The organism is Collinsella ihumii (assembly GCF_030385545.1).
Classification (GTDB): Bacteria; Actinomycetota; Coriobacteriia; order Coriobacteriales; family Coriobacteriaceae; genus Collinsella; species Collinsella ihumii.
Genome location: NZ_JAUEIQ010000008.1, coordinates 111,682 through 169,352, shown reverse-complemented (window position 1 = coordinate 169,352; position 57,671 = coordinate 111,682). Strand labels below are relative to the sequence as shown.

The window sequence follows — 57,671 nt, the reverse complement described above, 5'->3', positions numbered from 1 at the left end:
TCTTTGGAACCGACGAGGAGGTCTCGCTCACGCACCGGGCCACGAGCAGGCAGATCTTCGTGAACGGGGCGCTAGCCGCCGCGACCAAACTCGTGCAGCGCGGCCCGGGGTTCTACACCTTCGACCAGATCATGTTCGGCTAGGAATACGTCAACCGGTTGCTTTCGCGCCGGACGTCGACGCGGCAAGATGGCCGCGGGCGACGGCGCGGCGCAGACCTGCCGCAAGGACAAGGAAGGAGCGCGCATGAACGCGCAGGAAATCATCGACTTCATCGCGACGGCGGAGAAGAAGACGCCCGTCAAACTGTACATCCGCGAGCGCGAGGGCGCCGGCATCGACTGGGGCGCCGCGCATGCATACGGCAACGCCGACGGGCGCATCGTGTTCGGAGATTGGAAGGATCTTGCCCCCGTCCTCGAGGCCCATGCCGACGACATCGAGCACTTTGACATCGAGAGCGACTGCCGCAACTCCGCGGTCCCGCTGCTCGATCTCAAGAACGTCAACGCGCGCATCGAGCCGGGTGCCATCATCCGAGACCGCGTCGAAATCGGCGACAACGCCGTCATCATGATGGGCGCCATCATCAACATCGGCGCCGTCATCGGCGAGGGAACCATGATCGACATGGGCGCGGTGCTGGGAGGCCGCGCCACCGTGGGCAAGCGGTGCCACATCGGCGCCGGCACCGTGCTCGCAGGCGTCGTCGAGCCCGCAAGCGCGACGCCGGTCATCGTGGACGACGACGTCATGATCGGCGCGAACGCCGTCGTGCTCGAAGGGGTCCACGTGGGCAAAGGCGCCGTCGTCGCCGCGGGCGCCGTGTGCGTCGAGGACGTGCCCGCCGGCGCGGTGGTCGCGGGCGTCCCCGCGCGCGTCATCAAGATGCGAGATGCGCAGACGGACAGCAAGACGGGCCTCGAGGAGGGCCTGCGCAAGCTGTAGCGACTGGGCGCGACCGCACCCCAGTGGAGGCTCGCGAAGATAGGTCATTTGGGGACGGGTTCGTTCCAGCCCATCGGCGGCCGCGTGGGCCGCCGATGGGCTGGAACGAACCCGTCCCCAAATGAGCCAACCTTCTAGCGGAGGTTCCGGAACCCAGAGGTTCTGAATAATCGAGCTTTTGAGCGGGTGGATTTAGAACCAGCTCAAAAGGGCGCCTTCGGAGCCACCGTTTCCGCAGGTAACGGCCGAGAGACAGATGCGCTTTTTCGAGCGTTCTGAAACGAGTCGCTCATAACCTCGATTTTTCAGCACTTCTGGGCTCTGGAACCTCCACGGGAGCTGCAAACGTTCGCTATAATCCCCTCTCGGAAAAAACGAACCGACCGTAGGAGGGGCATCCATGGAACTCACCCTGCTGGGAACGGGCAACGCGCTCGTCACCGAATGCTATAACACCTGCTTTGTCATCACGGACAGCACGAAGCGCTTCCTGGTCGACGGCGGAGGCGGCAACGGCGTGCTCGTCCAGCTCAAGCGCGCGGGCATCGACTGGCACGACATCCACGAGATCTTTGTGACCCACAAGCACATCGACCATATCGTCGGCATCGTGTGGCTCATCCGCCTCATCTGCCAGAACATGGCGAAAGGCGCCTACGAGGGCGATGTCACCATCTACGGGCACGACGAGGTCCTCACCATCGTTCGCAGCATCGCCGACATGCTCCTGCAGCCCAAGCAGACGCGCTTCATCGACGATCGCGTCCACCTCGTCACCGTCGAAGACGGCGAGACGCGCACGATCATCGGCCACGAGGTCACGTTCTTCGATATCCAATCGACCAAGGCCAAGCAGTTCGGCTTCACCATGGACATGGGCGACGGCCGCAAGCTCACCTGCTGCGGAGACGAGCCGTACAACGAATGCGAGCGCGCCTATGCGGAAGGCAGCACCTGGCTGCTTCACGAGGCCTTCTGCCTGCACGGCCAGGCGGACATCTTCTCGCCCTACGAAAAGCACCACTCCACCGTCAAGGACGCCTGCGAGCTCACCGAGGAGCTCGGTGCAGAAAACCTCGTGCTCTACCATACCGAGGACCGCAACATCGCGCGCCGCAAAGAACTCTACGCCGCCGAGGGGTCTGCGTACTATCGCGGAAATCTCTACATCCCCGACGATCTTGAGACGATTGCACTGTAGAACACCGCACGCTCCCCGATTGACCCACGCCGTTCACCGATAAGCCCGACGGTCGCTCGCAAGCAACCGTCGGGCTTTTTGCGTTTTTCCAGGCAGATTAACGCCCGGCTTCCCAGGCCTGCGCATGCGATCGGTCCGAATTCGGCAGCGATCGGTCCCCCTTGACCGTTTGGGGCGCTCAACAGCCCGCAAAACACTGTTTTGCGTACTAATCACATCTGGTAGCCGGCTTCGTACGATACACCCGACAGTGTCCGAAGCGAATCAGGAGGGATTCGTATGGAGCAATGGGATGTCATCGTCATCGGAGCCGGTGTCGTCGGCTCGGCGGTAGCCCGCGAGCTTGCACGCTACCAGCTGCGCGTCGCCGTCCTGGAAAAGGAGCTTGACGTCGCCTGCGGCAACAGCAGCCGCAACACCGGCATGCTGCACGCAGGATTTACCTACAAGCCCGGAACGCTCAAGGCGGAATGCGCCGTCGAGGGCAACAAGGAGTTCGACCAGGTCGCCGCCGAGCTCGGCGTGCCGTTCAAGCGCACCGGCAAGCTGGTCGTGGGATTCACCGACCACGACATGGAGAATATCCTCAAGTTCAAGGCCATCGGCGAGCAGAACGGCGTCGAGGGCATGCGCATCATCGACAAGGCCGAGATCGAGAGCATCGAGCCGCACGCGGGCGGCGAGTTCGCCATGTACGTGCCGTCCTCGGGCATCCTCGACCCGATGGCGTACACGATCGCCCTCGCCGACAACGCGGCCCAAAACGGCGTGAAGTTCTTCTTCGACCGCAAGGTCACCGCCATCGAGCGCTACATCGCCAACAACTGCTATCTGGTCTACACCCCGCAGCAGACGTTCCGCACCAAGTGGGTCATCAACTGCGCCGGCGCCTACGCCAGCCAGATCTCCGAGATGCTCGGCTATCCCAACTACCCCGTACGCGGCTTCAAGGGCGAGTACTTCGTGCTCGACAAGAAGGCCGGCCAGTTCCTCAAGATCCCCGTCTACCCCGCGCCCAACAACCGCGGCGGCTTCTCCACGCACGCCACCCCCACCGTCGACGGCAACATCCTGGTGGGTCCGGACTCCTATGTCACCGAGGACTGGGAGGATTACAAGTGCACCAAGGACCACCTCGACGGGCTCATCCGCGACGGCTCGAAGATGTTCAAGCAGATGCGCCGCGAGTACTTCATCCGCAACTTCGCCGGCATCCGCTGGAAGCGCGTCGATGAGGAGGGCAACGTCCTCGACTTCAAGCTCGAGAGCGACCAGCAGCACAACCCCAACACCGTGAACCTCGTGGGCATCGAGTCCCCCGGCGTCACCTGCGCGCTGCCGCTCGCCCGCCGCGCCGTCGCGCGCCTGGTGGAGGTCGAGAAGCCGAGCGTGAACGAGCACTTCGACCCGCATCGCCCGGCACCCAAGCGCTTCTACGACATGACGCACGAGGAGCAGGCGGCCGCCATCGCTGAGGATCCCGAGTACGGCGAGATCGTCTGCCGCTGCGAGACCGTCACCCGCGCCGAGATCCGCCGCGCCATCAACAATCCGCTCGGCGTGCACACCGTCACGGGCATCAAGAACCGCACCCGCGCCACCATGGGGCGCTGCCAGGGCGGCTACTGCGAGACCCGCATCACCGAGATGATCGAGGAGGAGCTGGGCATCAAGCCGACCGACGTGCGCTACAACCATGCCGGCTCGTACATGTTCACCGGTCCTGTCAGGAGCGGCAAAACCGATGATTCCGCATCCGAAGGGAGCGTGAGCGCATAATGAAGCACGTAGACGCCATCATCGTCGGCGGCGGTCCCGCCGGTCTCGCTGCCGCGATCGAGCTTCACAAGAAAGGTGTCACCGACATCTTGATCCTCGAGCGCGAGAAGAAGCCCGGCGGCATCCTGCGCCAGTGCATCCACGACGGCTTCGGCCTCACCCGCTTCGGCGAGACCCTGTCCGGCCCCGAGTACGCGGCGCGCTTCGTCCGCGAGGCCGAGTCGCTCGAGATCCCCTGCCTCACCGACACCACGGTGCTCGAGATCACGCCCGACCGCCACGTCTTCGCCTCCTCCTCCGAGCACGGCATGATGGAGTTCGAGGCCGGCGCGATCATCCTCGCCATGGGTTGCCGTGAGCGCACGCGCGGCGCCATCAGCATCCCGGGCACCCGTCCCGCCGGCGTGTACACCGCGGGCGTGGCCCAGTCCTACATCAACCTCAAGAACAAGATGGTCGGCCGCCGCGTCATCATCCTGGGATCCGGCGACATCGGCATGATCATGGCGCGCCGCATGACGCTCGAGGGCGCCGAGGTGCTCGGCGTGTTCGAGGTCCAGCCCTACGCAAGCGGCCTTCCGCGCAACGTCGAGCAGTGCCTGAACGACTACAACATCCCGCTGTCGCTGTCCCACACCGTCACCGACATCCGCGGCACCGACCGCCTGGAGAGCGTGGTCATCTCCGAGGTCGACGACCATATGCAGCCGATTCCCGGCACCGAGAAGGAATACGAGTGCGACACGCTCATCCTCTCGGTGGGTCTGATCCCCGAAAACGAGCTCACCTGGATGGCGGGCGCCGAGAAGGACCCTGGGACGAGCGGTCCCGCCGTCGACGAGAACTACCAGACGACCGTGCCGGGCATCTTCGCCGCCGGCAACGTCCTGCACGTGCACGACCTCGTGGACTTCGTGTCGCTTGAGGCCGAAGCGCTCGCCGACAGCGCCGCGCGCTTCATCACGCAGGGGTCGCTGCCCGAAAGCAAGCTCGCCGTCCGCGGAGGCGAGCTCGTGGGCGGACTCACGCCGTCGCGCATCAGCGGCGAGAGCGACGTCACCGTGTCGTTCCGCGTGCGCCGTCCGCTGCGCGACTGCACCGTCGAGATCCGCCAGGGCGAGACCGTCCTCAAGCGCCGCAAGATGGCGAAGGCCCTGCCCGCCGAGATGATTCAGATCAAGCTTGCCGCAGACAAGCTCAACACCACCGACGACCTGGAGGTGACGGTGTCATGCTAAGGGAATTCACCTGTATCATGTGCCCGCAGGGATGCGATATCTCCGTCGAGCTCGAGGGCAAGACGATCAAGGGCATCTCGGGCAACAAGTGCCCCAAGGGCGAGGCCTACGTCACCCAGGAGATCGAGAACCCGATGCGCAACATCGCGACGTCGGTGCTCGTCGACGGCGGCGATCTGCCGCTCGCGAGCGTGCGCCTGTCCGGCGTGATCCCCAAGGACCGCATCTTCGACGTCATGGCCGAGATCCGCAAGGTCGAGGTCCCCGCGCCCGTTCACGAGGGCGATGTCGTGATCGCCGACGTGCTGGGACTCGGAGTCGACGTCATCGTGACGAAGGACGTCGAGGCCGCGTAATCGCACCGCTATAACAGCCCCCTCCTGCGAACAGGCCCGCTGCACCTTGAAGAGGCGCAGCGGGCCTGTTGCTTGACGTGTCTTGGGATGGGGCCGTTTTGCCCACGCACAAGGAAACAGCCGCCTTTAGCGGAGACGGCTGTTCGGCGTGGGGCCATCCCACAATGACTCATTTTCGCAGGAGGGCTTAAAACCTTCTGCTCGCTACGAGTATACCCCATGGCGGCTTACCGCCCTGCCCTACCGGTTCTCGATGCTCCCGATGTTCTTGAGCTCGATGGAGATCAATCCGTTCGGCTCGTTCACGAACTGCACGTACTCGGTGTTGCGCAGCATCTCCGCGGGAAACGTGATCTCGATGCCCGTGTCGGTGCGGATCTTGTGGTTGCGCACCGCCGCGCGCTCCACGTTGGCGCGCTCGACCGGCACGCGCTCGGGCAGCTGCTCCTCGCGCATCTCGGCCTCGAAGCGCTCCTTCATAGCGGGTTCGTCCTCGAAGATCTCGTCGGCCAGATCCCACGGGGCGAGCTCCTCGTCCTCCTCGACCTTCTCGGCGACAACCTCTTTGGCGCGCGCCAGGGCCATGGCCGTGTTGGCGCCGTGCTCCTCGGCAACCTCCTCCACGATGCGCGTCACCGTGTCGATGATCTCCTTGCCCGACACCCCCGTCACGCACTGCAGCAGCCCGTCGGGGATGAGCATGGTGTCCTCGCCGGCGATCTTGCGCTTCTTATCCTGGTAGAACACCTCCATCGTGCTGGCGCGCACGATGCAGTAGCTCGTCACCTTCTGAGACGGGTTGGGCAGGATCGCGTAGTGGCGCGCGATATCGTTACGCACCTGGCCGCCCTCGCGATCGACCTCGTGCATGAACGCCATACGGCTGCTCATGAGCAGGATCGCGAACCAGCGCACCTCGTCATCGTCTTCGAAGTCCGCCACGAGCACGTCGGTCGACTCCGCCTTGTCTGCCTTGGCGAGCTCTCCTGCGACGAACTCGGCGATCTGCTCGGAGAAATCGATGAACTCGCGGTCGCCGAACAAGAACGCCTTGAGCTCGCCGGCAAACCCGCTGTTCTCGGCGAACGAGGCGCGCTTGTTGTCCGCGCTCGTTCGGGCGCGGCGCAGGTGAGAGGTCACGAACGAGCGCACGGCGCGCGTGTCGAGGTCGAGCTCGCGCTGGCTCATGACGTTGACCGACGAATCGAAATCGAGAATATGCAGAATCGCATGGTTGATCTTCATGCCAACTCCTATCAGGGTTTGTGAGCCTCACGAGTATAGCGTGTCTTGCGGACAGCTCGAGCAGGCGATGAACCAAAACGGTCCCGTCGCGAAGCGGCTTATTGCTCGTCGGATGCGCGCAGGGAGTCCACCAAACCGGATGCCACGTCAGACATGCGATCGATCGTCGCCACGCGGGCAAGCGCCTTGAACACGTCGGTTACGAAGGCGCGCTGCTCGGGTGCCAGGGAAGACACCGCCTCTTTCATGGCGGGCAGGCTCGTGCGCCAGTTCTCGCGGATATCGGCGAAGCGCGTGGCCCCGGTCACGCTCAGCACCTGGAACAGCGTCGCGATGAACTCCCCGCGCTCCTCGGGGGTGAACCGGCGCATCCACGCGGCAAGCGTCGAGCCGAAGTAGCGCGAGCTCGCCGACAGGCCATCTGCCTGCTTGAATTCGCAGCTCTCGACCTCCCACAGAAACGGGTTGTGCTGCAGCACGGAGATCCCGCCGCTCTCGACGACGGTGAACTCATGGCGCTCGTCCATGATGAGGCCGATGATCGAGGATTTGGGCACGTTCTTCTCGACGCGATCACGGATGCGCGCATACCCTTCGCCCTCGAGAAACGAATCGTCGAAGCCGGGGCCGTCGTGGGAAAAGACGCGCACGATCCGCCGCTGGATATCTTCGGGAGCCGAGGCCGCGGCATAGGTCGCAAGGTTACCGCCCTTGGAATGGCCGCCGAGGTAGATGGGGCCGGTCAACTGCGGTGCCACGCGCTCAAGATACCGCTGCGCCTCGCACTGCGAGGGCACCGGGAGCTGCGAGGCCATGTTGAAGTCCTCGCGCCACCCGACCAGCGTGGAGTCCGTACCCCGAAACGCGAGGTAGGCGCTGCCGTCGGGCAGCATGAACGTCATGGCGGCGAACTGCTCGGAGGTCGCGCGCTCGGTCTTGTAGGCGAAATGGCACAGGCGTGTATCGCGAAAGCGCGGGCTCGCGCACACGGCGAACAGCAGCTCGCGGCTGGACTCGGGGTCCCAGCTCGTACCGAACATCGACGAGAAATCCTCAGCACGCAACAGCTCGTGGAGTCCGATGCCCTCGGGCATGCGCGCGCAACGCAGTTGAGAGCTCAAGCGAAAGTACGACAGCCACGAGAACACGAGGCTGTCGAGGGCGTTCAGCGGCCGCCTGGAAAACGGGTCGCGAGCAGACTGCGCGTAGGTCAAGAAGTTGTCCGCGCGCTTTGACGAGGGGGTGGGCTGAGCGCTTGTGTCGTCCTCGGTATGGCGCGGCGAAAGCGACGGCCTGCTCAGGGGGATCTTCTCAGCAAGCGTGCCGAGCACGCCGGAACCTGCCTTCTCATCCGTAGGCATCGCCGCGCCATCGGGCAGGCCTGCGCCCGTCGGCTTCGTAAGCGAGACGACGCGTCGCGCGTCTTTTCCGGCATGCATCATGCTCGACCCCTCACGTTAGCATCGCATAGGCAACAACAATAGTTCTGTCCAAGCGTACCAAAAGCACCGCCAGGAAGACTCTAGCCTTAAGAAGCGCAGATTACTGCCAGCTACGACCTGCCCCGCAGAGGCGTTTGGGGCAAAACGAGGCTGCCTGCGGTCCACAGCGGAGGTTCCAGCGCTGACTTTCGCTGAAAAATCGACGTTTTGAGCGGGTGGTTTTCGAACCCGTCTGAGAGGGCATCTTCAGAGGTAGCGTTTCCGCAGGTAACGACCGCACGACGAGTTCGCATTTCCGGGCGCTTGAAAGCTACCCACTCAAAACGTTGATTTTTCAGCAACTCTGAGCTCCGGAACCTCCCGCTGGACGTCCTCCCGAGGCAGGGACGCGGTCTCAGACCCATATGCACTTCCACAGGGTGCCGATCGGGGGCGTCGCGCAGCGGCGGCGGCCAGCCGCTCGCGCACCCGCTATGCAACCGCCCGGGTGCGCGATGCAGTGGCCAGCCGGTTCCTAGCCAAGCAGCATCCACACAGAAGCGTCTTGGCCCAGCGCACCCGTAAGCGGCTCGGACGATACGAGCACCTCGCCTTCGGGCAAGGCGAGCTCATGCGCACCAAAGTTGGTGATGCTCACGAGCGTCTTGCCACCGGCCGCGGGGCGGGCATAAGCGATCACCTCGCGCGCCTGCTCGGCAGAAATCCCCAACTCGCCTGCTCCCCACCAGGTCAGTGAGGTATCGCCCGTAGACGTGAGCAGCTCATGGCGCAGTGCGAGGATTCGGCGGTATAGGTTGAGCATCGAGCCGGGCTCGGCATCCAGGCGATCCACCGCGTGCTCAACGAACCACAACGGCTGTGGCAGGTGCGGGGCAGCCGTCTTGTCCGCGCGCGCCACACCCGTAGCCGGCGCGGAAAACCCGAAACTCGCCGTATCCCCGTCACCGAAGGAGCCGTCCCACGCAGCCGGCGCCGGCAGGTCGGAAGCGACCCAGGGCAGCGGCACGCGGCAGCCATCGCGCCCCTTCAGCGCATCCCCGTGGCAGGTCCGGCGCGCCTGCGGATCCTCCAGACGATCCCACGGGATGTTCGCAACCTCGAACAGGCCCAGCTCCTCGCCCTGGTAGATGTAGGCCGAGCCCGGCAGCGCCATCTCCATGAGCAGCGCGGCGCGAGCGCGCTTGGTGCCTAGCGCGCGATCCTCGGTATAGGTCGCCCCGTCGCGCAGCAGCCAGTCGTTGACGAACTGATGGTGCACCTTTGCCTTCACCTGCGGCAAGCCGTAGCGCGTCGCATGGCGCGGCACGTCGTGGTTGGAAAGCACCCACGTGCTCGTGGAGCCGGATTCCTCCGCGCAGGCAAGGCCCTCCTCAATGGCGCGACGGAAGTCGGCGGCGTACCAGTCCGCCTTGGCGAACTCGAAGTTGAAGACCTGACCGAGCTCATCGGGCGAGGCGTAGAGGCGCTGGTGATCGGGTGTCACCCACGCCTCGGCGACGGCGAAGCGCGGCGGCTCGTATTCGTTGAAGATGCGGCGCCACAAGCGGTAGATCTCATGGACCTCGGGGCGGTCCCATAAGGGATTGTCCGCGTTGCCGCTCCCCTGCTTAGGCGCCTGGTCGAGCTCGTCGAGCGGACGGCTCGTCAGGTCCTTCGCTAGGGCGTGCGCCACATCCACGCGGAACCCGTCGACGCCGCGGTCGCACCAAAAGCGCAGCGTGCGCTCGAACTCCTCGCGCACGTCGGGATGCTGCCAGTTAAGATCGGGCTGCTCGGCGGCAAACAGATGCAGGTACCATTCGCCGTCCTCGACGCGCTCCCACGCCGAGCCGCCGAAACACGACATCCAGCCGTTCGGGGGAAGCTCACCGTGCTCCCCGCGGCCAGGCCGGAAGATGTAGCGTTCGCGCTCGGACGAGCCGGGGCCCGCGGCGAGCGCCGCCTGGAAGAAACGGTGCTTGTTTGAGGTGTGGTTGGGCACGATGTCCACGATCACGCGGATGTCGTGGGCATGCGCGGCGGCGATAAGCCCATCGAAATCGTCGAGCGTGCCCAGGCGCGGGTCGACCGCGCGGTAATCGATGACGTCGTACCCGCCGTCGGCGAGCTCGGAAGGATAGAACGGTGAGAGCCAGATGGCATCGATGCCGAGTTCGGCGAGGTAATCGATCCCGGCGGTCACCCCGCGGATATCGCCCAAGCCGTCGCCGTCGGCGTCGCGGAAACTGCGCGGATACACCTGGTACACGACAGCCTGCTTCCACCATTCGATTGCGTTGATCGCCATGGCTACCTCCCGCTCACATCGGTCGTCAGGGCCATTCTATCGTGCCATGCTTGTACGAACAAGCATGGCACGATAGCAAAATGCGACCGGTTTTTTTCGCGGGATATGACAGGGTGCGAGGGCGGTCGCCGGTCGGCGGGTTGGCAACCTGTTGGCGATCGGCGGGAAGCCTGCCGGCCAGGTGCCGGTACGCCGCCGGTCGGCTGTTGGTCGGCGTCAGGTCGACGTTCGGTCGGTTGACTGACGATTGGCCAGCTGTCGGTCGACTGTCTGTCGGCGTCAGTCCTGTCGGCTGCACAGTCGGCGGTCGGCGCCCATCGCCACACAAGCCGATGGGCGCCGACGCAGCCTGCGCATCCGGCTAACGCAGCTGCGCGCGGTCGATGACCTCGGACAGCGCCGCAGCGGAGCGGTGCAGCTCACCAAGCTCCTCATCGTCAAGGGAGATGGGCACGCGGCACTCGATGCCGCCGCGGCCGATGATCGTGGGCATAGAGATGGCGATGTCGGAAAGGCCGTACTCCCCCACCATGAGGCTCGAGACGGGCAGGATGCACTTCTCGTCACCCATAATCGCCCGGCACAGGCGCTGGACCGACATCGCGATGCCGTAATACGTCGCGTACTTGCGCGCGATGATCTCGTAGGCGGCATGGCGGACCTCGTCGACGATACGCGCCTCGGTCGCCTCGTGGTCGAAGTGGCCGCGCATCTCGCAGAAGTCCTCGAGCGGTACGCCGGCAACGTCGGCGCTCGACCACACGGCAAGCTCGGAGTCGCCGTGCTCACCGATGATGTACGCCTCGACATCGCGCGGATCAACGCCCAGATGATCGCCGAGTGCCTCCTGCAGGCGGGCGGTGTCGAGCACAGTGCCCGAACCGATCACGCGGCTCTCGGGCAGGCCGGACATCTTGATGGCGGCATAGGTGAGCACGTCGACCGGGTTGGAGACGATAAGCAGGATGCCCTCGAATCCAACCTCCCGAATGCGCGGGATGATGCTGCGGTAGATGGCGACGTTCTTGTTCACCAGATCCAGACGCGTCTCGCCGGGTTTCTGCGCAGCGCCCGCCGTCACCACGATGATCGCCGCATCGGCGGCATCCTCGTAGTCGCCGGCGTAGATGCGCATGGGATGCGCGAACGGCGCCCCGTGGCTGATGTCGAGCGCCTCGCCCTCGGCGCGGGCGCGGTCCACGTCGATAAGGACCATCTCGGAAAACAGCCCGCTTTGCATGAGGGCGAACGCCGATGACGAGCCGACGAACCCGCATCCGACGACGGCGACTTTTCTATCGTTGACCATGGTAGTCCCCCTGATTCAATCGGAATTGGTATCGGTACCATGGTGTAAAATATATCCGCAACGTGCGAGCCTAAACGCGCCGCCGCTATTTCCTATCATTCTTATAACATTTACACATGAGAAGGGTTGGCTGGGTTGGTTGGGGACGTGTTCCCTCCAACCCATTGGGACGCGCTCCTTCCGACCCATTGCGCGGTAGCGTCGGGGTTGAATGGGGCGTGTTTCTTCCAGCCCATGGTGCGACAGCGTCGAGATATCTGAAGGAACGCCGAGCAAGCGCAACGGGCTGGAGGGAACGCATCCCCAAATGAGTTGCGATGGGTTGGAAGGAGCGCGTCCCCAACCAACCCATCCCCAACCAACCCGTCTAGATGTTAGATGCCGGCGGCCTCGATCGCGGCGACTGCCGCCTGAAGGCCCTCGGGCGGCAGCACGAGCGCCATGCGCACGTAGCCCTCGCCCGAGGGGCCGAAGCTCGCGCCGGGCGTCACCACCACGCCCGCGCGGTCCATGAGCTCCTCGCAAAACGCCATGGAATCCGTGCGCCCGCCGGGCAGCTTGGCCCACACGAACATCGTGCCGTGCGCGTTGGGCCGCTCCCAGCCGATGCGCTCCAGGCCGTCGCACAGCGCGTCGCGACGCTCCTGGTACTTGAGGCGCTGCGCCTCGACCTGGTCGAGCGGACCGGTCAGCGCGGCGATGGCGGCCTTCTGGATGGGGTAGAACATGCCGAAGTCGATCTGGCTGCGCAGCTTGGCGAACGCCGAGACCACGTCGGAGCGGCCGACCAGAAAACCGATGCGCGCTCCGGTCACGTTGAAGGACTTCGAGAGCGAGAAGAACTCGACGCCCACCTCGAGCGCACCGGGATACTGCAGGAAGCTGCCGCCGCGCGGGCCATCGTACACGATATCGGAATATGCGTTGTCGTGCACGATCAGAAGGTCGTGCTCGCGCGCGAACGCGATGATCTCCTCGTACACCTCGGGCGTGCCCACGCTGCCCACCGGGTTGGCGGGAAGCGACACGATCATGTACTTGGCGCGGTCAGCGACCGCAGGATCGATATCGGCCACATGCGGCAGGAAGTCATGCTCGGCGCTCAGCGGGTAGTAGGCAAGCTCGCCGTCGGCGATCTTCACGCCCGCCTCGAACACCGGATAGCAGGGGTCGGGCACCAGCGCCGTGTCCCCGGAATCGAGCAGGGCGAGCCCCAGATGGCCGACGCCCTCCTGCGTGCCGTTGCACGAGGCGACCATGTCGGGCGTGATGCCCTCGACGCCGAAACGGCTCGCGTAGTAGTCGCAGACCGCCTGCTTGAGCTCGGGCAGGTCACGCAGGCTGTATTTCCACTGGACGGGATCGGCGGCGGCGTCGCGCAGCGCCTCGACCACGTGGTCATACGGCGCGAAATCGGGCGTGCCCACCGACAGGTTGTAGATCGTGCGGCCCTCCGCCTCGAGCTTGAGCCTGCGCTGGTTGAGCGCCGCGAACACCTCGTCGCCAAAACGGTCGAGCCTGCTGGAAAACTTCATAGGTGGATATCCTCCCTCGCCCCGGACGGGGCGTCTGGTCGCAGAACACTGCACCCTAGTGTAGCGCGAAGGAGGAGGCCGGGGTGGAGTCGATTTCACAAGACCGGCCCCTGGCCGCCCCTATGCACAGGAGCGGCCAAGGGCCGGTCCGAACCTGCCTACGGTTGCAGGCGGTCGATCTCCTCGAGCCACAGGCGCGAGCTGGCATCGCTCGGCATGCGCCAATCGCCGCGCGGCGACAGGGTGACCGAGCCGACCTTCGGCCCATCGGGCAGGCAGCTGCGCTTGAACTGCTGCGCGAAGAAGCGCCGGTAGAACACGCGCAGCCAGCTCCACACGGTGTGCTCGTCGTAGGTCCCCGCAAAGGACCGGCAGGCCATCCGGTAGATCTTGCCCGGCGTGAACCCAAAGCGCAGCAGGTGGTACAAGAAGAAATCGTGCAGCTCGTAGGGACCGACGAGGTCCTCGGTCCTCTGCGCGATCTCGCCGTCTCCCGTGGGCGGCAAAAGTTCGGGGGACACCGGGGTGTCCAGGATGTCGAGCAGGGTGTCGGCAATCTCGCCGCCGAAGACGTCGGCCGCGTAGCGCACCAGGTGGCGCACGAGCGTCTTGGGCACGCTCGCGTTCACGGCGTACATGCTCATGTGGTCGCCGTTGTAGGTGGCCCAGCCCAGCGCAAGTTCGGAAAGGTCGCCGGTGCCGATGACGAAGCCGCCGAGCTCGTTGGAAAGATCCATGAGGATCTGCGTGCGCTCGCGCGCCTGGCTGTTCTCATAGGTGACGTCGGTGACGGCCGGATCGTGGCCGATGTCGGCGAAATGCTGCTTGACGGCGTCGTGGATCGAGATCTCGCGGAAGTCCGCGCCGAGGCCGCGGGCGAGCGTCTCGGCGTTGCTCTTGGTGCGCACGGTCGTACCGAACCCGGGCATGGAGGCGGCGGTGATGCCGGAGCGCGGAAGCCCGAGCGCGTCGAAGGCGCGCACGGTCACGAGCAGGGCCAGGGTGGAGTCCAGGCCGCCCGAGAGCCCGATGACGGCGCGCTTGGTGCCCGTGTGCGCCAAGCGCGTCTTGAGGCCAGCGGCCTGGAGGTTGAAAATCGTCTCGCAGCGCTCGGCAAGATCGCCATGGTCCGCCGGCACGAACGGGGTCTGGGGAAAGACGCGATCGATATCGAGCGCCGAGCGCATGAGCTGCGGCGCCGATGACCGATCGCACATCTCGCCTGTCTCCGATCTTCCCGTGTACGAGAACAGCACCTCGTTGCACGGACGCATGCTGAACGGACGCTTTGCCCAGGTGGTCGAGCGGCGGCGCTCCGCCATCAGGCGGTCCAGATCGACATCGGCCACGGCCATGTCGCACGTGAACATATCGGTACGCGCGAGCAGGCTGCCGTTTTCCGCAATCAGGTTCTCGCCCACGAAGACCAGATCGGTCGTCGACTCCCCCTCGCCCGCATCGGCGTACGCATAGGCGCAGTACAGGCGCGCCGATTGGCCGCGCACCAGCTCGCGGCGGTATTCGGCCTTGCCGATGATCTCATCGGAGGCGGACGGGTTCAAGATGATCGTCGCCCCTCCGTCCACCGTCATGTCTATCGAGGGGGGCGCGGGCACCCACAGGTCCTCGCACACCTCGACGCCGATTGTCACGGAATCCAACCCCGCATCGCAGCACCGGTACACGAGCCTGTGACCCATGAGGACCTGGCTTTGGCCGGCAAAAGCGACGCACCCCGTGTTGAGCGGCGCCGGCGTGAACCAGCGCCGCTCGTAGAACTCGCCGTAGTTGGGGATGTTCTGCTTGACGGTCAGGCCCAGCAGCCTGCCGGCGCAGCACACCGCGGCGCAATTGTAGATGGCCTCGCCGTTCGCGACGGGCAGACCGACCGTGAAGAGAACGGACAGGTCGCGCGTCTGGTCGAGCAGCCGCGCCAGCGCGCTCTCGCAGGCGCGCAGCAGCGTGCGGTCCAAAAACAGGTCGGCGCACGTGTACCCGCTCAAGCACAGCTCGGGCAGCACGAGGGCGCCCGCGCCCCGGTCCGCCGCCGCCTTCACGCATTCGAGAATCGCCTGCGCGTTGCCCTCGACATCCCCCACGCGGATATGCGGGGTTGCCGACACAATACGGAAAAACCCATCGCCCAATCCCGTGCCCGCGGCAGACCCGAGGCCGGCTAGATACAGCTCGTCCATCTCTTCTCCTTCAACGGAAGCCCTGTCGCCACCTATTGTAGCGGCATACGGCAGACGGCATACCATGGCTCTTTCGCGACTGGGATGTTCGCGCTGTTTGCGAAAGGTATAATGGCTGGGCATGTAATCCCGACAGGAAGGCAGCGCGACCGTGAGCGAGACCAACACCAACAAGGCAGCCGGGACTCCCGGCATTCCGAAGCTCGCGATCGTGGTGGTCACGTTCAAGCGGCAGGAGCTGCTTGCCAAGCTGTTCGACTCGTTCTGCACGCTCACGGTCGCGCCCTGGCGCATCGTCATCGTGGACAACGAGCATTCCGACAAGACCGAGCGCATGGTGGCCGAGCTCGGCGAGCGCACCGACGAGCTGTGGGGCGCGCCCGCCGACGGACCCGATGCCGAGGGCGGCACCGCTCGCGTGGTCTATGCACCGCAAGACGACAACCTGGGCGGTGCCGGCGGCTTCTCCGCCGGCGTCAAGCGCGCGTGGGAGCTCGGCGCCGAATGGTTCTGGGTCATGGACGATGACGTCATGGTCCTTCCCGAGGCGATCGAGCGCCTGGAGCCCTGGACCCGCGACCATCGCGTGATCCAGGGGTCGCGTCTCGACTACGACGGCGGCGACTTCTACTGGCAGTACCACTTCATCGAGTCGCTGGGCATCCCCAACCCCATCGCGCCCGCGGCGTTCGGCCCCGAAGGCTATCGCCCCATGAACACGATGTGCTTCGAGGGCGGCCTGTTCGCACGCTCCGTGGTCGACGAGATCGGCCTGCCCGACCCCCGCTTCTTCATCTACTGGGACGACACCGTCTACGGCTATCTGGCCTCCAAGGTCACCGAGCCCATCGTGGTCGCAGACCTCATCTTGCAGCGCACCCGCGATATCCCCAACTGGGACATCGCGGGGCTTCGCCAGCTCAACGGCACCTCCGACATGAACCGCTACCACATCATGCGCAACCGCGGCTACATGATGCAGTATTTCCGCGCCCACGGCGATTACCGCCGCATCACCTTCGGGCTCGGCACGGCGGCCACCTTCGCCAAGGAGGTCATCCGCCTCGTCATGGTCAACCGCGACAGCCTGAAGACGGGCATTCCGGCGCTGTTCCGCGGCATGCGCGATGCGCGAAAGATCTACCAGGACCGCACGTGGAAGCCCATGCCGCCGCTCAAAGACCGCTGACGCACCGGGCCCGCCCCGTGTCCATAGAGCATGTGGGCACGTCGGAGGAGCCTCCAAGCTACACCACCCTCGATACGAGCGCGAAGCTCATGGCGGCGCTCGCGTCCTCCAAGGGCTGGACGCACCTGACGCTCGGGCAGAACGTCGACGTCCACTCGTCCTTCGTCGAGACGCCGTGCCCCTTCGGCCTCGATGTCGCCTGGCTCGTCGAGCGGGCCAACCACTATCTGTCGCTCATACGGTAGCTGCCCGCCGGTTCGTTCGTCTTTTGGCCCTAGGGAAGCGCTGGCCGATTGATCCCCGCTCGCAGATGTGCGGTATCTCCACGGTGGGGATACCGCACCGTCGCCTGCCGTCCGGTGCTCCTCCACCACCCTTGTTCTCCACAATTCCTCCCCTTGTGTTGCCTCTTTTTGTTGTCTTGCCGCGTCCACTTCCAATCATGGTTGAGGGGTACACAATCTAACGGAACGATTCCGGCGGGACGTGCGGCCGCGCTCGAGCGCGCAGCGCCGCCCTCGCCGTTTGCCATATCCGAAAGGGGCCAGTCCATGGCTGCATACAGCGACAACTACACCTCGCGCAGGAGGACGCGCGTCTATCAACCCCCTCAGAGCACCCAGGTGCTCAAGCATGAAACCATCGGTCAGACTCAGGCGATCCCGCCCAAGAAGAAGCTGTTCGACGGCGTGTCCGTGGCCCAGATCATCGCCGGCGCCGCCGCTGCGGCGACCTCGGTGGCGCTCGCATCCTATATCGGCATCGCGGGATCCATCATCGGCGCCGCGGTCAGCTCGGTTGTGACCGTCGTGTCCTCCCAGATCTACCGCCGTTTCCTCGACGTCAGCGCGCGCAAGCTCAAAGATGCCGGCGCGATCGCGCAGGCAAGCATGCGCACGTCCCAAAGCGATGACCAGGCCTCGCCGAGCCAGGGAGTCAGAGGGGCGCGCATCGCGCCCGTCAACCTGCGCGAGCGCGCGGCGGCGGAGCGCTCCGCGACCCAGAAGAAGGTGATCGCGTTCTCGATCCTCGCCGCCGTGGTCGCCGTTGCCGTCTGCGCCGCAGCCATCTGGTTCGGCACCTCGGGCGAGGGAATCGGCGAGAAGGCCGCCCCGCTCATCCCGACGACGACGCAACCCGTCGATACCGGCACGCAGCAGACCGTCGATGACGGCGGCGCGCAGCTTCCCGCGACTACCGAGGACGATGCGGACGCCGTCCAGCCCGACACCGCCACCTCCCCTGCCGATGACACCACCCAGACGGAGCCCGAGACCCCGCAGGACCAGCAGACCACGGACGCCACGACGCCTCCGGCCGACACCGCAGGCAACACGTCATCCGACACCACGGGCTCCGGCACATCGAGCAGCTCCTCGAGCACGGGCACCGATACGAGTACGGGAAATCCGACCACGACCCCCTCATCCGGAACGGACGCCCCTTCTACAGCCGCCTCTTCGGCCAACTGATTCCCCGCATCGAGCATCAGCAGCCAGACGGTCGTCTCCCGTAGGCGCGAGGGCCGCCTACGGGATTTATCTGCGCGCGCATCCGCCCCGCCGCCCGGTCGGAAAAAGGCTATCCGCTCGATGGTAATATGGCTATGGACGAACATGGGAAGAGGGGCACATGAGCAAGCAACCGGTCAAGCCGACGCTGTCCGTCGGCAATCATATCTATCTCTATCAGCTTCTATCGACGGCCATCGGATGCGGGAAGCAGACCCTGGCGCCCAAGATCGAAGAGGTCCTTGCCGCCGAGCGCATGACCGCCGAGGACCTCGGGTTCTCCGACACGCGAGAGCTGCTGGAAGAGCTCGACGACTTCATCACGCTGACCGTGTTCAAAGGTGGCCGCATCTACGCCACCATCAACGCGCAGCCCGCATGGGACGAGGCGCTGGCGGCCCCCGAAAAGACCGCTGCGCAGAAATCGGGCAAGTCCTGGAAGCGCAAAAAGACCGACAAGGGCCTGAAACCCGTAAAGCCGCGCCGCGTCAAGCGCGAAGAGCCCAAGCCGCAAGAAGAGCCGGTCGAAGAGCCGACGCAAGATGCCTCGGAGACCGCCGAGGAAGCCAAGGAGATCGAGCCGCAGGCCGCAGCGCAGCAGGAGCAGCTCGCTGAGGAGCCGGTCGAGCAGCCGTCTGAGGAAGCCACCTCGACAGAATCCGATACGCAAGACGATCATGATGGGGACGCCGACGAGCAGCTCCCCGATGACGCCGCGGAACCCGTCGATGGCGTGAACGCGCCGGAAGAGCCCGAGAAACCGGAGGCGGAGTCTCCGCAGCCCGCCATCACGCTCACGGTCGTCTTCGATCCCGAGAACGCCAATGCCGGCATGCAGACGCTCGAATCGACGCCCGGCATCAGCCCGTCCGAGGTCGCCTTAGAGGTGCAGGAGGGCGCAGAGCCCGAGGTCGAGCAAGAAGCCGCGCGAACAGAAGCGCCGGACATGCCGCCTGCGGCATCCGATGAGCCCCGGGCGCCGGAACCGACAACGGAGCCGGCTCCCCAGGAGCCCGCGGACTCACCTGCGGAAACCCTTGAACCTGAACCGCAGCCGGTCACTCCGCCGGAACCGGTGCCGCCCGCCGCACCCGTCATTCCCGACGACTACCCTCGAGATTTCACGGTCGACGTCTACTGCCCCGGCGACCTGCTGCGGGAGATCTCCTATCTGCTCCCCTACGGCGCCGACGTCATGGGCATCCTCAACGAGTACTACTACATCGCCCAGCTCCGCAACACGATCGAGGCAGCGCGCAACCGCGCGACGTTCCCCTTCGGGTATGCGCGGGACGGCGAGCGCCGTTATGCCGCGGTGCGCATCAAGCGCAGCACGACGGCCAGCGGCACCTCCTGGGTCATCGACAAGCTCGAGGTCGACGAACCGTAAATGGGTTGGTTGGGGACGGGTTCGTTTCAACCCATCTCAGCGCACCCGATAATACGTTGTGGGACTGAGCCGTTTCAGTTCACCTATATCCACGAAAAGCCGCCTCGGGACCCGAAGGTCCCGAGGCGGCTTTCCTTAGCTCTGCTTGGAAACCCTGCAGCCGCGACTAGTCGCGCGTCAGCTTGCGGCGGATGCGATGCGGCTGCGCGGCGTCCTCGCCCAGACGCGCCACGCGGTTCTCCTGGTAGGACTGGAAGTTGCCCTCGAACCAGTACCAGTTGCCCGGATTCTCGTCGGTGCCCTCCCACGCCAGGATGTGCGTGGCCACGCGGTCCAGGAACATGCGGTCGTGGCTGATGACGACCGAGCATCCCGGGAACTCGAGCAATGCCGCCTCGAGCGACGACAGGGTCTCGACGTCCAGGTCGTTGGTCGGCTCGTCGAGCAGCAGCAGGTTGCCGCCCTGCTTGAGCGTGAGCGCCAGGTTCAGGCGGTTGCGCTCGCCGCCAGACAGCACGCCGGCGCGTTTCTGCTGGTCAGATCCCTTGAAGCCGAAGCTCGCCACATAGGCGCGGCTCGGCACCTCGGTCTCGCCCACGAGCATCTTGTCGGTGCCGCCCGAGACGACCTCCCACAACGATTTGTCGGGGTCGATGCCCTCGCGCATCTGGTCGACATAGGAGATCTTCACGGTCTCGCCCAGCTCGATGGAGCCCGACGTCGGCTGCTCGGTGCCCACGATCATCTTGAACAGAGTCGACTTGCCCACGCCGTTGGGGCCGATGACGCCCACGATGCCGTTGCGCGGCAGGCTGAAGGTCAGGTCATCGATGAGCACGCGACCGTCGAACTCCTTGTGGAGATGCTCGACCTCGAGGACCTTCGCGCCCAGGCGCGGACCGACCGGGATGCGGATATCGGTGTAGTCGAGCTTCTGGCTGGCGCGGGCCTCGGCCTCCATCTCCTCGTAGCGCTCGAGACGGGCCTTGTTCTTGGCCTGGCGGGCCTTGGGGCTGCTGCGCACCCACTCGAGCTCGGCGGCCATGCGCTTGGCGAGCTTGGCGTCGCGCTGGCCCTGCGCGGCGATACGCGCTGCCTTGGTCTCGAGATAGGTGGAGTAGTTGCCCTTGTAGGGGTACAGGTGCCCGCGGTCGACCTCGCAGATCCACTCGGCGACGTTGTCGAGGAAGTAGCGGTCGTGGGTGACGGCGAGCACGGCGCCCGGATAGTTGTGCAGGAAGTGCTCGAGCCACAGGACGGACTCAGCGTCCAGATGGTTCGTGGGCTCGTCGAGCAGCAGCAGGTCGGGAGCCTCGAGCAGCAGCTTGCACAGGGCCACGCGACGACGCTCGCCGCCCGACAGGACGGAGACGGGCATATCGGCGTCCGGGCACTGCAGCGCGTCCATGGCCTGGCCGAGTTTGCTGTCGATGTCCCAGCCGTCGGCCGCATCGATCTCGTCCTGCAGCCTGCCCATCTCCGCCATGAGGGCGTCCATGTCGCAGTCCGGGTCGCACATCTCCTCGCCGATCTTGTTGAAGCGGTCGACCTTGGCGAGCAGGTCGCCGAATGCCATGCGGATGTTCTCGATGACGGTCTTGTCGTCGTCGAGCGGCGGCTCCTGCTCGAGCAGGCCCACCGTGTAACCGGGCGTCAGACGCGCCTCGCCGTTGGAGACCTCCTCCTTGCCTGCCATGATCTTGAGCAGCGTCGACTTGCCCATGCCGTTGGGGCCCACGACGCCGATCTTGGCACCGGGGTAAAACGACAGGGTGACATCGTCCAAAATCACCTTGTCGCCATGCGCCTTGCGCGCCTGATACATCTGATATACGAACTCTGCCATGCATACTCCCTGTATGGTCATCTGACACGTATGGGTCTATCGTCGCAGATACGCGAGGTTGCCTCCATACCAAAACGGGCGCCCGACAACACTTCCACAGGCAAGGCGGCGGCAGGAGAGGCAACAACGAGGCGGAGCATGTGCCACCTAACCTATAATGTGCATCAACGTTCCGAGGGAAAGGCGCCGTATGCAGGAAACAGCAACCGACCGGCTTCGCATCATCATGGGAGACGAGGGGCTCGAGCGCCTGCAAAGCGCAACGGTCATGGTGTTCGGCTGCGGCGGCGTCGGGTCGAGCTGCATCGAGGCGCTCGCCCGCGCGTTTATCGGTCGGATCGTCATCGTCGACAAGGACGTGGTGGCGCCGAGCAACATCAACCGGCAGGCCATCGCCTTCACGAGCACCGTCGGCAAGCGCAAGGTCGACGTGATGGCCGGCATGATCCGCGACATCAACCCCGCGTGCACCGTCATCGCCCATAACGCCTTCGTGCTGCCTGAAAACCTCGAGGGCCTGTTCGATGAGTGCCTGGCCGCCTGCAGCGGACGCATCGATTACATCGTGGACGCCATCGACACGGTTTCGGCCAAGCTCGCGCTGGCCCAGCTCGCCGACGAGCGCGGCGTGCCGCTCATCAGCAGCATGGGAGCGGCCAACAAGCTGCACCCGGAGTGCCTGCGGATATGCGATATCCGCGAAACGGAGCGCGACCCCCTCGCCCGCGTCATGCGCAAGGAATGCCGCCGACGCGGGATTCGCCGCCTGCAGGTGCTCTACTCCTGCGAGGACCCGATCGACCTTTTCGCGCGCGGACAGGGGCAACCGGGCGAGCGCGTGCTGGGAACGGCATCGTTCATGCCGCCGATCATGGGGCAGATGATTGCCGGCGAGGTCATACGGCAGATCTCCGGTGTGGGATGCGGTAAGGCGCGCGAAGGCGGCGCCCGGCGCGACCGCTAGTCTCGATGGGCCGAACTTCCAAGGAGGAGCCATGCGCTACGTCGATATGCACTGCCACCTCGGGCTCATGCGCGACGGCCTCGCCTGCGCGCGAGAGGCCGAGGTGCGCGGCATCGGGATCCTCGACGCCAGCGTGACCCCTGCGGGCTACAGAGCCTCGCGGGAGGCATACGCCGCCTGCCCCAACGTCCGCGTCGCCGCGGGCCTCCATCCGTGGTGGCTATCGGATGGAACCTGCGGGGACGCGGATGTCGATGCCCTTGCCGAGCTCGTCTCCGATACGCCGCGCGTCGGCGAAGTCGGCCTTGATTTCAGCACGAAGCATCTTCCGAGCAAAGACGCCCAGGTGCGCGCGTTCACGCGCGTCGCCCGCGCCTGCGCAGAGCACCCGCTTGACGGGCGTCTTCTGACCATTCATGCCGTGCGTTCGGCCGACACGGTGCTCGACATCCTCGAAGAGACCGGGCTTGTGCGCGAATCCGTCTGCATCTTCCACTGGTTTTCCGGGACGAGCGACGAGCTCGCCCGCGCGCGGCGCGCCGGCTGCTGGTTCTCGATCAACGCGCATATGCTCGCCACCCGCAAAGGCCGCGAGTACGCGCGCATCGTTCCCGAGAACAGGCTGCTGCTCGAAACCGATGCGCCGCCGTCGAACACCACTTTCGGCTGCGCTGAGCTGGAACGCGAGCTCGCGGACACGTCTGAGCGCCTCGCCGCCATCAGGCACGCCGATGCACGCGAACTCGCCTATCGCATCGCCGAGCGCAGCGCCGCGCTTCTCGACCTCTAAAAACCGGATGCCTTCCCTGTAGTGGTCTCATTCGCCGCGGGGACGGGTTCAGACCTCACTCATTCATGAACGAACGAGGGCCTTTTCGGCGTTTGCGCAGGATTCGTTTATTTGACGCCCCTCTAAATTCATGAATGAGCGGGCCTGCGGCGCTCCGCTTCAAACCGATTCCGGAAGGTCCGCGCCTGCTGCCGAGCAACGTGTTCGCTCCCCCGAATTGCTGTGCATAACTGCGCATCGCGCGGGTAAGGAGCCAGTAGAAGGCAGAACCACGATACGGAAGGGAGCCATCATGATCGATTTCAACGCCATCGTCACACTTGCTGGGATGCTCGCTTCGCTTGCGATCGTGTTCGTCGTGCTCGAAGCCTCTTCCATCGCCGTCCCGGCAGCCGTCAAACGTGCCGCCACGTGGGTCAATCCCCGCAACGAGCGCCTGGTGTGGACACAGCGCCATCCCGCGAGAGAGGTGAGCGGCATCGCCTCGTTCGCAGGTCGCAAGCTGCACGCGGCGCTCACCCGCCCGAGCATGAACACCATGCCGATTCGCCAGGCGGCATAGCGTCGCTCAGCCGCACATCGTCGACAGCAAGACGGGGGCCCGCGGGTCCCCGTCTTTTTGAGCAAGCGCGTGCAAATTCGGGGACGTACCTTCCGCATGCATGTTTGCACGCCGAAGGTACGTCCCCGAATTTACGTCCCCGAATTTGCATACGTGCATGCGGAAGGTACGTCCCCGAATTTGCACGCGTCTTCACGTTGCCGTGGGTTGAATCGATCAGCGCTCCCCTATGCGCAGAAGGTCGGGGATCTGATCGATGATGAGGTTTGCCTGATCCTGAGAGAAGCCAAAGCGCTCCTCGCGCTTGGCGATGACCGTGAGCCCCGCGGCGCATCCGGCGGCGATGCCGTACACCGAGTCCTCCACGCAGCAGCACGCGCTGGCGGGAAGCCCCAACAGCTCCAGCGTGTGCAGGTAGATCTCGGGGTTGGGCTTGCTTTGATGGAACTGCTCGCCCGACACGATGGGCTCGAACCGGCCCGTCAGACCGCACGCGCTGAGGACCTTGTCGATATTCGCCAGCGGAGAGGAGGACGCCAGCGCAACGCGGACCCCCATCCCGTGCAGCGCCTCCACCGTCTCGGCGACACCGGGGTTCAGCAGCTGCGCGTACGGCCGCGGGCGATGCGACGCCCACTCGTTGTAGATCGCCTCCGCCTCGTCACCGGACAGCTCGCCGCGGCCCCCGCGACGCATCCACATCTGCAGATTGCGCTGAAAATCCTGGTGCGACATGCCGACCTGATGCTTGCATTCATCAACGGTGATGCCCAGTCCGAGCTCTTCGCTCATGACGAGCAGCTCGTCGAAGTAGAACTTCTCGGTATCGACGATCACGCCGTCCATATCGAAGATGACGGCCTTGAAGGGAAATGCCACGGCGAATAATCCTTTCGGTCACAGAAAAGGGACTGCCCCGAAGAGACGGGGCAGTCCCGATACGTCACGCAGACGCAAGCGGGCTACTTGCGATGGGCGCGGTAGAACTCGATGAGCGCCTTGGTGCTCGCGTCCTGGACGGCGAGGGCCTCGTCGTCATGGAACGCGGGCGTGATCTGCTTGGCGAGCTGCTTGCCCAGCTCAACGCCCCACTGGTCGAAGGAATCGATGCCCCAGACCGTGCCCTCGACGAACGTGATGTGCTCGTAGAGCGCGATGAGGGCGCCGAGCGCATGCGGGGTGAGCTCGATGCCGAAGATCGAGGTGGACGGACGGTTGCCGGTGAAGATGCGCGCGGTGACGATCTCCTCGGGCGTGCCCTCGGCGCGGACCTCGTCGGCGGTCTTTCCGAACGCGAGCGCCTTGGTCTGGGCCAGGAAGTTGCCCAGGAACAGCTCGTGCACGTCCTGGTCGCCGTCCTTGTTGGGGTTGGCGGTGTTGACGAACGCGATGAGGTCGGAGGGGATCAGACGCGTGCCCTGATGGATGAGCTGGTAGAAGGCGTGCTGGCCGTTGGTGCCCGGCTCGCCCCAATAGATCTCGCCCGAGGCCGTGGTGAGCGCCGAGCCGTCCCAGCGGACGCCCTTGCCGTTGGACTCCATGGTGAGCTGCTGCAGATAGGCCGGGAAGCGGTGCATGTACTGGTTGTACGGCAGCACGGCGTGGCTCTCGGCGCCGAAGAAGTTGACGTACCAGACGTTGATGAGGCCCATCAGCGCCACGACGTTGTCCTCGAGCGGCGTGTTCTGGAAGTACATGTCGACATCATGGAAGCCCTTGAGGAAGCACTCGAAGCGCTCGGGTCCCAGCGCGATGATGAGCGACAGGCCCACGGCGGAGTCGACGGAGTAGCGCCCGCCGACCCAGTTCCAGAAGCCGAAGGCGTTCTCGGGATCGATGCCGAAGTCGGCGACGAGGTCGAGCGCGGTCGAGACGGCGACGAAGTGCTTCTTCACGGCCTCGGCGCGGCTCTCCTCGGAACCGTCGATGGCGCCCGCGGCCTCGAGGGCGTCGAGCAGCCAGGTGCGGACCTCGCGGCCGTTGGTCAGGGTCTCGAGCGTCGTGAACGTCTTGGACACGACGATGACGAGCGTGGTCTCGGGGTCGAGGCCGCGAACCTTCTCGGCCATGTCGTTGGGGTCGATGTTGGAGATGTAACGGCAGTCGATGCCGGCGTCGGCGTAGGGCTTGAGCGCCTCGTACACCATGACCGGGCCGAGATCGGAACCGCCGATGCCGATGGACACGACATGCTCGATCTTCTTGCCCGTGACGCCCTTCCACTCGCCGGAGCGGACCTTCTCGGCGAACGCGTACATGCGGTCGAGCATGTCGCGGACGTCGGCTACGCAGTCCTGGTCGCCGTCGAACACGGTGCCCTTATCGGATGCCGGGCGGCGCAGCGCGGTGTGAAGCACGGCGCGGTCCTCGGAGGTGTTGATGTGCACGCCGGAATACATGGCGTCGCGGCGCTCCTCGATATGCAGCTCGCGCGCAAGCTGGACAAGCAGCTTCATCGTCTCGTCGGTCACGAGGTTCTTGGACAGGTCGATGTGGAACTCGCCCATGTCGTAGCTGAGCTTGCTCACGCGGTCGGGATCGGCGGCGAACCAGCCCTTGAGATCGATGCCGGCACCGGTGAGCTCGTCATAGTGTTTCTGCAGGGCAGCCCATGCAGGCGTGCTCGTGGCATCGATAGGAGCAGGTACGGTAGACATAGGAATCCTCCTTTATCCGAACAGGCGCAGGTTTTCCGCGTCGTGCAACGAAGCGACTCCATTCTACCGCAGCGCGCAGACAGATTCGCCATTGCTCCCGTCATGAAACGGTCAGGGTGCCAAAGAAACGGTGAGCATCCAAATCGAGAGTCGAAAGGCCCCGTCGATGGGTTGAAACGAACCCGTCCCCAAATGACCCATGATTCAGCGCCCTCAGAGAGCACCCATTCGCTCCGAATACCGCCGCATTCATCCAAAGCACCCGATGCGATTCGCCTCCCACATATATAGTGTGTCTTATCTCGATTCCCCAACGATTGGAACGCATATGAAGCTGCCTCCCCTTGGACGCCGAACGCTCAGATATGCACTCGGCCTCGCTTTGGCCTGCGGACTCGCGCCCGTGGCCGCATATGCCCTGCCGACGATACCGGTGAACCCGCTGTCCGCGCTCACGGAGCCGTCTTCGACGGACGCTCAGGACGAGCAGACGGCCGTACCCGGCCAGGCGCTCGTCTTGTACCGAGCATCCGATGCCGCCTCGGTGAGCCTGCTCGACTCCGCGGCCGCCGACGAGTTCGCGAGCGCCGGCGTCACGATCGCCCAGACATGGGACTTCTCCGCTGTCGACCGCGCCGCAAGCCGGGGCGACATCGAGCTGCAGAGCGCCGATGGGGCAACCGACGCGATCCCGTCGGGCGACGACCTGCGCGTCGCGCTCGTCGAGCGAGAAGGAGCCGACGCAGACGAGCTGGTCGCCGAGCTCGAAGCACTCGACTTCGTGGTGGCGGCGCAACCGAACTACGTCGCGACGGTCGACGCGACCGCGCCCGATGACACCCTGTACGACGGCTGGCAGTACGGCTTGACCAGCGAGAGCGCCGGCATCGACCTCGAGGCGGCGCTCGCCGCCCGCGACGAGGCGGCTGCAACCGACGACAACATCGTCGCCGTGATCGACACGGGCGTCGACGTCTCCCACCCCGACCTCGCCGACCACATGTGGGAGAACCCCGGCATCGAGGGCCTTCCCGGCGAGGCGGGCTCGAACGGCTACGACTTCACCGGCAACGACGACGACCCGACGCCGGGCACCACGGACATCGACTCCCACGGCACCCACTGCGCAGGCGTCATCGCCGGCATCCAGAACAACGCGGAGGGAATCGCGGGAGCGAGCTCCGACACCAAGATTATGGCGCTGAAGGTGGCCCCCGAGAACTGCAGGGGCGTGCTGTACCTCAAAGACGTCGTCTCCGCCTACCAGTACCTCATCGGCGCGGCTCTCTCCGGGCAGAACGTCGTCGCGGCGAGCAACTCCTGGGAGATCGCCTCCTACGCACCCGTACTCGACTACCTGGTGAACCAGGCGGGCAAGCTCGGCATCCTGTCCGTCTTCGCTGCGGGAAACGCCACATCGGACACCGCCACCGTCGGCACCGGGGCGACCACGGGCCTCGAGAGCCCTTACGCGATCGTCATCGCGTCGAGCAACAAGTCGAACGCCCTGTCGACCTTCTCGAACTTCAACGAGACGGACGTCGACCTCGCACTGCCCGGCTCCAACATCATGTCGACGGTGAGCACCGACGCCGCGCACGCCTACTTCTCCCCGAGCGTGTCTCTGGCCGCAGGCAAGGACCTGGAGTACGTGAACGACTATTCCGACTACACCCCGGATTCTGACGCCTACCGGCTCTTTGTCTACAACACCGACGGGACGCTCGCCTCGCCTGAGGCCACCGACGCGTTCGCCATCGAGCCGGTCGCAGATGCGGGACACGGCACCCCCGGCCTCAAGGTGACCTTCGACCCCTCCCGGGCTGACGGAAGCTCCCAGTACACCGCGACGCTCCAATGGTATCTCGATAACCCGTTTATCGGCACGACGCACGCGGTGCAGGACTATGCGATCGGCGTGAGCGCGAGCATCGATGCCGGCAGCCCCTCCAACACGAGGCTGTACCTCGTACCATCCCTATACGCCGTCAAGGACGGCGCGACCGTCCCGCTTCACGGCGTGTCGACCATCACCGAGGTGAACATCGACCTGACCAACGTCTACGGCACCTCCTTGGCCGCCCTCGACACCGAGGCAGACCGACTGATCGGTGCCGCCCAGTTCAGCATCATGCCCGCCGACGGCGTCTGGTCGAGCGAAAAGACCACCTTCTACATCGAGCCCTACGGCATCGGTCTGGTGGACGGCGAGGGCGTGGACGACGAGACGAGCGACTACGCCCCCTACGGCGAGATGAGCGGGACGTCCATGGCGACCCCTCTCGCCGCGGGCACCGTAGGCCAGCTCGCCGCCCTCGACCCCGAGGCGAGCGCGCTCGAGCTGCGCGGAAAGCTGGTCGGCTCGACCGTCCCGGTGAGCACGACAACTTATGGGGGCGTCGAGAAGCACACGGCGACCGACGGCCGCTTCGACTGGAACGTGGCGCTCGACGACGATGCGGTGAACGCGAACACGTGGTCCGTCGACGCCGACCCGGCGACCGGCACGGTTACCGTCCACGGCTATGCCCTCGGCGACGCGAGCGTCACCCTCGACGGCGAGGACGTCTCCTGCACGGCGCAGACCGACAGCGAGCTGACCTTCACGGCGCCTGCCGACGCCTTCGACGGAGGCGTCCATCGCATCGACGTGACCGACGGCTCGACCGGGCGCACGCACCGCGCCTCCTACAGCCTCCCTGCGCGCGAGGCATCCTATGACATGATGCGGACGGACAGCCTCCCCGGCGGCACGACGGACTCGGCCACCGGCAGACTGGTGGGCGCCGAGGGCGCGCTGTATTTCGCCGACACGAAAGGCGCCTACCTGTATCGCCTGGATCATCCCGGAAACGGCTCCTGGACCGCATGCGCGGTACCCGGAACTCCGTGGCAGTCAACTATGCACGACTCCCATGCCCCGATAGCCTACACGGCGATCGGAAGCGATATCGTCGCCGTCACGACCGACCTAGACGAAAGCGGCATCGTCGTGCTTGCGGCGACCTACAGCGCGGAGCGCGACGAATGGAGCCCCTATCGGCAGATCGATGCCATCGCGACCCCGGAAGGGGCCGACCAGGCGATCTACATCTCCTCGCTCGCAAGCGCGACGACGACCGGCGACACCGCCTATGCGCTCGTGGGGACCTCGTACCAGTTCGCAACGGGCGATTATTTCCTCCGATACGCAATCGCTACCTTGGAGGGCCCCGACGGGGAGCTCTCCGCGACCGAGATTCGATCGGAGCAATTCCCGGGCATCATGCTCGCGCCGCTTGCGCCCATCGCGCATGATGGAAAGATCTACGTGATCGGCGCGATCGGCGGCGGGCGGACCGACCCCTCGGCAACGTACGCACCGCATGCATACACTATCGACCTGACAAGCGGGGTGTTGGATGACCTCGGTGCCATCGAGGATGCGCCGGTCTTTACCTACTCGGACTACGGAGATCTCGAGGGTTGCGTGACCGTCCCCTTCGAAGACGGCGCGCTCGTCTTCGCGCGCTCCCAGCAAGGCGTCAGCGACACCATGTACATCGACCTCGACACGCTCAGGTGCGAGGGCTCGGCATGGGTCGGCGGCGACTCCGCGACGGGCGTCACCATCACGTCTGCCACGGTCTTCGACGGGACGGTCCACTTGACCGCGCTCGACAACGGAACCGACGCGACGTCGGCTACGGGCGCGCTGTATACGCTGCCCCGCGCGGCTGCAGAGCAGCTCGCGAGCATCGCGTGTCCAACGGAGCACTACACCGACCTTGATGAGCTCGCGTGGTATCACGAGCCGGTCGACTGGGCGGTTTCCGAGAAGATCATGCCCGGCATCGACGCGGATGCCGGCGTGTTCGACCCGACGGGCACCCTCACACGCGCCCAGATGGCGCAGGTCCTGTACAACATGGCCGGCAAGCCGGCCGTCGACGACCCGATCCCCTACAGCGACTGCGACCAGGACGCCTGGTACCGCGATGCAGTCGCCTGGTGCACCCAGCAAGGCATCTTTATGGGGTATGACGACACCGACAAGTTCGGCCCGGACGACCCGCTGACGCGTGAGCAGATGGCGACCATCCTGTGGCGCATCGCCGCGCCCGAAACCGCCACCGAAGGCGACCTCGACCGCTTTACCGACGGCGCCACGGTATCCGAATGGGCGACAGAAGCCGTAACATGGGCGGTTGCCGAGGGATACCTGCGCGGTATCGGCAACGCGACCGAGCTCCAGCCGCGAGGAGACCTCGAGCGCGCCCAGGCGGCAACCGTGTTCATGCGCGCCGACCGCGACGGATTCCCCTTCCCGCAACCCGCAGCATAGCGGCGCGCACGCACGATCGGCCGAGGGCCCGAGACGTCGGAACAGCCGATATCTCGGGCCCTCGTCATGTCCGGAGCCTGTCCCGCATCCTACACGCCGCCACGGCATCTCCCCCGATTCAGGCCCTCGTTCATTCATGAACGAACGAGGGCATTTTCGGCGTTTCCGCAGGATTCGTTTGTTTGACACCCCTGTTAATTCATGAACGAACGGCCCCGCGGCACCGGCATCGGCCATGGCATCGGAGATTCCCTACAGGCGCAGACGCCCCAGCAGCTCGGGATAGCCCTCCTCCACCGCCTGGTTGTACTGGTGGGCGAACACGCCGATCGCAGCCGCCCACGTGCATGCAAGGCACAGAAGGACGATCGCCGTCACGACGACGCCCGCGAACAGGACCGCCGGCGTGGGCCCGGCGACAAAGACCGTCATGAGCAGCAAGACGATGTCGAGTATGAGCGAGAACGCGGCCACCCGGCGCAAGGCGCGCTGACGCGCCTGCTGGCCGCGCAGAAGCATCCCGTGGAGCTCCGTCAGCTCCTCCACCGTCAGGCGGTGCTCGACCAGACGCGCCCGGTCAGCCGCGCCCAGCCTGTTGATGTGAATCCGCATCGTATCCTCCAGCAAGCGGCAAGCCGCCAAGCCGCGGCGCCCGAGCCCCGGTATCCTACTCTTCCAGCTGCTCGCTCGCCTCGAGCCACGCGGTCTCCAGCTCGTCGAGCTCCGCGCGGGCGTCGTCGATGGCCCGCTGCTGAGCCGTAAGCGCCTCGAAATCCGTAGGGTCGACATCGGCCATGGCGGCCGTCAGCTCGTCGACCTTCGCGCGGCGCGCCTCCATCTTGCGCTCCAGGGACGAGACCTCGCGACGCAGCCGCTGGCGCTCGGCGTTGGAGAGCCGCGAGCCGCCGGAGGCCTCCCCCGACGCCGTCTGCACGGGAGAAGCCGCCTCGGCCGCCCGCTGCGCCGAGGACTTCTGCGTGCGCGCGGACGACGCGCCCACCAGGCGCAGGTATTCGTCCACCCCGCCCGGCACGTGCCGCAGACGCCCATCGATGATCGCGTACTGATGGTCGGTCACGCGCTCCATGAGGTAGCGGTCGTGCGTCACCAGAATCAGCGTGCCCGGCCACCCGTCGAGCAGGTCCTCGACGATGGCCAGCATGTCGGTGTCGAGGTCGTTGCCCGGCTCGTCGAGGATGAGCACGTTGGGCTCCTCCAGGATCGTCAGCAGAAGCGACAGGCGGCGGCGCTGGCCGCCCGAAAGGTCCCCGATGCGGCTCCACAGCTGCTGGGTGGTGAAACCCAGGCGCTCGAGCAGCTTCTCGGGACTCGTCTCCTTGCCGTCGACGATGTAGACGCGCTTGTAGCGCGAGAGCACCTCGCGGATCGTCTCGTCCATGTGCGGGGCGAGCTCGTCGAGCTGCTGGGACAGCACGCCGAAGCGCACCGTCGCGCCGATCTTCACGCGGCCGCTCGTCGGTGCGAGCTTTCCCTGGATGACCGACAGCATGGTGGACTTCCCCGCGCCGTTCTCGCCCAGCAGGCCGAAGCGGTCGCCGGCGCCGATCAACCACGTCACGTCCTCGAGCACCGGCTTGACCTCGCCATCGGCCCCATCCGCATATCCCGCATAGACATCGATCACGTCGATGACCTGCTTGCCCAGGCGCGACACCGCCAGGCGCTTGAGCTCGAGCTCGTTGCGCACCGGAGGCACGTCGGCGATGAGCGCGCGAGCCGCCTCGACGCGGAACTTCGGCTTCGTCGAGCGCGCCTGCGCGCCGCGGGACAGCCAGGCGAGCTCCTTGCGCGCCATGTTCCTGCGCCGGTCCTCGGCGACCGCCGCCAAGCGGTCGCGCTCGACCCGCTGCAGGATGTAGGCGGAGTAGCCGCCCTCGAACGGCTCGACGACCCCGTCGTGCACCTCCCACATGGAGGTGCAGACCTCGTCCAGAAACCAGCGGTCGTGCGTCACGATGAGCAGCGCGCCCTCGCCTGCGCCCCAGCGGGCCTTCAGGTGCTCGGCCAGCCAGTTGATGGTGCGCATGTCGAGATGGTTCGTCGGCTCGTCGAGCATGAGCACGTCATAGGTGCCGATCAGCAGGCGCGCGAGGTCGACGCGGCGGCGCTGGCCGCCGGACAGCTCGCCCACCGTACCCTCCCACGGCACGTCGGCGATCAGGCCGTCCAGCACCTGGCGCACGCGCGGGCTCGAGGCCCATTCGTACTCAGGCGCGTCGCCCACCACGGCGCGATGGACCGTGTCGCCGTCGTTGAGCGCATCGCGCTGGCCGAGCAGGCCGACTGAGATGTCGCGCCGATGGGTGACACGGCCGTCATCGGGCTCGAGCTCGCCGGACAGCACCTGGAGCAACGTGGACTTGCCGTCGCCGTTGCGCCCGACGATGCCGATGCGGTCGCCCTCGTTCACGCCGAGCGTCACGTCGTCGAAGATATGCTTGGTGGGAAACTCCAGCTTCACGGAATCGCAGCCGAGAAGAATCGCCATATGCGCTACACCGCCTCTGCAATCGCATTTCGTTCGACCATCTATCCTAGTGCAACTTTAGGGACAGTCCCCCAAATTTCACGGAGGAGACGCGCGTCTCCTCCGTGAAATTTGGGGGACTGTCCCTAAAGTTGCAAAAAACGGCGACCCGGGTCTCAACGGGTCGCCGCTGCATGGAGTGCCGCACCGGAGCCTGGGCATGCAACCGGACTCGACGGCGGGCATATGAGAACGTCGGATTAAGAGAACATTCCCGTGAGGTAGTCGTTCAGCCGTTTATCGTTCGGACGCTGGAAGATCTGGTCCGTCTCGCCGTACTCGACCATCTCGCCCATATAGAAGAAGGCGGTGCGGTTGGACACGCGAGAGGCCTGCTCCATGTTATGCGTCACGATGATGATGGCGCGGTTCTCGACGATCGTGTTCATGAGGTCCTCGATGGCCAGCGTCGAGATGGGGTCGAGCGCCGAGCAGGGCTCGTCGAACAGGATCACGTCGGGATGCATGGCGAGCGTGCGGGCGATGCACAGGCGCTGCTGCTGGCCGCCGGACAGGGCGAACGCGCTCTGGTCGAGCTTGTCTTTGACCTCATCCCACAGGGCGGCGCCGCGCAGGGACTCCTCCACCATCTGGTCGAGGGTCGCCTTGTCCTTGATGCCATGGCGTTTGGGCGCGAACGTGATGTTCTCGCGGATGGACTTATGGAAGGGGTTCGGCTGCTGGAACACCATGCCGATGGACTTGCGCAGCTCGTAGAGGTTCTCGGTCTTGGTGTTGATGTTGCGCCCCTGGTAGAGGATCTCGCCCTCGACGCGGCAGCCCTTGATCTCGCGGTTCATGAGGTTCAGGCTGCGCAGGAACGTGGACTTGCCGCAACCGGAAGGACCGATGAGCGCGGTGATCTCGCCCTTGTGGAACTTGAGGCTCGTGTCGTTCAGCGCATGGTGGTCGCCGTAGTACACGTTGACGTCTTTGGTCTCGAGCACGACCTCCTCGGAGATGGCCACGCCCGTCGTGCGGTGCGTCTTTTCGCTCGAGCCGACGCTTTTGAGGAACTGATCGGTTTCGTTCGTCATTCGGCGGTCATCCTCCTTGCAAGTGCCTTACCGGCGATGCGAGAAAGCACGTTGAACAGCAGCACGCAGATCATCAGCAGGGCCGCGGTGCCCCAGACGATGTGCTGGGCCTCGGGGCTGCCCTCGCCGTAGATCTTGTAGATGTGCACGGCGAGCGACTCGCCCGGACGGAAGATGTTCCACGCGCAGGTCGGGCTCGCGAAGTTGAGCGAGAAGAAGTTCAGGCGCGCCGGCGAGCTCATGCCGGAGGTGAACAGCAGCGCAGCGGCCTCTCCGAACACGCGGCCGGCGGACAGCACGACGCCCGTCACGATAGCGGGCATCGCCGCGGGGATCAGCACGTGCAGGGTGGTCTCCCAGCGGGTCAGGCCCATGGCCAGGCACGCGTCGCGCTGGCTGGCGGGAACGTCCTCGAGCGCCTGCTGGATCACGCGGGTCAGGATGGGGATGTTGAACATCGTGAGCGCGATGGCGCCCGAGATGAGCGAGTAGCCCCAACCGAAGTTCACGGAGAACATCAGGAAGCCGAACATGCCGACGACGATGGAGGGCAGGCTGGACAAGGTCTCGATGGCCGTGGACGCGATCTTGGTGACGGGGCCCTCGGGCGCGTACTCGACCAGGAACACCGCGCCGCCCAGGCTGATGGGCAGCGAGATGATCAGGGTGAGGATCAGCAGGTAGAACGAGTCGAAGAGCTGATAGGCGATGCCGCCCTCGGTGCCGTTGGAACGGCTCGCCTCGGTCAGGAAGCCGGGCTGGAACAGCTGGCCGATACCCTGAGCGAGGATATAGATGACCATCGACACGACGATGAGCATGACCAGGCCTACGATGAGCGTCAGGATACCGGTGGCGATCCGGTCATTGCGCATGGAACGCTTGATGCGCGCGTTCTGCGCCTCCACAGAGATGTTAGCCACGCGCCTTCGCCCCCTTTGCACCGATGAGATGGATGATCAGGATGAAGATGAGCGACATGCCCATCAGCAGCAGGCCGAGCGACCACAGGACGTCGTTCTGGACGGAACCGGTCGCGTAGACGGCCATGGAGGTGGTCAGCGTCGTGGTGATGGTCGACGCGGAATCGAGCAGGCCCTCGGGCATGGCCTCGACGCCGCCGATGACCATGCGGACGGCGAGCGTCTCGCCGAACGCACGCGTCATGCCGAGGATGACCGCGGTCATGAGCGACGGCGTGGCGCTCTTGAGCACGACGTGCCAGATGGTCTGCCAACGGGTGTAGCCCAGGGCGAGCGAACCGTTGCGGTATCCGTCGGGCACGGCGCGCAGCGCATCGATGGACAGCGTCGTGATAGTCGGCAAAATCATCAAAGCCAGCACGATGGAGCCGGGAAGGATGCCCAGGCCCAGATCGACGTTGAAGATCACGCGCATCGCGCCGACGATGACATGGAAGCCGATCAGGCCGAACACGACCGACGGGATGCCCACGAGCAGCTCGATGAGCGGCTGGAAGTACTTCTGGCCGAACTTGGGCTGAATCTCGACGACGAAGATCGCCGCACCGATGGCGATGGGCACCGCGATGATCGTGGAGATGATCGTCACCGCGAAGGAGGTGACGATCAGCGGGAGCGCGCCGGTAAACGGCAGGCCGGTCGCCTCGTTCGTGTTTGCGAGGTTCCACGTCGTTCCCGTGAAGAATTCTGCAATGTTAACGCCGTCCTTGATGAAGGTGGACAACCCGCGCTGAGCAACCATGAGGATGAGCGCCACAACGACAAGTGTCACGAGCGCGACGCAGGCGCCCGTGACACTCAAGCCTACCTTCTCAAGGTTGCGTTTTGGCATCTGCTTAGCCATAGCGCACCTTTCGAAAAAGTTCTATGTACTGGGCGTAATTCGGACAGGCCGGAATTACTTCTCGGTAACGTTGCCGTCGGCGTCCTTGACCACGGTCATCTGGGACACGGGGATGAAGCCCTGCTCCTCGACGAGCGAGCCCTGGACGTCCTCGGAGAGCATGTACTCGAGGAAGGCGGTGGTAACCTCGTCGGCGTCCTTCTTGCAGTACATGTGCTCGGTGGCCCAGATGGGGAACGAGTTGTCGTAGACGTTCTCGGAGACGGGCTCGACGCCGTTGACCTTGATGGCCTTGAACTTGGTGTCGTCGAAGTGGGAGAAGTCGAGGTAGGAGATGGCGTTGTCGGTGGAACCGATCTGGGTCACGACGTCGCCGGACTTGTCGAGCTCGGCCTCGCCCTTGAAGGTGGACTCGGGCTGGCCGGCGCCGAAGACGGCGGCCTCGAAGGTGGCGCGGGTACCGGAGCCGGACTTGCGGTTCATGACGTAGATCGCGGCGTCGTCGCCACCGACCTCGGACCAGTTGGTGATCTCGCCGGAGAAGATGCCCTTGAGCTGCTCAAGGGTCAGATCGTCGACGGTGACGTTCATGGAGACGACAGGACCCATGCCGACGACAGCGACCTCATGGTCGACGAGGTCCTCGCACTGGTCGGCCTCGAGCTTGGTCTCGGCGAACACGTCGGAGTTACCGATGGTCACGGTGCCGTCCGCGACAGCGGTCAGGCCGGTGCCGGAACCGTTGCCGGAGCCGGTGATGGAGACATCGGGGTTCTCGGCCATGAACTGCTCAGCGGCGGCCTCGACGAGAGCCTGGAAGGAGGAAGCGCCGTCATAGGTGACGGTACCGGTCAGCGAGGAGCTCCCGGAAGCGCCAGCGGAACCGGCAGCGGTGGAGGCGGTGTCGCCGCCGCAACCAGCAAGACCGAGGCCGGCAACAGCAGCAAGGCCACCGGCGAAACCGAGGAACTGACGACGAGAGCAAGCGTAGTCGAACATGGTTCTCCTTTCGCGAATTCTGCGATTCGCAACATCCGTGCGGGCGGCCATGCAGACCCGTCCGCGTTTCGACTACGTACTGTATCGCGCGTTCACCGAGCGTTTTTGCTCGCTCGCGTCTTATTACGATGCTCTGACTAAGATTTACCTTCAGATTTCTACCGGTTTACACGGTCCTTACAATGACACCGTGTGGTAAAGCGCTTCATCGCGACTATCAGCATCCGCCAAGGGGACGCATATCCGCGGCTTTGCGCCCCGCGCCGCGCAGGCCGCAACCTCCTCCGGGCGAAAGTGGCTAGAAATTTCCGTTTTGCTGTAGCTGAACCGGTATTGAGGGGTCGGAAGCCCGCCGCTGGCACCGGTCTCCCCCTTAAAGCGCCCGATTCGGGGATCTTGGGGTCCAGAGACCGACTTCGTAACCGGCCAATACAGCCAAGACGGCTTATCCGGATATCTCCACCGCGCCTGGCTTACAGCAAAACAGAAATTTCTAGCCACTTTCCTCGGGGAGGGCAGCATCGGCGGGGGCCGATGACATAAAGCGGACCGTTTGGCGCGCTAAAGGGGGTCTGTGATTGCCTTTAGCGTGCCAAACGGCCCGTTCTGTGTCATCTCGGAACTCTGCGCTCCCGCAAGACGCGGCGGCACGCCCGCTCGAGCGTGCCGCCGCATGCAGAGATGAATTAATCAGCGTTCCTAGAACTCAACGTCCATGAGGCGCAGGATGGACAGGATGTACATCTTGAGCGCGCCCTTGAGCTGCGCCTCGCTCGCGCACTCGTTGGGGCCGTGCATGGACCCGCCCCATGCGGGCAGCTCGAGGCTGTTGTCCTCCGGGCCGAACGAGACGGCGCGCTTGAAGTTTCGAGCATACGTGCCGCCGCCCATGGAGAGCAGCTCAGCGGGCTTTCCGGTGACCTCCTGGTAGACGTCGAGCAGCGTCTGGACGGCAGGATGGTCGGCGGATACCGAGAACGGCACGTTGGCGTGGCCGACCGCAAGCGTGGCGCCGAAGCGACCCGCCACCTCGCTGCACGTGGCCTCGAGCTGCTCGGCCGTCGTGCTGTCGGGGAAGCGCACGTCGATCGTCTGGCTGATGCGGCCGTCCGCGACCTCGATCGTGCCGCCGTTGACGGTCAGCGGGCCGAAGGCCTCGCTGGAGGTCGCAATGCCCAACGCCTCCCCCGCCGTATCCGCGTGGATGATGGACAGCAGCTCGAGGTAGGGCTTCTCGGACTCGGCGACGAGATTCGCCTCGCGCAGATACCCGACGATCAGGCCGATGGCGTTGATGGTTCCCTCGGGCAGCGACGCGTGGCCGCCGATACCGTGCGCGCTGATGCGCGTGCGCCCGGGGGCGATGGCCTCGACGTCGATGCGGTCGGCATTGGCGACCGGGGCCGGGCATGCGGAGGCATCGACGGCGAGCTCGCAGACCGACTCGGACGGAATGGCGTTCGTGGCCTCGGCGCCGCTCCAGGACAGGATACGGCCACCCTCAATCGGACCGCTCGTGAACGTGGCCCCGAACTGGCCCTTCTCGGCGTTGCAGACCGGGAACTCCGCATCGGGCGTGAACAGGAAGGCGGGGTGATCATGGCCGGCGAGATAGTGGTGCACGTCGGTCATGCCCACCTCCTCGTCGCTGCCGAGCAGGGCGCGGAAGGTGTAGCGCGGCGTGATCCCCGCATGCTTGAGGAAGGCGCCCGCATAGAGGGACAGCACGGCAGGACCCTTGTCGTCGATCACGCCGCGGCCGAGCAGCCAGCCCTCGCGGCGCTCCATGACAAACGGGTCGGTGTTCCAACCGGGACCCGCGGGAACCACGTCCACGTGCGCGATCGTCGCGATCTGCGTATCCGACGCACCGGGGATGTCGGCGATACCGATGTAGCCCTCGTCGTCGCTCGTCTCATACCCGAGCTTGCGCGCGATACCCAGCGCGCAGTCCAGGGCGGCGCGGGCGGGGGCGCCGAACGGGGCGCCCGGGGTCCCGGCGTTCTCGTCGGCAACGGACGGATGGCTCACCAGATCGGCGATGTCCGCGATGACATCCTCCCACACCTCGTCAACGTATGCGTCGACGCTGTTCTCGAGCTCTTGATCCATATCGTGTCTCCAATCTAGATGTTGAAAGCGTGCTGTTAGAGAGAGACGCCCAGCACCTGGGCGACCTCCCCCATGCCGTGGCAGATGACATCCGCACCGACCTCTTCGTGCTCACCGGGCTTGGCGGTGCCGGTGTAGACGGCGATACAGGGGATGCCGCAAGCGTGCGCGCCCTCCGTATCGTGCTTACGGTCGCCGACCATGACGACCTCGTCGCAGGTGACGCCAAGCTGGCGCATGGCCTCGCGGATGCAGTCCGCCTTCGTGTCGCGCCCCGGCTCGAGACGGCCCACGATGACCTCGAACGGCGGCAGCCCGAGCGCGTTGATCATCTCGATGGCCATCGATTCCAGGCGCGACGTGGCGATCGCGATGCGCGTCCCGCGGTCGACAAGAGCCTGCAGCAGCTCCGGCACGCCCGGAAGCGGCGGGTAGTCCTCCGGCTTGACCTCGGCGTTGAACAGCTTGCGGTACTCATTGGTGATCGCGACGGCCTCATCGAGGTCGACATGGCACAGGTCCATGAAGCCGTCGTACAAGGGAGGTCCGATGAGGCTCGTCATGTCGCCGAGGGAATCGACGTCATATCCGCGGTTCCCCAGCGCCATGCGGGCCATGCGCAGGATCGCGGGACTCGTGTCGGCCAGCGTGCCGTCAAAATCGAACAGCACGACCGGCCGGGTGGAAAGATGGAGCGTATCGGGCATGGATGCGCCCTCCTTTTCGTCGCGTAGGCCAACGTCCACCATCATACGACAGCCCGGGGCGGAAAACGCGAGCAGCTTGGAGCCCGCACAAAGCAAGAAGGGCTCGTCGCCGGCGGAGACGTCGCTTTCGAACAGGTGGGTTTGCCCCGAGCCTCCGATAGACCGCCATGGATACGGTAGCCCAGCGAAGGTTATTCATGAAAAAGCACGAGGCCGCCATCTCCTATCCTGCGGGAATGTCGAATCGGCCCTTCTACGTTCATGAAAAAGTACGGATCGGGGAACGCGGCGGAGCGGCGGTAAGCTCTGTCCTGCCCCGCCGCAGTCGCAGGGGCGCTTTATCCAGGGTGGCTTAACAGGGGTCGACCAAAAAGCCGCTATCGCGGTGCACAAAACGCATGAACATGAATTTGGTATCAATAAACCGCATATAGTATGTGAAACAGCCTGAACGGGCAATCAACGACCTGCGGTTTTGTTGATGACTTTGCAGGGGGAATCATGCATCTGGGCTCTGAGGGTCAGAAATAGCTGGATGATTGATACCAAATTGATCTGAACCTATCCGCCGCGATCCAATATCGGTTCGATCAGGGAAGAGACAGGATCCCTCGCAGGCAAAACCCTTCAAGCTGCCCAGAAAGCATGGTATGGATACCAGATCGTAGCTCCTGAATGCCCGCTGAGTACCGCTAATGACCCGCCGTGTTGAGATTCAGCAGGACTACGCCGACGACGCACAGGATGATGCCCACCGCGCTCGCGACATTGAGCTGCTCGTAAAACACGAGCGCCGAGATGGCGGTCGTCGCGACGATGCCCACGGCGCACCATGTCGCGTAGGCGACCGACAGATCGACCGTCAGCAGCGCGCGGGCAAGGCACAGATAGCATGCGACATAGCAGATGACGGTCAGAACGCTCCAGCCGAACTGGGTGAAGCCCGCCGAGAGCTTCAGGCAGGTCGTCGCCACGATTTCGCAACCGATGGCCCCGGCCAGCAGCAGATATCCCATATTCCCGTCCCCTTTCGCCACGAAAAAGCCCCGGCGCCGTCAAGCACCGGGGCTCAAAGCTATACAGCTAGACGCTCGCGTTACTCAGCTTCCTCGTCCTTCTTCTCGGACGGCAGCGGAGCAACCTCGATCTCGACGCCGAGGGTCTCGGCGGCGGACTTCATCGAGAGGCTGATGCGACGACGGTCGAGGTCGATCTCCATGACCTTGACCTGGACCTTGGCGCCGACATGGGTGACCTGCGAAGGCTGGTCCACGTGCTTGTTGGCCATCTCGGAGATGTGCACGAGGCCCTCGATGCCCTCACCGAGGTCGACGAACGCGCCGAAGGGCACGAGCTTGGTGACGGTGCCCTCGACGATAGCGCCGACGGGGTACTTCTTGACGAGCGCGCGCCACGGATCCTCGGTGGTCTGCTTGAGACCGAGGGAGATGCGCTCGCGGTTGAGGTCGACATCCAGGACCTCGACCTCGACCTCCTGGCCGACCTTAACGACCTCGGAGGGGTGGTTGACGTGGTTCCAGGAGAGCTCGGAGATGTGGATGAGGCCGTCGATGCCGCCCAGATCCACGAAGGCGCCGAAGTCCACGATGGAGGAGACGGTGCCCTTGAGGCGCATGCCGCTCTTGAGCTTGGAGAGGATCTCGGTGCGCTCGGCCTTGCGGGACTCCTCGAGCACCACGCGACGGGACAGCACGACGTTGTTGCGGTTGCGGTCCATCTCGATGACGCGAGCCTCGATGGAGGTGTGCAGGTAGGAGCTGAGGTCCTTGACGCGACGGAGGTCGACGAGCGACGCGGGCAGGAAGCCGCGCAGGCCGATGTCGAGGATCAGACCGCCCTTGACGACCTCGATGACCTCGCCCTCGACGTTCTCGCCGGAGTTGAACTTCTCCTCGATGCGGTTCCAGGCGCGCTCGTACTCAGCACGCTTCTTGGAGAGGACCAGACGACCGTCCTTGTCCTCCTTCTGGAGCACGAGAGCCTCGATGGGATCGCCCAGCGAGACGATGTCTGCAGGGTTGGCATCCTTGCGGATGGAAAGCTCGCGCACGGGAATGACGCCCTCGGACTTGAATCCGATGTCGACGAGAACCTCGTCGCGCTCGATCTTCACGACGGTGCCGTTGACCAGATCTCCCTCGTCGAAATCGGTGATCGTGCCGTCGATGAGGCTGTTCATCTCCTCCTCATTGACATCATCGAGGGAGAAAATGGACGAGTTCTGAATCTCACTCAAAGGTGGACCCCTTTCGAACTATGGGGCCCCGATTGCTAGGACCTGCAGATTGCACGTGCGTCCAGGCGGGTGCCCGGCTGCGGTGCGCACCGTTTGGAACTTCTCGGGAGCCGACAGATACTGATGTGAGCGTATGCTCACGTTCGTCTAGACTACGTGGAATCGTTCTGATTTTCAAGGTCAAAGACGGATTTTTACGTAAACGGTTTGAAAAGAATTCCCGTCTCTCCACCGAATAGTCACGACTGCAATCGCTCCGATAACAAAAGTGTAAGCGAAGCGGATGGCATGCATTCATCAGAATGGGTACAACAGACGCATATGCATGACCGGCGTTCATGCAATCACGCCGCGATTCGACCCGTAAAGGAGGTGCACATGCTGAAAGCCGTGGTATTCGACATGGACCAGACCCTGCTCGACATCAACCTGAGCGCCTTTATCGCGGTGCTCGCCAAGGAGGAGTCCGCGCTGCTTGCGGACATCGGGCGCAGGAACCCCCTGTCCATGTTCGCCGCGTACACGGCGGCGCTGCTCGACGTCAACCGCGCGGAGCGCGACAACACGTGCACCAACCGGGAGCTGTTCGACGCGGCCATCGAGCGGCGCGGCGGCGTGGTGCTGTCGGACCCCGTCATCGCCGACGCGCTCACCTATTACGAGCGCGAGATCCTGCCCGGGCGCAACGACGCCATCATCGACGCGCATCCCATGAAGGGGGCCGCCAAGGCCATCGAGGCGGTGCTCTCGCGCGGACTGCGCATCGCCCTGCTCACCAACCCGAGCTTCGGCGCCGCCTGCATCGAGTGCCGCATGGGCTGGGGACAGCTGCTCGACGTGCCGTTCGAGCTCGTAACGACCATGGAGAACACGCGCCGCGTCAAGCCGAACCCCGAATACTACACCGATGCGCTCGACGAGCTCGGGCTGAAGCCGTCGGAGGTCCTCATGGTCGGCAACGACCGCCAGCGGGACTTCCCCACCCCCGACATCGGGCTGCAGACCGCCTTCGTCGGCCGCGGAACCCCGGTGCGCGCAACCTGGTGCGGCCGCATGGACCAGTTCGCCGAGAGCTTCGATGAGATCGAGCAGCGCTTCTACAAGCGCGCCGAGCGCAACCTCATCGACCTCGTGCAGGAGGTCTGACGCGCGTCTGTCCCGTGGATGGCGCTGGGCGCGAGCGGATCACCCGCTTACTCATTACATCTCTTAATTATATGCACATTATAATACTGTTATGATTTCTCTCATATTTCATATATAGTTTGACTGTGCCAGCAAAGTCCGCTGTGGGCGGCGCTCTAATTCCTTGATTGGAGTGTCGCTTATGAACATTTCTGATGTTCTAGAAGTCCTGAAAGCCCTGGCGAGTGCCCTTGCGGATCTTGGCAGGGGAGAGCCGACCAATTGCTTTCGCGCCGGGCGTCTCCGTGGCGAGGCGGATGCGGGAGAAGGCGAGGAAGGCGCAATGTACCTGCGCCGACGCAGCCTGAGCCCGTAGGCGCCCGCCACGGGGGCGCGTGGCGCGGAATGAATTGGTCGGCGCTTCCCTTCCATAGGCCGATTCCTCTTCGACCTATGGCAGGAGAATAAGCAGAAAAACGGATGACGAAGGGAGATGGATGAAGCCCGGCGGCAACCGGGCTTCATAAAGCAATAGCACCTTGCGCTGCCCACCCAAGTTAAGCATTCCGGGCTTTGCTGGTACAACTATACTGTACCACGACGGGACTCAGTTTATGCAGAATCGCCTATTCCCATATTTCTGGTACCGCGCGCACCTTCGGGTTACCTGAGGCTACACGCGCGTCTTGCCGATCATGAGGTTCAAGATCTCCACGTCGGTCGCCTTCATGCCGACGCGGCCGACGTAGCCCATGGACGCGATCGTCTGCTCCACCGTATCCTTCACGAGACCCTCGCCCGCTTGGAAGCCACGGTCGGCCATGGCCATGTCGCAACCCAGGATGGCAGCGTCGACGGCAGCCGAGATCTTCGCGGCGCAGCTCGGTTTGGCACCGTCGCACACGATGCCGCCCACGTTCCCGAGCGTGTTGACGATGGTACCGCCGATCTGCTCGCGGGTGCCCCCGCGCATCCAGCAGATGGCGGCACCCGCGCCACATGCGGCGCACACGACGCCGCAAAACGCCGACAACGCGCCGATATAGCCCTTGACGTGTGCGGCGACCAGGTCGGACAGAGCCAGCGCGCGCAGCAGGCGCTCATGGTCCACGCCCAGCTCGGCCGCATACTCCACCACCGGCAAGCAGCAGGTGATACCTTGGTTGCCCGATCCGCAGTTGATCACCACGGGCATCGAGCAGCCGCTCATGCGCGCGTCCGATCCGGCAGCCGCGCGGGCACGGGCCCGGCAGGCCACGCCTTCGCCACGGGTCTCCATCAGCGTGCGCCCCACCTCGGCGCCCCAGCACCTCTCCAGGCCCTCGCGCGATATGGCGTCGTTGAGCTCAATCTGGCGCTCGAGCACCTCGCGCGCGCCCTCGATGTCGCCGTCCTCGGCGAACCCCACGATCGCATCGATGGTCAGGTACGCGTAGGCGGGGTTGTCCTCCTGCACGGCCAGCGCGGGATCGGCCTCGCGCGACCCCTCGAGCACCTCGTCGTCGAAGGCGCGCAGGACCACGTTCGTGTGGTGCTCGGCGATGACCACCTCGGCGGAGTGCCCGTCTGCGCTCGCCGTCACCTTGATATAGAGGTTCGGCACGCCCTCCACGAGCTCGACGGTGCAGTACGAGCGATCCGCCAGAAGCTCGCGCGTGCGCGCGATGTCGTCCGCCGTCACGGTCTCCAGCACTTCGAGCGCGCTGTCCGCGTTGCCGCCGACCGCGCCGAGCGTGGCCGCGGCCTCAATACCGTGCATGCCGTCCGAATTGGGGACCGTCACGCTCTTCACGTTCTTGACGATGTTGCCCGAACACCCGACCCGCATGGCCTGCGGCTCGGCGGCGAGCGTCGCGCGGGCGAGCGCCGCCGCGTAAGCGACCGCGATGGGCTCCGTGCATCCCAGGGCGCAGACGAGCTCCTCGTTCAGGATCTCGCACAGCGAGCGGTCGCGGATTTCGGTACAGAACTGAGGGTCGCGGTCTTCGGACATGCACGGTCCTTTCAGCGTGGGCGGGCAAATCGTTGATCTATTGTAACAATTCCCTGTCGTCCGCATCGCTCATCTCAACGCCCCGCGGGCATCGCCGATGTAACAGTTACGGTATCACCCGGCCGGAATGCACGGAATCGCACCGGATTCCGCGCATTCCGGCCGGGTGATACCGGCATGGTTGCAGCTAGATTCTTTTCTGAGAACGCCGAGAAGCCTGGGGCTACAGCACCGAGCGGGTGCCCTCCCCCATCTCGACCACCGCCGACAGGCCGGCGAGCGCCGCCTCGTCGGCGGCCAGCGCGTCCTCGACCGCCCGGCGCTGCTCGGCCACCGCCGCACGTGCCGTACCGCCGCGCGTCGTGCGCGCCGCCACGATAGCATCGAGGTCGAACGCGCCCACCACGTCGTCACCGAACAGGTCGCTTGCCGCGCGGAACGTCTCGATCGGCAGCTCAGAGATATCGCAGCCGGCCTTCTCCGCCTCGAGCACCAGGTGCCCCACGACGGCGTGCGCCTCGCGGAACGGCATGCCGCGCTTAGCGAGGTAGTCGGCAACATCGGTCGCCGCCAGGTGCCCCCGGTGCATGACGGCACGCATGCGCCCCGCGTTCACCTTCCACGTGCTCACCATGCCGCGCATGACCGTCAGGCACTGGTCGAGCGTGTGCGCCGCGTCGAGCGCGCCCTCCTTGTCCTCCTGGAGGTCCTTGTTGTAGGCAAGCGGCAGGCCCTTGCACGTCATGAGCAGCTGGACCAGGTCGCCCACCACGCGCCCGGTCTTGCCGCGGATGAGCTCGGCGAAATCGGGGTTCTTCTTCTGCGGCATGATCGACGAGCCGGTCGAGAAGGCGTCGGACAGGGTGATGAACCCGAACTCCTGGCTGCTCCACAACACGATCTCCTCGGACAGGCGCGACAGGTGCACCGCCATGACCGAGCAGGCGTACTCGAGGTCGAGCAGGAAGTCGCGGTCGGACACCGCATCCAGCGAATTCTCGATCACGCGGGAGAAGCCCAGCGCTTCGGCCGTCATCTGGCGGTCGAGCGGATAGGTGGTTCCGGCAAGCGCGGCGGCGCCGAGCGGAGAGGCGTCGGCGGCGTCGAACGCGGCCCGCAGGCGGCCGAAGTCGCGCGTCAGCATCCACACGTAGGCGAGCAGCTGGTGCGCGAAGAGCACGGGCTGCGCGTGCTGGAGGTGCGTCATGCCCGGCAAGATGGTGTCGCCGGCCGCATCCGCCGCCTCGACCAGCGCGCGGCGCAGACCCAGGTTGTCCTCCATGAGCTGCTTAGCGAGCGCCTTGGCGGCCAGTCGGGTGTCGGTCGCGACCTGGTCGTTGCGCGAGCGGCCGGTGTGCAACCGCCCGCCCGCCTCGCCGATGCGCCGCGTGAGCTCGGACTCGATGGACATATGGATGTCCTCGTCGTTGATGTCGAACGAGAACGCCCCCGCATCGATGTCCGCCTGGATGCCGTCGAGACCCGCGCAGATGGCGTCGCGGTCCTCCTCGCTGATGATGCCCTGCGCGGCGAGCATGGTCGCGTGCGCCTTGGATCCCGCGATGTCCTGACGGTACAGATGCCGATCGATCGGCAGCGACGCGCCGAACTCCTGCGTCACCTCGGATACCGCTTCTTCAAAACGGCCGCCCCACAGCGCCATCTTGCAACCTCCTTGTGTCCGGCGGACAAGCCCGCCGCCCGCTTCGTGTAAAGGGTAAGTATACGCCGCCCGCCCGGACCCGTCTGCACAAGACGGGTCCGGGCAGGCAAAACCAGGGCGCCGCAGCGAGTATGCCGCGGCGCCCGCCGAGCTCGGTGTTTCCCTAGTCGATCTTCTGCAGACCGGAACCCGGACCCTGCACGCGCGACCAGGTGCGGTGCTGCATGCTGTGCAGCTCGATGAAGCCGGGCGCGGCTTCGTGCGGGAAGGTGTCGCCCTCATCGTAGGTCGCGAGGTTCTTGTCGTAGAGGCTGTAGTCGGAGCGCACGCCGTCGACGAACAGGCCGCCGCGGCACAGCTTGATGCGGACCTCGCCGGTCACGAACTTCTGCGTGTAGGCGTTGTAGGCGTCCAGCGCGAAGCGGTTCTGGCTGAACCACAGGCCGCGGTACACCGCGCTCGCCCACTCGACATCGAGTTTGGCCTTCTCCTTCAGCGTCTCGTAGTCGAGGCAGAGCGTCTCGAGCGTATGGTGCGCCTCGATGAGCAGCAGCGCGGCGGGGCACTCGTAGCACTCACGGCTCTTGATGCCCACGACGCGGTCCTCGATCATGTCGAGGCGGCCGTACCCGTTGCGACCGGCGATCTCGTTGGCCTTGATGATGAGGTCGAGCAGCTCCATCTTCTCGCCGTTGATGGAGGTCGGAACGCCGCCCTCGAACCCGATGATGACGGTCTCGGGCTCGGCGGGGCAGTCCACGGGGTCGGCGGTCATCGTCCAGATGTCAGCCGGCGGGGTGTTCCAGGTGTCCTCGAGCACGCCGCACTCGATGGCGCGGCCCCACAGGTTGTCGTCGATGGAATAGGGCTTCTTCTTGGTGGTGGGCACCGGTACGTCGTGAGCGGCCGCCCACTCCATCTCGGACTCACGGGAGGTCAGGTCCCACTCGCGAACCGGCGCGATGATCTCCAGATCGGGGTCGAGCGCGCGGATCGAGGTCTCGAAGCGCACCTGGTCGTTGCCCTTGCCCGTGCAGCCGTGCGCCACGTACTTGGCGCCGTAGCGGTGGGCGATCTCGACGAGGTGCTTGGAGATCAGCGGGCGGGACAGAGCGGAAAGCAGCGGGTAGACGCCCTCGTACTTGCCGTTCGCCCAGATCGCCTTGGACAGGAAGTCGCGCGCGTACTCGGCGCGCATGTCGACCGCCTCGGACGCGATCGCGCCCATGTCGAGGGCCTTCTGGCGAATCCACTCGAGATCCTTCTCGTCCTGGCCGACGTTGCCGCAGATGGCGATGACGTCGAGGTTCTTCTCGACCTGCAGCCACTTGATGCAGACCGAGGTGTCCAGACCGCCCGAGTACGCGAGTACGACCTTTTCCTTGCTCATGGTGTTCCCTTCCTTGTCAAGGTTTGCAAACGAAACATCAACGAGCCCGTCACGGCGCTTATACGATATGTAATGAAAGGTTGGGCCGCGGCACCAGCTGCCGTGGCGAGATCAACCCGACGCACCTATAGACGAACCCTGCCGGAGAGCCCTCCTCTCCATGCGAACAGAGACGACCGTTTTATCGTCGTCGGGAAATTGCACGCTGGCGTCGCGTCGCGATATCGGCAGCAGTCTGGCCGGGCAGCATGGCGTTGCGCGCCATGGCCTGAATTGTCGCCAGCACGTAGCCCACCGTTCGCTTCCTTTCTGCATCGACCCTGCGTGCGTATCGTCTCGACGCATGGGAGCGTCGATTGGTCGCTACTATACGCTAAAGTGTCTGCTTGCGAAACCGTCAATAGGAAAGAAACATTCTAGAAATCTACGGTCCGGCACGCTTCCTTAGGGAAGCGCCGATCAATTGCTTTCGCGACGCCCGCTACGGGGCCGACCGGCGCGGAATGAATTGGTCGGCGCTTCCCTAAGCCGACTCGCCCGTGACGAGGCGGGAGATCTCGGATCGCCTGGCCACCATCACGATCAGCGGCACGAGCAGCACCACGCAGCTCGCCCCGATCAGCACGCCCTGGACGCCGAACAGATGCGCCAGCACGGGCGCCGCGAACAGCGGGACCGCCCCCGCCCCGCTGAAGCCGGCGTTCATGACCGAGTTGACGCGGCCGAGCAGATGGAGCGGGGCGTGCATCTGGACCAGGGTGTGCTGCAGCGGCGTGACCATGCCGAACGCGCAGCCGAGCAGAAGCTGGCCCGCGATGGCGCATCCCACATGCGACGTGCCCACGTACAGCACGCACGCCGCGCCCTCGAAGGCGATGAGCAGCATCAGGGTCCGCACGTTCACCCAGCGCCGCGGCACGCGCATGGCCGCGAGCGCGCCCACGACGCTGCCCAGGCCCGCAGCGCTCGAAAGCCATCCCATCCACGAGATATCGACCTGCAGCACGTCGCGGTAATAGAGCGACTCCAGCGGGTCGAACGCGCCGTAGCCGGCATATGCGAGCACGCCGACCCAGAACAGCAGGGCGAGCGAGGGGGCCGCGAACACCGTGCGCGTTGAATCGGCGAGCGTCGAGCCCTCGGGGCCCTGCGAATCCCCGCGCTCCCGCTCCCCCGCCCGCGCGGAGGCCCCGATGCGGCGCAGCAGCGCCCCCGCGGGAACAAGCGCCAGGGCGGACAGCACCGCCGTGAACGCGAAGACGCGCTGCGACGGGAGGAAGGTCGCGATGATCCCGCCGACCGCCGGGCCCACGACCACTGCGACGTTGGAGACGACCGACATGATCGCGTTCATCCGCTTGCGCTGCTCCGCGTCGTCGCTCAGATAGGCGGGATAGGCCGACAGGTAGGCGTATCCCACGCCCGTTGCGAACCCGAACGCCGCGCTCATGGCGAGCACGGCCGCCACGGATCCGCCCGCGGCCTGGAACAGCGCGCTCGACGCCACGGCCACGCCCAGGGCGACCGCCGTGTGGGCCTTGGGCCCGTGCGTATCGAGCAGCGACCCGCCCGCCGTGTTCCCCGCGATGATAAAGAGGTTGAACAGGCCGACGGCCATGGCGATGTCGCCGGTCCCGGCATGAAGCTGGTAGGTCAGCGTGCCGATGATGCCGATGAAATACGAAGCCTGGACGCCCAGGTAGAGCATGAATCGAACCGCGGCGAGCGCGAACGTGCCGCGCGGCAAGGATGCGCGGATACCTGCGAACATGTGGGTGATCTCCTTTCTGATGGTGCTTTTTCTGGACGGAATCGCTTCTGCCCACGGCGGCGCGGCGCCCTTCCGTGGGGAAACGATCCCAAAAAAGCACTATCAGCAGGCGATCTCGAGCAGGCGGTCGATCACTTGCGCCACGCCGCGCTCGTTGTTGGAGGGGGCGACGAAGCGCGCATGGGCGCGCATGTGATCCTCCGCGTTGGCGACGACATAGCTATGGCCCACTGCCTCGAGCATCTGGACGTCGTTGTAGGTGTCGCCGAGCGCGAGCGCGTCGGCGACGGGCACGCCCAGGCACTCGCACAGCCGCGTGATACCCGTGCCCTTGTCGACGTGCTTGTTCATGAAGTCGATCCACTCCTTACCGGCATTGGTCACCGAGAAGCGCTCGCCCCATGCGTCGCGATAGGTCTGGGCATACACCTCCTCGGCCATGCGGTCGGGGAAATAGACCGTGTACTTGTCGGCCTCGGCATCGAGGCCCGCAAAGGTGTCGACGTACTCGATCTTGGTGAAGAAGCGGCGGAAGAAATCGTCGTAGACGCGGTCGCACTCGAGCAGGAAGGCGCTCTCCGTGCCGCACAGGACCGGGCGCCCGCGCCCGTCGTCGAGCGTGAAGTCGATGAGCTCGTGATAGGTGGGCGGATCGATCAGATCCTTGTAGGCGAGCCGTCCGTTCGCCCAGATGGCGGCGCCGTTATCGGCTATCAGCGCCATCTGGTCGAGATGGGATGCGAACATGTCCTTCAGGGTATACAGCGGCCGCCCGCTCGCGGCGCAGAAGACGATGCCCGCGCGCGCGAGCGCCTCGATGCGCTCGGACATGCCGGGCGGCATGCTCCCGTCGTCAGCGAGCAGGGTGCAGTCCATATCGCTCGCGACGATCCTGACGCGGGCGAGATCGACGTCGTCGAACATCGTAGGCATATCGTGAAGCGACATAGGCGCGAAACCTTTCATATCCCCCATGCTGCGGCACGACCCTCGCAGCAGACAACGGAAGATTATAGGGCAGTCGCCCGACCGGTGGCGCCAAGGGCGCCGAATATCGTGGGAGGGCCGGCGGATCGCACGGGATCCGCCGGCCCTGCAGGCAGTCGATTCCTACTTGGCATCCGCCCAGGTGACACCCGTGGACGCCTCGGCGATCAACGGGACGCGCAGCTTGACGACGCCCTCCATCTCCTCGACGACCATCGCGGTCAGGCGCTCGACCTCGTCGACGGGGCACTCGAAATCGAGTTCGTCGTGCACCTGCAGGATCATGCGCGCAGCGAAGCCCTCGTCGTGAAGACGGCGGGCGACGCGCGCCATGGCGATCTTGATGATGTCGGCGGCGCTGCCCTGCATGGGATGGTTCATGGCCGTGCGCTCGCCGAACGAGCGCTGTGCCGGGTTGCGCATCTTGAGCTCGGGGATGGGCCGGCGGCGCCCGAACATGGTCTCGGCATACCCCGTGCGCTTGGCCTCTGCGACGGTGCGGTCGAGGTAGGTGCGCACGCCGGGATACGCGCGGAAATACGCCTCGATCATCTCGCGCGCCTCGGCCATGGGGATGTCGAGCGACTGCGAGAGGCCGTAGGCCTGCTGGCCGTACACGATGCCGAAGTTCACGGCCTTGGCGCGGCTGCGCAGCTGGGGCGTGACCTCCTCGACCGGCACGCCGAACACGCGCGCAGCGGTCTCGGCGTGAAAGTCCTCCCCCTCGTTGAAGGCGCGCACCAGGTGCTCGTCTTCGGAGAGATGCGCGAGCAGGCGCAGCTCGATCTGGCTGTAGTCGACCGCGAGGAACACCGCGCCCTCGCCTGCCGCGAACGCCGTCTTCACGGTGTGCCCGAGCTCGGAGCGGGTGGGGATGTTCTGCAGGTTGGGGTTGGACGACGACAGGCGACCCGTAGCGGTGATGGTCTGGTTGTACGTGGTGTGCACGCGGCCGTCCCCGCGACGCTGCTGGCCGAGCGTGTCCAGATAGGTGGACTTGATCTTGGTCTTCTCGCGCCATTCGAGGATCAGGCGAACGATCTCGTGGTCGCGCGCGAGGTCGTCGAGCACCTTCGCGTTGGTGGAATAGTAGCCGCGCTGCGTCTTCTTGAGGCCCTTGGTGGGCAGGCCCATGACGTCGAACAGGATGTGCGACAGCTGCATGGGGCTGGCGATGTTGAAGGAATCGTCGCCCGCAAGCGCGCGGATACGCCCGGCAAGCTCATCGATCTGGCCGACGAGCTTGTCGGACATCTCGCTCAGGCGCTCGGGGTCGAGGCGCATGCCCGTGCGCTCCATATCGGCGAGCACCGGGATGAGCGGCATCTCGATCTGCGTGAACACGCGCGCGGCGCGTGTACGGTCGAGCGACTCGGCAAGCGGCATGAGGGCCGTGCGCGCCAGGACCGCCGAACGCGCGGCGGCGGGCACGGCGCCCTCGGCAGCGCCGTCTTCGCCCGCGGCCGCGGGAAGCTGCACGTTCAGGTACGCGTCAGCGATGTACCCGTCATCGAACGACGAGCGCGCCGAATCGAGCAGGTAGGCGGCGACGACCGTATCGAAGATCCGGTCGGGATCGATCGCGAGGACGTCGATGTGGGCGGGCACGGAGGAATCGGCCGGGGCGAGCTCGTGGATAAGCGCCTTCACGTCCGGGGAGACGACCTTCCCCTCGCCGAACAAGCGGAGCAAAACGCCCGCGATCAGGCCGTGCGAGAAGTCGTAGCCGTCGACCTTCGGCAGGTCGCAGGCGCCGCCGTCGGGCTCCTCGAAGGCGAGCAGCGCGTCGGGGGCAGCGACCCACAGCGTGTGCGTGAGGCCGAACAGGGCCCCCGCCTCGCGGTCGTCGTCAAGCACCGCGGCGATCCACTCCCCCGCCTCGATGGCCCGCGCGAGCTCGCGGGCGGCCTGCTCGACGTTCTCGCCCGTCGCGGCGTAGGCATGCAGGGCGTCGGGGATATCGAGGGTCGAGGCGGCCGCCTCGGGCGCGCCCTCGCCGCCGATTAGCGCGAGGAAGCGGTTCTGCATGGCGTTGATGCCCAGCTCCCCGAGGGCGTCCGCGACCGAGGACGCGTCGTAGGCCGGAAACGCCGTGTGCTCGAAATCGAGCTCGACCGGCGCGTTCGTCTGGATGGTCGCCACCTTGCGCGAAAGCAGCGCGTCGTCGATGTGCGCGCGCAGGTTCTCGCCCATCTTCCCCTTGACCTCATCGGCGTGCGCGATGACCTCGTCGAGCGAGCCGTACTGCGCGATGAGGGCGCTCGCCTTCTTGGGGCCGATGCCCGGCACGCCGGGGATGTTGTCGGAGGTGTCGCCCTTGAGGCCGTAGAAATCGGGCACGAGCTCGGGCGTGATGCCGTGGTAGAGATCCTCGACCGACTCGGGCGTCATGATCTGGACGTCGGAGAGGCCCTTCTTGGTGCCGACGATCTTCACGTGCTCGGTGGAGAGCTGGTACATGTCGCGGTCGCCGGTGATGAGGTACATGTCGCAGCCGGCCGTCTCGCCCATGCGCGCGAGCGTGCCCAGGATGTCGTCGCCCTCCCAGCCCTCGGCCTCGAGGATGGGCACCGACAGCTTGGACAGGAGCTCCTTGATCATGGGGAACTGCTGGCGCAGGTCCGGATCCATGGGCGGGCGCTGGGCCTTGTACTGCGGGAGCATCTCCATGCGCACGCGCGGCTTGCCCTTGTCGAAGGCCACAGCCACGCCGTCCGGATGGAAGGCGTCAATCATCTTCAGGAACATGTTGAGAAAGCCGAAGATGGCGTTCGTGGGACGGCCGTCCGGCGCGTTCATAGTGGGCGGCACGGCGTGGAACGCGCGGTGCATGAGCGAGTTGCCGTCGATGACGGCAAACGTGCGGCGGATATCGGGCATAAGTCATCCTCTCGTTTGCGAACTGGGTCAAGTCTACCCGTCCGCGAGAGTACGCGCCACGGGAAGAGGCGCAAGACACCGTGATACACATCGACCAAGCGCGATCGTCGCATCGATCCACGACCCCCTGCCGAAATGTCGCGGAGCGATGATAAAGAGGTCTTCAGATCCATCTTTTTTAGACTGCCCCAGGATGCTTGCGTCATCAGACGTTACAGGGCGTCAACGAGCAATCGCAAAACAAGCAGCAGAGAATCGGGAAACACGGCATTGTCGGGCCCCTGATCGAGCAAACGCTCAACGTGCAGCAATCCGCGGCAGCGGTTCTAGCAGCGGTGTTCCCGTCATCATTCCCCGAGGGCGCGAAAGCTCCATTTAATCCGCGCATCCGCAATGAATGCGACCACGGGATCGGGCGGGTAAACCGTACCGTGGGTCCGTTTCAATCCACACGCCCACGAGGGGCGCGACTATTGAGATCGGGGGCCTCTGCGAGCATGCGGCCGTTTCAATCCACGCACCCACGAGGGGTGCGACTTCCGCCTGCAATCATTCAGGGCGGCGCGACTGAGTTTCAATCCACGCACCCGCGAGGGGTGCGACTCGGCCGAAATATGCTCATCTACCTCACCCCCGTGTTTCAATCCACGCACCCGCGAGGGGTGCGACGCGAATTGCCTACCGATGTGCCTACCCCCTCCCAGTTTCAATCCACGCACCCGCGAGGGGTGCGACCGTAATCGCCGTGGCCACTGAATCTGCTGCGCTGTTTCAATCCACGCACCCGCGAGGGGTGCGACGCGGAAAAACGTGGGAGCGCCCACCAGCAACGACGTTTCAATCCACGCACCCGCGAGGGGTGCGACAGGCACGCACCGCCGCACTCAGCCTACCGACTTGGGTTTCAATCCACGCACCCGCGAGGGGTGCGACAAAAATGGTACACGATGCCGTCGCGCCGCGTCTTGTTTCAATCCACGCACCCGCGAGGGGTGCGACGCTCGGCGAGGATGTCGGAGGCGTCGGCGTCGGTGTTTCAATCCACGCACCCGCGAGGGGTGCGACGGCCTTAGTATACGTCAACGGGAATAAAACTGCCGATAATATGCAGTCGTCGGCGCTAACATACCTTCATGGGATATAATGCCGTTACAAATATGACAACATACTTTCATTACCTGCGCGAACCTCCCGAAGTATTGACGGAGCTTAAGGTTCGCGCAGCGACAACAAGCGCCTATATCAACAGCAAGCCCTCTGGATCATATGCATCATTCGCACCAAGTCGTTCGACGCGACGTTTCCAGTTCTTACCAAGATTGTAGAAGAGAAGGCTGTCCTTCTCTTTATCAATTATCTCGGCAAGCTCATGCTTCAGCAATTCATATTGCGCAGGATCCAGCAAGCATTCAAACACAGAACATTGGACCCTCTGCCCATATTTCACGCAGGTCTTTGCGACACGACGCAACCTTCGCTCTCCGCCGTCTTCTCCTGTGGCAACGTCATACGTTATAAGCACATACAACTGCCCCTCACCTCCATAGACATGCCGGGTAATCATCTAGGTCCCCGTGTAAATATCGAGCCAATAGTTGTGCCTGGATAAACGGAATGACGCCCATCGGCACCCGCTCTTTGAGAAATGGATGGATGACCTCCTCCTGTTTGCGCCGTTGCCAAAGACCTAAAACCTTTTTGAGGGACCGTTCGTTAAAGAAACACCCTCCCTCGGCATCGAAAGAAAAATCAGCCTCCTTGACCTGTCTCCTGTTAAATAGGGAAAGCACAAACCGATCGACAAACGGGGCTCGAAGCTCTTCAATCAAGTCGAGGGCAAGACTCGCTCTGCCCGGTCTGCAGGCATGCAGATAACCAAGTTGTGGATCAAGACCGACCGATTCGCACGCCGTTGCGATCTCGCGTGAAAGTATCGAATAGAGCAACGACAAAGCTGCGTTAACGGGATCCTTTGACGGTCTCCTTGACCTACCGGCAAAAAGCTTGTCACCAGATTCAATACGAAGGAGCTTTGCGAAAATCGAGAAATATCGACGAGCACAATCCCCTTCAACGCCTCGAACATCCTGAAGGGACCGAGGCTCGGAGGCTCTTTCCAAAGCGGCTCCCAAAACGTCAAGCACCGGGATTGCGGACTCGCGAAGATCTGGATAGTCCCTCGCATAATGCCTTAGTACAGTCGATGAATTGTGAAGCTTGGCCTGCAGGAATCTGGTCGCTAAATGCAAGCTGCCTTCTTCATCGGATGCTCGGCGATATTGTTCCTTTCGCAGCAGAACGCTACCGCGCACCGGCCCCTCCACACGAGCCTTGAACCGACCCCGATCCCCCGGTCGGCGCATGTAGCGAGAACGGCCATGCTGCAACCTACATGACCAAATAGAACGACACCTTCGAGCACATGAAACGGAACGCTCATTATCTGTTCCTCGTCAAGCACAACCGACAGAGCATCGTCTTTCTTCCGGAGCAACGCATCCGGGTTTGTCACGTACAGCGTGTTGAGTAATCTCCTCATTGCGACCTCCCGAGGCCCAGCCCAAAATCTTCCCAATAGTCGATAGCGCTTAGCCCACCAACTGATGGCAGGCACTCTTCACGCAGGGGCATCGCCTGCACCGGCTGCGGGCTTCCGCCCTTGGTGTAAGGCCAAGGGCGTACAGTTCATGCATTCGGCGAGCGAGGCGCCCAACGCGTCCTCTCAACTTCTCGGTAATCTCGACGACCTCTCGCCTGCGTGTCTCCCCGTAATAGAGGGCACCCACATCGATGCGGACGCCCTCCATCTCTTCTAGGCAAAGTGCTTGAGCGCAAACCTGCAACCTATCCCAATCTTCGATTTTTGGATTGCCGACCTTATATTCGACGGGCATTATGCTCAACTTGCTATCAGCGTCGTATTCGACGATATCCGCGACACCGTAAAGACCGTAGACATAGCTTACAAGCCTTACCGATCGTTCTGCACGCAAGCCCGCTCGACATGAGTAACCTGAGGCGTCGACACGTTCGTGGAAGAATCTTCCGCGCAGCGTATCGGCGCTTTCTTCCCACATGCTCTCGACATGGATGAGTGCCCATTGCCGCTCGCAAAACGACAGATGCTGTAGGCCTGATAACGGGAGAAGCTCGTCTTCGGAATACACGGTTAACCCCCATGCTGAACAGAAAGCACTTAGGCCATCGGGGCGATGTAGTCGAACTCCTTAACCTCCACCCCGTCGGGCAGCCCCTCGGTGTCGATACTTATCTCATAGTCCGCATACGAGCGGGCAGCTTGCCCCTGCGAAATCACGCGATTGACGTGAACGAGCTCGAACAGCTTTTCCGCGGGCGCGTTTCCGAGCTTGCTCGCATGCTTGAACACGATGAGCTTCCTTGAAGTCATGAGACCGCGCGATGCGCTCCTATCGACCTCGAACATGTTCATGAATGCCGTCCAGAGCAGATCGAGGTCCTCTTGGCAAAAACCGGTCCTCTCGGCGAGCGGGGCGGACACAAAGCCCTCCATGCGATAGAGGCCGTAGGGGATGTACTGCTTGCGCCCCATCGTCTTGTTCTCTTTATCTTCCTTCGCCTCAGTCGC

At 64.6% G+C, this 57,671-nt stretch carries 43 protein-coding genes, 1 pseudogene and 1 CRISPR repeat array (2 of these 45 only partly in view); of the genes and pseudogenes, 15 read left to right on the top strand and 29 right to left on the bottom strand.

Annotated elements, in window-relative coordinates; genetic code table 11:
• The 6 genes from dapB to QVN30_RS09000 form a co-directional block, all read left to right on the top strand.
• A protein-coding gene (gene dapB, locus QVN30_RS09025; protein WP_289836142.1) for a 4-hydroxy-tetrahydrodipicolinate reductase crosses the window boundary here: on the top strand, positions 1-143 show its 3' portion. 598 nt of this gene lie to the left of the window's left edge; the window shows 143 of its 741 coding nt (coding positions 599-741); its start codon lies off the left edge, out of view; its stop codon occupies positions 141-143.
• A 103-nt stretch (positions 144-246) separates the two neighbouring features.
• Positions 247-948, top strand: a complete 702-nt coding sequence (dapD, locus tag QVN30_RS09020; protein WP_204538940.1) for a 2,3,4,5-tetrahydropyridine-2,6-dicarboxylate N-acetyltransferase — start codon at positions 247-249, stop codon at positions 946-948.
• A 400-nt stretch (positions 949-1,348) separates the two neighbouring features.
• Positions 1,349-2,149, top strand: a complete 801-nt coding sequence (locus QVN30_RS09015; protein WP_289836141.1) for an MBL fold metallo-hydrolase — start codon at positions 1,349-1,351, stop codon at positions 2,147-2,149.
• Positions 2,150-2,428: 279 nt separating this feature from the next.
• The gene (locus tag QVN30_RS09010; protein ID WP_289836140.1) at positions 2,429-3,928 is read left to right on the top strand and encodes an NAD(P)/FAD-dependent oxidoreductase; all 1,500 of its coding nucleotides are present in this window, start codon (positions 2,429-2,431) and stop codon (positions 3,926-3,928) included.
• On the top strand, positions 3,928-5,166 hold the full coding sequence (locus tag QVN30_RS09005) for an NAD(P)/FAD-dependent oxidoreductase (protein ID WP_289836139.1): 1,239 nt from the start codon (positions 3,928-3,930) through the stop codon (positions 5,164-5,166). The genes QVN30_RS09010 and QVN30_RS09005 overlap by 1 nt, the downstream gene beginning before the upstream one ends.
• Positions 5,160-5,522: a DUF1667 domain-containing protein gene (locus QVN30_RS09000; RefSeq protein WP_066833492.1), complete on the top strand. Its 363-nt coding sequence runs from the start codon at positions 5,160-5,162 to the stop codon at positions 5,520-5,522. The genes QVN30_RS09005 and QVN30_RS09000 overlap by 7 nt, the downstream gene beginning before the upstream one ends.
• A 240-nt stretch (positions 5,523-5,762) precedes the next feature.
• Here the strand turns inward: QVN30_RS09000 and QVN30_RS08995 are convergent, their stop codons facing one another.
• The 6 genes from QVN30_RS08995 to QVN30_RS08970 all read right to left on the bottom strand — a co-directional run bounded on the left by QVN30_RS08995 (position 5,763) and on the right by QVN30_RS08970 (position 15,535).
• Positions 5,763-6,767, bottom strand: a complete 1,005-nt coding sequence (locus tag QVN30_RS08995; protein ID WP_066833495.1) for a nucleoid-associated protein — start codon at positions 6,765-6,767, stop codon at positions 5,763-5,765.
• A gap of 98 nt (positions 6,768-6,865) precedes the next feature.
• A complete protein-coding gene (locus QVN30_RS08990; RefSeq protein ID WP_239459252.1) occupies positions 6,866-8,209 on the bottom strand; it encodes an Mbeg1-like protein in 1,344 nt (447 codons plus the stop codon).
• Between the two features lie 514 nt (positions 8,210-8,723).
• Complete coding sequence (locus tag QVN30_RS08985) at positions 8,724-10,496, bottom strand: glycoside hydrolase family 13 protein (protein WP_289836138.1); 1,773 nt, start codon at positions 10,494-10,496, stop codon at positions 8,724-8,726.
• 361 nt (positions 10,497-10,857) lie between these two features.
• Entirely contained in the window at positions 10,858-11,805 is a 948-nt protein-coding gene (locus QVN30_RS08980) for an L-lactate dehydrogenase (RefSeq protein ID WP_289836137.1), read from the bottom strand.
• 374 nt (positions 11,806-12,179) lie between these two features.
• Entirely contained in the window at positions 12,180-13,340 is a 1,161-nt protein-coding gene (locus QVN30_RS08975) for a pyridoxal phosphate-dependent aminotransferase (RefSeq protein WP_289836136.1), read from the bottom strand.
• 158 nt (positions 13,341-13,498) lie between these two features.
• A complete protein-coding gene (locus QVN30_RS08970) occupies positions 13,499-15,535 on the bottom strand; it encodes an NAD(+) synthase (protein WP_289836135.1) in 2,037 nt (678 codons plus the stop codon).
• A 151-nt stretch (positions 15,536-15,686) separates the two neighbouring features.
• Here QVN30_RS08970 and QVN30_RS08965 point away from each other — a divergent pair, with 151 nt between their 5' ends.
• The 4 genes from QVN30_RS08965 to QVN30_RS08950 all read left to right on the top strand — a co-directional run bounded on the left by QVN30_RS08965 (position 15,687) and on the right by QVN30_RS08950 (position 19,625).
• Positions 15,687-16,724: a glycosyltransferase gene (locus QVN30_RS08965; protein WP_289836134.1), complete on the top strand. Its 1,038-nt coding sequence runs from the start codon at positions 15,687-15,689 to the stop codon at positions 16,722-16,724.
• A gap of 17 nt (positions 16,725-16,741) precedes the next feature.
• The gene (locus QVN30_RS08960) at positions 16,742-16,969 is read left to right on the top strand and encodes a hypothetical protein (protein ID WP_289836133.1); all 228 of its coding nucleotides are present in this window, start codon (positions 16,742-16,744) and stop codon (positions 16,967-16,969) included.
• Between the two features lie 306 nt (positions 16,970-17,275).
• Positions 17,276-18,196, top strand: coding sequence for a RodZ family helix-turn-helix domain-containing protein (locus QVN30_RS08955; protein ID WP_087199430.1), 921 nt, complete (start codon positions 17,276-17,278; stop codon positions 18,194-18,196).
• A 160-nt stretch (positions 18,197-18,356) separates the two neighbouring features.
• Positions 18,357-19,625, top strand: coding sequence for a hypothetical protein (locus QVN30_RS08950; RefSeq protein WP_289836132.1), 1,269 nt, complete (start codon positions 18,357-18,359; stop codon positions 19,623-19,625).
• Between the two features lie 166 nt (positions 19,626-19,791).
• Here the strand turns inward: QVN30_RS08950 and ettA are convergent, their stop codons facing one another.
• Positions 19,792-21,471, bottom strand: a complete 1,680-nt coding sequence (ettA, locus tag QVN30_RS08945) for an energy-dependent translational throttle protein EttA (protein ID WP_066833525.1) — start codon at positions 21,469-21,471, stop codon at positions 19,792-19,794.
• A gap of 190 nt (positions 21,472-21,661) precedes the next feature.
• Here ettA and QVN30_RS08940 point away from each other — a divergent pair, with 190 nt between their 5' ends.
• From QVN30_RS08940 to QVN30_RS08930, 3 genes are all read left to right on the top strand, one after another.
• Positions 21,662-22,435, top strand: a complete 774-nt coding sequence (locus tag QVN30_RS08940; protein WP_289836131.1) for a tRNA threonylcarbamoyladenosine dehydratase — start codon at positions 21,662-21,664, stop codon at positions 22,433-22,435.
• Positions 22,436-22,466: 31 nt separating this feature from the next.
• Entirely contained in the window at positions 22,467-23,225 is a 759-nt protein-coding gene (locus tag QVN30_RS08935) for a TatD family hydrolase (RefSeq protein ID WP_289836130.1), read from the top strand.
• Positions 23,226-23,517: 292 nt separating this feature from the next.
• A complete protein-coding gene (locus QVN30_RS08930; protein ID WP_273358291.1) occupies positions 23,518-23,787 on the top strand; it encodes a hypothetical protein in 270 nt (89 codons plus the stop codon).
• Positions 23,788-24,003: 216 nt separating this feature from the next.
• Here the strand turns inward: QVN30_RS08930 and QVN30_RS08925 are convergent, their stop codons facing one another.
• Together QVN30_RS08925 and pgi are read right to left on the bottom strand one after the other, a co-directional pair.
• Positions 24,004-24,666 carry an HAD family hydrolase gene (locus QVN30_RS08925; protein ID WP_079989245.1) on the bottom strand — a complete coding sequence of 221 codons (663 nt, stop codon included), beginning with the start codon at positions 24,664-24,666 and terminating at the stop codon, positions 24,004-24,006.
• An 83-nt stretch (positions 24,667-24,749) separates the two neighbouring features.
• Entirely contained in the window at positions 24,750-26,444 is a 1,695-nt protein-coding gene (gene pgi / locus QVN30_RS08920; protein ID WP_204538979.1) for a glucose-6-phosphate isomerase, read from the bottom strand.
• Positions 26,445-26,847: 403 nt separating this feature from the next.
• On the opposite strand from pgi, the gene QVN30_RS08915 reads away from it, so the two are divergent.
• On the top strand, positions 26,848-30,768 hold the full coding sequence (locus QVN30_RS08915; protein ID WP_289836129.1) for a S8 family serine peptidase: 3,921 nt from the start codon (positions 26,848-26,850) through the stop codon (positions 30,766-30,768).
• Positions 30,769-31,020: 252 nt separating this feature from the next.
• Here the strand turns inward: QVN30_RS08915 and QVN30_RS08910 are convergent, their stop codons facing one another.
• From QVN30_RS08910 to rpsA, 10 genes are all read right to left on the bottom strand, one after another.
• Positions 31,021-31,380, bottom strand: a complete 360-nt coding sequence (locus tag QVN30_RS08910) for a hypothetical protein (protein ID WP_289836128.1) — start codon at positions 31,378-31,380, stop codon at positions 31,021-31,023.
• A gap of 55 nt (positions 31,381-31,435) precedes the next feature.
• Positions 31,436-33,277, bottom strand: a complete 1,842-nt coding sequence (locus QVN30_RS08905) for an ABC-F family ATP-binding cassette domain-containing protein (RefSeq protein WP_289836127.1) — start codon at positions 33,275-33,277, stop codon at positions 31,436-31,438.
• Positions 33,278-33,516: 239 nt separating this feature from the next.
• Positions 33,517-34,353, bottom strand: coding sequence for a phosphate ABC transporter ATP-binding protein PstB (gene pstB, locus QVN30_RS08900; protein ID WP_066833551.1), 837 nt, complete (start codon positions 34,351-34,353; stop codon positions 33,517-33,519).
• Positions 34,350-35,276, bottom strand: a complete 927-nt coding sequence (gene pstA / locus QVN30_RS08895) for a phosphate ABC transporter permease PstA (protein ID WP_229254311.1) — start codon at positions 35,274-35,276, stop codon at positions 34,350-34,352. The genes pstB and pstA overlap by 4 nt, the downstream gene beginning before the upstream one ends.
• Positions 35,269-36,180, bottom strand: a complete 912-nt coding sequence (gene pstC, locus QVN30_RS08890) for a phosphate ABC transporter permease subunit PstC (RefSeq protein WP_273358286.1) — start codon at positions 36,178-36,180, stop codon at positions 35,269-35,271. Before pstC ends, pstA begins: the two co-directional genes overlap by 8 nt.
• Before the next feature lie 54 nt (positions 36,181-36,234).
• Positions 36,235-37,179 (bottom strand): phosphate ABC transporter substrate-binding protein, encoded by a 945-nt coding sequence (locus tag QVN30_RS08885; protein WP_066833555.1) that lies wholly within the window; start codon positions 37,177-37,179, stop codon positions 36,235-36,237.
• A gap of 699 nt (positions 37,180-37,878) precedes the next feature.
• Complete coding sequence (locus QVN30_RS08880; RefSeq protein WP_289836126.1) at positions 37,879-39,291, bottom strand: Sapep family Mn(2+)-dependent dipeptidase; 1,413 nt, start codon at positions 39,289-39,291, stop codon at positions 37,879-37,881.
• 35 nt (positions 39,292-39,326) lie between these two features.
• The gene (locus tag QVN30_RS08875; protein ID WP_289836125.1) at positions 39,327-39,998 is read right to left on the bottom strand and encodes an HAD family hydrolase; all 672 of its coding nucleotides are present in this window, start codon (positions 39,996-39,998) and stop codon (positions 39,327-39,329) included.
• A gap of 692 nt (positions 39,999-40,690) precedes the next feature.
• On the bottom strand, positions 40,691-41,014 hold the full coding sequence (locus QVN30_RS08870) for a DMT family transporter (protein ID WP_289836124.1): 324 nt from the start codon (positions 41,012-41,014) through the stop codon (positions 40,691-40,693).
• An 80-nt stretch (positions 41,015-41,094) separates the two neighbouring features.
• Positions 41,095-42,255 (bottom strand): 30S ribosomal protein S1, encoded by a 1,161-nt coding sequence (rpsA, locus tag QVN30_RS08865; RefSeq protein ID WP_289836123.1) that lies wholly within the window; start codon positions 42,253-42,255, stop codon positions 41,095-41,097.
• A gap of 378 nt (positions 42,256-42,633) precedes the next feature.
• On the opposite strand from rpsA, the gene QVN30_RS08860 reads away from it, so the two are divergent.
• Positions 42,634-43,401, top strand: a complete 768-nt coding sequence (locus tag QVN30_RS08860; RefSeq protein ID WP_289836122.1) for an HAD family hydrolase — start codon at positions 42,634-42,636, stop codon at positions 43,399-43,401.
• A 652-nt stretch (positions 43,402-44,053) separates the two neighbouring features.
• On the opposite strand, the gene QVN30_RS08855 is transcribed toward QVN30_RS08860, so the two are convergent.
• The 10 genes and pseudogenes from QVN30_RS08855 to cas7c form a co-directional block, all read right to left on the bottom strand.
• Positions 44,054-45,373: an L-cysteine desulfidase family protein gene (locus QVN30_RS08855; RefSeq protein WP_289836121.1), complete on the bottom strand. Its 1,320-nt coding sequence runs from the start codon at positions 45,371-45,373 to the stop codon at positions 44,054-44,056.
• A 223-nt stretch (positions 45,374-45,596) separates the two neighbouring features.
• Positions 45,597-47,036 carry an argininosuccinate lyase gene (argH, locus tag QVN30_RS08850; protein WP_289836120.1) on the bottom strand — a complete coding sequence of 480 codons (1,440 nt, stop codon included), beginning with the start codon at positions 47,034-47,036 and terminating at the stop codon, positions 45,597-45,599.
• Between the two features lie 163 nt (positions 47,037-47,199).
• The gene (locus QVN30_RS08845; RefSeq protein ID WP_204539002.1) at positions 47,200-48,426 is read right to left on the bottom strand and encodes an argininosuccinate synthase; all 1,227 of its coding nucleotides are present in this window, start codon (positions 48,424-48,426) and stop codon (positions 47,200-47,202) included.
• Positions 48,427-48,949: 523 nt separating this feature from the next.
• A complete protein-coding gene (locus tag QVN30_RS08840) occupies positions 48,950-50,197 on the bottom strand; it encodes an MFS transporter (protein WP_289836119.1) in 1,248 nt (415 codons plus the stop codon).
• Positions 50,198-50,299: 102 nt separating this feature from the next.
• Complete coding sequence (locus QVN30_RS08835; protein ID WP_066834308.1) at positions 50,300-51,130, bottom strand: Cof-type HAD-IIB family hydrolase; 831 nt, start codon at positions 51,128-51,130, stop codon at positions 50,300-50,302.
• Positions 51,131-51,307: 177 nt separating this feature from the next.
• Positions 51,308-54,064, bottom strand: coding sequence for a DNA polymerase I (gene polA, locus QVN30_RS08830; protein WP_289836118.1), 2,757 nt, complete (start codon positions 54,062-54,064; stop codon positions 51,308-51,310).
• Positions 54,065-54,503: 439 nt separating this feature from the next.
• Positions 54,504-55,129: a CRISPR direct-repeat array (repeat unit 32 nt; unit sequence GTTTCAATCCACGCACCCGCGAGGGGTGCGAC).
• Positions 55,130-55,301: 172 nt separating this feature from the next.
• Positions 55,302-55,628, bottom strand: a complete 327-nt coding sequence (gene cas2, locus QVN30_RS08825) for a CRISPR-associated endonuclease Cas2 (protein WP_353738884.1) — start codon at positions 55,626-55,628, stop codon at positions 55,302-55,304.
• Positions 55,600-56,603 (bottom strand): annotated as a pseudogene (cas1c, locus tag QVN30_RS08820) (type I-C CRISPR-associated endonuclease Cas1c). The gene cas2 and the pseudogene cas1c overlap by 29 nt, the downstream one beginning before the upstream one ends.
• Positions 56,604-56,652: 49 nt before the next feature.
• Positions 56,653-57,231, bottom strand: coding sequence for a CRISPR-associated protein Cas4 (gene cas4, locus QVN30_RS08815; protein ID WP_289836117.1), 579 nt, complete (start codon positions 57,229-57,231; stop codon positions 56,653-56,655).
• A gap of 29 nt (positions 57,232-57,260) precedes the next feature.
• On the bottom strand, positions 57,261-57,671 hold the end of the coding sequence (cas7c, locus tag QVN30_RS08810) for a type I-C CRISPR-associated protein Cas7/Csd2 (protein WP_289836116.1). It continues 507 nt past the right edge of the window; the window shows 411 of its 918 coding nt (coding positions 508-918); its start codon lies off the right edge, out of view — the gene reads right to left on this strand; the stop codon is at positions 57,261-57,263.

Bases quoted from the DNA above. Each gene is read 5' to 3' on its own strand.
- dapD (WP_204538940.1), top strand. From the start codon at position 247: ATGAACGCGCAGGAAATCATCGACTTCATCGCGACGGCGGAGAAGAAG.
- QVN30_RS09015 (WP_289836141.1), top strand. From the start codon at position 1,349: ATGGAACTCACCCTGCTGGGAACGGGCAACGCGCTCGTCACCGAATGC.
- QVN30_RS09010 (WP_289836140.1), top strand. From the start codon at position 2,429: ATGGAGCAATGGGATGTCATCGTCATCGGAGCCGGTGTCGTCGGCTCG.
- QVN30_RS09005 (WP_289836139.1), top strand. From the start codon at position 3,928: ATGAAGCACGTAGACGCCATCATCGTCGGCGGCGGTCCCGCCGGTCTC.
- QVN30_RS09000 (WP_066833492.1), top strand. From the start codon at position 5,160: ATGCTAAGGGAATTCACCTGTATCATGTGCCCGCAGGGATGCGATATC.
- QVN30_RS08995 (WP_066833495.1), bottom strand. From the start codon at position 6,767: ATGAAGATCAACCATGCGATTCTGCATATTCTCGATTTCGATTCGTCG.
- QVN30_RS08990 (WP_239459252.1), bottom strand. From the start codon at position 8,209: ATGATGCATGCCGGAAAAGACGCGCGACGCGTCGTCTCGCTTACGAAG.
- QVN30_RS08985 (WP_289836138.1), bottom strand. From the start codon at position 10,496: ATGGCGATCAACGCAATCGAATGGTGGAAGCAGGCTGTCGTGTACCAG.
- QVN30_RS08980 (WP_289836137.1), bottom strand. From the start codon at position 11,805: ATGGTCAACGATAGAAAAGTCGCCGTCGTCGGATGCGGGTTCGTCGGC.
- QVN30_RS08975 (WP_289836136.1), bottom strand. From the start codon at position 13,340: ATGAAGTTTTCCAGCAGGCTCGACCGTTTTGGCGACGAGGTGTTCGCG.
- QVN30_RS08970 (WP_289836135.1), bottom strand. From the start codon at position 15,535: ATGGACGAGCTGTATCTAGCCGGCCTCGGGTCTGCCGCGGGCACGGGA.
- QVN30_RS08955 (WP_087199430.1), top strand. From the start codon at position 17,276: ATGGCTGCATACAGCGACAACTACACCTCGCGCAGGAGGACGCGCGTC.
- QVN30_RS08950 (WP_289836132.1), top strand. From the start codon at position 18,357: ATGAGCAAGCAACCGGTCAAGCCGACGCTGTCCGTCGGCAATCATATC.
- ettA (WP_066833525.1), bottom strand. From the start codon at position 21,471: ATGGCAGAGTTCGTATATCAGATGTATCAGGCGCGCAAGGCGCATGGC.
- QVN30_RS08940 (WP_289836131.1), top strand. From the start codon at position 21,662: ATGCAGGAAACAGCAACCGACCGGCTTCGCATCATCATGGGAGACGAG.
- QVN30_RS08935 (WP_289836130.1), top strand. From the start codon at position 22,467: ATGCGCTACGTCGATATGCACTGCCACCTCGGGCTCATGCGCGACGGC.
- QVN30_RS08930 (WP_273358291.1), top strand. From the start codon at position 23,518: ATGATCGATTTCAACGCCATCGTCACACTTGCTGGGATGCTCGCTTCG.
- pgi (WP_204538979.1), bottom strand. From the start codon at position 26,444: ATGTCTACCGTACCTGCTCCTATCGATGCCACGAGCACGCCTGCATGG.
- QVN30_RS08910 (WP_289836128.1), bottom strand. From the start codon at position 31,380: ATGCGGATTCACATCAACAGGCTGGGCGCGGCTGACCGGGCGCGTCTG.
- QVN30_RS08905 (WP_289836127.1), bottom strand. From the start codon at position 33,277: ATGGCGATTCTTCTCGGCTGCGATTCCGTGAAGCTGGAGTTTCCCACC.
- pstB (WP_066833551.1), bottom strand. From the start codon at position 34,353: ATGACGAACGAAACCGATCAGTTCCTCAAAAGCGTCGGCTCGAGCGAA.
- pstC (WP_273358286.1), bottom strand. From the start codon at position 36,180: ATGGCTAAGCAGATGCCAAAACGCAACCTTGAGAAGGTAGGCTTGAGT.
- QVN30_RS08885 (WP_066833555.1), bottom strand. From the start codon at position 37,179: ATGTTCGACTACGCTTGCTCTCGTCGTCAGTTCCTCGGTTTCGCCGGT.
- QVN30_RS08880 (WP_289836126.1), bottom strand. From the start codon at position 39,291: ATGGATCAAGAGCTCGAGAACAGCGTCGACGCATACGTTGACGAGGTG.
- QVN30_RS08875 (WP_289836125.1), bottom strand. From the start codon at position 39,998: ATGCCCGATACGCTCCATCTTTCCACCCGGCCGGTCGTGCTGTTCGAT.
- QVN30_RS08870 (WP_289836124.1), bottom strand. From the start codon at position 41,014: ATGGGATATCTGCTGCTGGCCGGGGCCATCGGTTGCGAAATCGTGGCG.
- QVN30_RS08860 (WP_289836122.1), top strand. From the start codon at position 42,634: ATGCTGAAAGCCGTGGTATTCGACATGGACCAGACCCTGCTCGACATC.
- QVN30_RS08855 (WP_289836121.1), bottom strand. From the start codon at position 45,373: ATGTCCGAAGACCGCGACCCTCAGTTCTGTACCGAAATCCGCGACCGC.
- argH (WP_289836120.1), bottom strand. From the start codon at position 47,036: ATGGCGCTGTGGGGCGGCCGTTTTGAAGAAGCGGTATCCGAGGTGACG.
- QVN30_RS08845 (WP_204539002.1), bottom strand. From the start codon at position 48,426: ATGAGCAAGGAAAAGGTCGTACTCGCGTACTCGGGCGGTCTGGACACC.
- QVN30_RS08840 (WP_289836119.1), bottom strand. From the start codon at position 50,197: ATGTTCGCAGGTATCCGCGCATCCTTGCCGCGCGGCACGTTCGCGCTC.
- QVN30_RS08835 (WP_066834308.1), bottom strand. From the start codon at position 51,130: ATGCCTACGATGTTCGACGACGTCGATCTCGCCCGCGTCAGGATCGTC.
- polA (WP_289836118.1), bottom strand. From the start codon at position 54,064: ATGCCCGATATCCGCCGCACGTTTGCCGTCATCGACGGCAACTCGCTC.
- cas2 (WP_353738884.1), bottom strand. From the start codon at position 55,628: ATGATTACCCGGCATGTCTATGGAGGTGAGGGGCAGTTGTATGTGCTT.